This is a genomic window from Clostridium tanneri, from assembly GCF_033659955.1.
Classification (GTDB): Bacteria; Bacillota; Clostridia; order Clostridiales; family Clostridiaceae; genus Clostridium_AM; species Clostridium_AM tanneri.
The window spans coordinates 1-57,671 of sequence record NZ_JARUJP010000001.1 but is presented as its reverse complement, the minus strand read 5'-3'; the positions used below and the strand labels follow the sequence as shown (position 1 = coordinate 57,671).

General features: G+C 32.3%; 60 protein-coding genes (1 of these 60 running past the window's edge). 51 read left to right on the top strand and 9 right to left on the bottom strand.

What is annotated here, in order from left to right:
• The 27 genes from spoIIIAB to scpB all read left to right on the top strand — a co-directional run.
• A protein-coding gene (gene spoIIIAB, locus P8V03_RS00300) for a stage III sporulation protein SpoIIIAB (RefSeq protein WP_261670742.1) crosses the window boundary here: on the top strand, positions 1-136 show its 3' end. It extends 383 nt beyond the left edge of the window; 136 of the gene's 519 nt are visible here — the last part of the coding sequence; its start codon lies beyond the left edge, outside the window; the stop codon is at positions 134-136.
• Positions 137-200: 64 nt separating this feature from the next.
• Positions 201-398, top strand: a complete 198-nt coding sequence (gene spoIIIAC, locus P8V03_RS00295; RefSeq protein WP_261670741.1) for a stage III sporulation protein AC — start codon at positions 201-203, stop codon at positions 396-398.
• Positions 399-407: 9 nt separating this feature from the next.
• Positions 408-791, top strand: a complete 384-nt coding sequence (gene spoIIIAD / locus P8V03_RS00290; RefSeq protein WP_261670740.1) for a stage III sporulation protein AD — start codon at positions 408-410, stop codon at positions 789-791.
• An 8-nt stretch (positions 792-799) separates the two neighbouring features.
• The gene (spoIIIAE, locus tag P8V03_RS00285) at positions 800-1,963 is read left to right on the top strand and encodes a stage III sporulation protein AE (protein WP_318796301.1); all 1,164 of its coding nucleotides are present in this window, start codon (positions 800-802) and stop codon (positions 1,961-1,963) included.
• A 39-nt stretch (positions 1,964-2,002) separates the two neighbouring features.
• Positions 2,003-2,590 carry a stage III sporulation protein AF gene (gene spoIIIAF / locus P8V03_RS00280; RefSeq protein ID WP_318796300.1) on the top strand — a complete coding sequence of 196 codons (588 nt, stop codon included), beginning with the start codon at positions 2,003-2,005 and terminating at the stop codon, positions 2,588-2,590.
• A gap of 164 nt (positions 2,591-2,754) precedes the next feature.
• On the top strand, positions 2,755-3,390 hold the full coding sequence (gene spoIIIAG / locus P8V03_RS00275) for a stage III sporulation protein AG (RefSeq protein WP_261670737.1): 636 nt from the start codon (positions 2,755-2,757) through the stop codon (positions 3,388-3,390).
• 58 nt (positions 3,391-3,448) lie between these two features.
• Positions 3,449-3,958, top strand: a complete 510-nt coding sequence (locus P8V03_RS00270) for a SpoIIIAH-like family protein (protein WP_318796299.1) — start codon at positions 3,449-3,451, stop codon at positions 3,956-3,958.
• A gap of 262 nt (positions 3,959-4,220) precedes the next feature.
• On the top strand, positions 4,221-4,613 hold the full coding sequence (locus P8V03_RS00265; RefSeq protein ID WP_261670735.1) for an Asp23/Gls24 family envelope stress response protein: 393 nt from the start codon (positions 4,221-4,223) through the stop codon (positions 4,611-4,613).
• Positions 4,614-4,751: 138 nt separating this feature from the next.
• A complete protein-coding gene (gene nusB, locus P8V03_RS00260; protein WP_318796298.1) occupies positions 4,752-5,222 on the top strand; it encodes a transcription antitermination factor NusB in 471 nt (156 codons plus the stop codon).
• 34 nt (positions 5,223-5,256) lie between these two features.
• The gene (gene xseA, locus P8V03_RS00255) at positions 5,257-6,465 is read left to right on the top strand and encodes an exodeoxyribonuclease VII large subunit (RefSeq protein WP_318796297.1); all 1,209 of its coding nucleotides are present in this window, start codon (positions 5,257-5,259) and stop codon (positions 6,463-6,465) included.
• Between the two features lie 12 nt (positions 6,466-6,477).
• Entirely contained in the window at positions 6,478-6,696 is a 219-nt protein-coding gene (locus tag P8V03_RS00250) for an exodeoxyribonuclease VII small subunit (RefSeq protein WP_261670732.1), read from the top strand.
• Positions 6,697-6,716: 20 nt separating this feature from the next.
• On the top strand, positions 6,717-7,604 hold the full coding sequence (locus P8V03_RS00245; RefSeq protein WP_318796296.1) for a polyprenyl synthetase family protein: 888 nt from the start codon (positions 6,717-6,719) through the stop codon (positions 7,602-7,604).
• A 30-nt stretch (positions 7,605-7,634) separates the two neighbouring features.
• On the top strand, positions 7,635-9,497 hold the full coding sequence (dxs, locus tag P8V03_RS00240) for a 1-deoxy-D-xylulose-5-phosphate synthase (RefSeq protein ID WP_318796295.1): 1,863 nt from the start codon (positions 7,635-7,637) through the stop codon (positions 9,495-9,497).
• 18 nt (positions 9,498-9,515) lie between these two features.
• Positions 9,516-10,340 carry a TlyA family RNA methyltransferase gene (locus P8V03_RS00235; protein ID WP_318796294.1) on the top strand — a complete coding sequence of 275 codons (825 nt, stop codon included), beginning with the start codon at positions 9,516-9,518 and terminating at the stop codon, positions 10,338-10,340.
• Positions 10,337-11,209, top strand: coding sequence for an NAD(+)/NADH kinase (locus P8V03_RS00230; RefSeq protein ID WP_318796293.1), 873 nt, complete (start codon positions 10,337-10,339; stop codon positions 11,207-11,209). Before P8V03_RS00235 ends, P8V03_RS00230 begins: the two co-directional genes overlap by 4 nt.
• Positions 11,187-11,639 carry an arginine repressor gene (locus tag P8V03_RS00225; RefSeq protein ID WP_261670726.1) on the top strand — a complete coding sequence of 151 codons (453 nt, stop codon included), beginning with the start codon at positions 11,187-11,189 and terminating at the stop codon, positions 11,637-11,639. The genes P8V03_RS00230 and P8V03_RS00225 overlap by 23 nt, the downstream gene beginning before the upstream one ends.
• A gap of 13 nt (positions 11,640-11,652) precedes the next feature.
• Positions 11,653-13,359 carry a DNA repair protein RecN gene (gene recN / locus P8V03_RS00220; RefSeq protein WP_318796292.1) on the top strand — a complete coding sequence of 569 codons (1,707 nt, stop codon included), beginning with the start codon at positions 11,653-11,655 and terminating at the stop codon, positions 13,357-13,359.
• A 214-nt stretch (positions 13,360-13,573) separates the two neighbouring features.
• Positions 13,574-14,788 carry a SpoIVB peptidase gene (gene spoIVB, locus P8V03_RS00215; protein WP_318796291.1) on the top strand — a complete coding sequence of 405 codons (1,215 nt, stop codon included), beginning with the start codon at positions 13,574-13,576 and terminating at the stop codon, positions 14,786-14,788.
• 235 nt (positions 14,789-15,023) lie between these two features.
• Positions 15,024-15,839, top strand: coding sequence for a sporulation transcription factor Spo0A (spo0A, locus tag P8V03_RS00210; protein ID WP_261670723.1), 816 nt, complete (start codon positions 15,024-15,026; stop codon positions 15,837-15,839).
• A 195-nt stretch (positions 15,840-16,034) separates the two neighbouring features.
• A complete protein-coding gene (locus tag P8V03_RS00205; protein ID WP_261670722.1) occupies positions 16,035-16,217 on the top strand; it encodes a hypothetical protein in 183 nt (60 codons plus the stop codon).
• Between the two features lie 215 nt (positions 16,218-16,432).
• Positions 16,433-16,954 carry an NUDIX hydrolase gene (locus P8V03_RS00200; RefSeq protein ID WP_318796290.1) on the top strand — a complete coding sequence of 174 codons (522 nt, stop codon included), beginning with the start codon at positions 16,433-16,435 and terminating at the stop codon, positions 16,952-16,954.
• A gap of 67 nt (positions 16,955-17,021) precedes the next feature.
• Positions 17,022-17,672 carry a stage II sporulation protein M gene (gene spoIIM, locus P8V03_RS00195; protein ID WP_261670720.1) on the top strand — a complete coding sequence of 217 codons (651 nt, stop codon included), beginning with the start codon at positions 17,022-17,024 and terminating at the stop codon, positions 17,670-17,672.
• 257 nt (positions 17,673-17,929) lie between these two features.
• Complete coding sequence (gene xerD / locus P8V03_RS00190) at positions 17,930-18,808, top strand: site-specific tyrosine recombinase XerD (protein ID WP_261670719.1); 879 nt, start codon at positions 17,930-17,932, stop codon at positions 18,806-18,808.
• A 166-nt stretch (positions 18,809-18,974) separates the two neighbouring features.
• Positions 18,975-20,147: a phosphopentomutase gene (locus tag P8V03_RS00185; RefSeq protein WP_318796289.1), complete on the top strand. Its 1,173-nt coding sequence runs from the start codon at positions 18,975-18,977 to the stop codon at positions 20,145-20,147.
• A gap of 195 nt (positions 20,148-20,342) precedes the next feature.
• A complete protein-coding gene (locus tag P8V03_RS00180) occupies positions 20,343-21,533 on the top strand; it encodes a D-alanyl-D-alanine carboxypeptidase family protein (RefSeq protein ID WP_318796288.1) in 1,191 nt (396 codons plus the stop codon).
• A 948-nt stretch (positions 21,534-22,481) separates the two neighbouring features.
• Positions 22,482-23,240 carry a segregation/condensation protein A gene (locus P8V03_RS00175; RefSeq protein WP_318796287.1) on the top strand — a complete coding sequence of 253 codons (759 nt, stop codon included), beginning with the start codon at positions 22,482-22,484 and terminating at the stop codon, positions 23,238-23,240.
• A complete protein-coding gene (gene scpB / locus P8V03_RS00170) occupies positions 23,230-23,826 on the top strand; it encodes an SMC-Scp complex subunit ScpB (protein WP_318796286.1) in 597 nt (198 codons plus the stop codon). Before P8V03_RS00175 ends, scpB begins: the two co-directional genes overlap by 11 nt.
• Before the next feature lie 135 nt (positions 23,827-23,961).
• Here scpB and ytfJ read toward each other — a convergent pair whose 3' ends face one another.
• A complete protein-coding gene (gene ytfJ, locus P8V03_RS00165) occupies positions 23,962-24,447 on the bottom strand; it encodes a GerW family sporulation protein (protein WP_318796285.1) in 486 nt (161 codons plus the stop codon).
• Positions 24,448-24,467: 20 nt separating this feature from the next.
• A complete protein-coding gene (locus P8V03_RS00160; RefSeq protein ID WP_318796284.1) occupies positions 24,468-25,004 on the bottom strand; it encodes a DUF2953 domain-containing protein in 537 nt (178 codons plus the stop codon).
• A 245-nt stretch (positions 25,005-25,249) separates the two neighbouring features.
• Between P8V03_RS00160 and P8V03_RS00155 the strand changes: the two genes are divergently transcribed.
• Positions 25,250-26,383: a D-alanyl-D-alanine carboxypeptidase family protein gene (locus tag P8V03_RS00155; RefSeq protein WP_318796283.1), complete on the top strand. Its 1,134-nt coding sequence runs from the start codon at positions 25,250-25,252 to the stop codon at positions 26,381-26,383.
• Between the two features lie 99 nt (positions 26,384-26,482).
• Here the strand turns inward: P8V03_RS00155 and P8V03_RS00150 are convergent, their stop codons facing one another.
• Complete coding sequence (locus tag P8V03_RS00150) at positions 26,483-28,600, bottom strand: sodium-translocating pyrophosphatase (RefSeq protein WP_318796631.1); 2,118 nt, start codon at positions 28,598-28,600, stop codon at positions 26,483-26,485.
• A gap of 1,196 nt (positions 28,601-29,796) precedes the next feature.
• Here P8V03_RS00150 and P8V03_RS00145 point away from each other — a divergent pair.
• The 14 genes from P8V03_RS00145 (at position 29,797) to P8V03_RS00080 (ending at position 42,288) form a co-directional block, all read left to right on the top strand.
• Positions 29,797-30,210 (top strand): SoxR reducing system RseC family protein, encoded by a 414-nt coding sequence (locus P8V03_RS00145; protein ID WP_261670710.1) that lies wholly within the window; start codon positions 29,797-29,799, stop codon positions 30,208-30,210.
• Between the two features lie 54 nt (positions 30,211-30,264).
• Complete coding sequence (gene rsxC / locus P8V03_RS00140; RefSeq protein ID WP_318796282.1) at positions 30,265-31,587, top strand: electron transport complex subunit RsxC; 1,323 nt, start codon at positions 30,265-30,267, stop codon at positions 31,585-31,587.
• A 13-nt stretch (positions 31,588-31,600) separates the two neighbouring features.
• A complete protein-coding gene (locus tag P8V03_RS00135) occupies positions 31,601-32,590 on the top strand; it encodes an RnfABCDGE type electron transport complex subunit D (RefSeq protein WP_261670708.1) in 990 nt (329 codons plus the stop codon).
• 5 nt (positions 32,591-32,595) lie between these two features.
• Positions 32,596-33,159, top strand: a complete 564-nt coding sequence (locus P8V03_RS00130) for an RnfABCDGE type electron transport complex subunit G (RefSeq protein ID WP_261670707.1) — start codon at positions 32,596-32,598, stop codon at positions 33,157-33,159.
• 1 nt (position 33,160) lies between these two features.
• Complete coding sequence (gene rsxE / locus P8V03_RS00125; protein ID WP_261670706.1) at positions 33,161-33,784, top strand: electron transport complex subunit RsxE; 624 nt, start codon at positions 33,161-33,163, stop codon at positions 33,782-33,784.
• Positions 33,784-34,365: an electron transport complex protein RnfA gene (locus P8V03_RS00120; RefSeq protein ID WP_261670704.1), complete on the top strand. Its 582-nt coding sequence runs from the start codon at positions 33,784-33,786 to the stop codon at positions 34,363-34,365. The genes rsxE and P8V03_RS00120 overlap by 1 nt, the downstream gene beginning before the upstream one ends.
• A 15-nt stretch (positions 34,366-34,380) precedes the next feature.
• Positions 34,381-35,241 (top strand): RnfABCDGE type electron transport complex subunit B, encoded by an 861-nt coding sequence (gene rnfB, locus P8V03_RS00115; RefSeq protein ID WP_318796281.1) that lies wholly within the window; start codon positions 34,381-34,383, stop codon positions 35,239-35,241.
• Between the two features lie 642 nt (positions 35,242-35,883).
• On the top strand, positions 35,884-37,209 hold the full coding sequence (gene rsxC, locus P8V03_RS00110) for an electron transport complex subunit RsxC (protein ID WP_318796280.1): 1,326 nt from the start codon (positions 35,884-35,886) through the stop codon (positions 37,207-37,209).
• Positions 37,210-37,227: 18 nt separating this feature from the next.
• A complete protein-coding gene (locus tag P8V03_RS00105; RefSeq protein WP_318796279.1) occupies positions 37,228-38,229 on the top strand; it encodes an RnfABCDGE type electron transport complex subunit D in 1,002 nt (333 codons plus the stop codon).
• Positions 38,229-38,792 carry an RnfABCDGE type electron transport complex subunit G gene (locus P8V03_RS00100; protein WP_318796278.1) on the top strand — a complete coding sequence of 188 codons (564 nt, stop codon included), beginning with the start codon at positions 38,229-38,231 and terminating at the stop codon, positions 38,790-38,792. The genes P8V03_RS00105 and P8V03_RS00100 overlap by 1 nt, the downstream gene beginning before the upstream one ends.
• Entirely contained in the window at positions 38,792-39,409 is a 618-nt protein-coding gene (locus P8V03_RS00095) for an RnfABCDGE type electron transport complex subunit E (RefSeq protein WP_261670699.1), read from the top strand. The genes P8V03_RS00100 and P8V03_RS00095 overlap by 1 nt, the downstream gene beginning before the upstream one ends.
• A 48-nt stretch (positions 39,410-39,457) precedes the next feature.
• On the top strand, positions 39,458-40,036 hold the full coding sequence (rsxA, locus tag P8V03_RS00090; RefSeq protein WP_261670698.1) for an electron transport complex subunit RsxA: 579 nt from the start codon (positions 39,458-39,460) through the stop codon (positions 40,034-40,036).
• A 12-nt stretch (positions 40,037-40,048) separates the two neighbouring features.
• Positions 40,049-40,879: an RnfABCDGE type electron transport complex subunit B gene (locus tag P8V03_RS00085; RefSeq protein WP_261670697.1), complete on the top strand. Its 831-nt coding sequence runs from the start codon at positions 40,049-40,051 to the stop codon at positions 40,877-40,879.
• A gap of 137 nt (positions 40,880-41,016) precedes the next feature.
• Positions 41,017-42,288: a cation:proton antiporter gene (locus P8V03_RS00080; RefSeq protein ID WP_318796277.1), complete on the top strand. Its 1,272-nt coding sequence runs from the start codon at positions 41,017-41,019 to the stop codon at positions 42,286-42,288.
• A gap of 246 nt (positions 42,289-42,534) precedes the next feature.
• Here the strand turns inward: P8V03_RS00080 and P8V03_RS00075 are convergent, their stop codons facing one another.
• Positions 42,535-43,053 (bottom strand): Gx transporter family protein, encoded by a 519-nt coding sequence (locus tag P8V03_RS00075; RefSeq protein WP_318796276.1) that lies wholly within the window; start codon positions 43,051-43,053, stop codon positions 42,535-42,537.
• A 40-nt stretch (positions 43,054-43,093) separates the two neighbouring features.
• Positions 43,094-43,477: a NusG domain II-containing protein gene (locus tag P8V03_RS00070; RefSeq protein ID WP_318796275.1), complete on the bottom strand. Its 384-nt coding sequence runs from the start codon at positions 43,475-43,477 to the stop codon at positions 43,094-43,096.
• 206 nt (positions 43,478-43,683) lie between these two features.
• On the opposite strand from P8V03_RS00070, the gene cax reads away from it, so the two are divergent.
• From cax to P8V03_RS00055, 3 genes are all read left to right on the top strand, one after another.
• The gene (gene cax / locus P8V03_RS00065; protein ID WP_318796274.1) at positions 43,684-44,724 is read left to right on the top strand and encodes a calcium/proton exchanger; all 1,041 of its coding nucleotides are present in this window, start codon (positions 43,684-43,686) and stop codon (positions 44,722-44,724) included.
• Between the two features lie 130 nt (positions 44,725-44,854).
• A complete protein-coding gene (locus tag P8V03_RS00060) occupies positions 44,855-45,058 on the top strand; it encodes a cold-shock protein (protein WP_261670692.1) in 204 nt (67 codons plus the stop codon).
• Between the two features lie 193 nt (positions 45,059-45,251).
• Positions 45,252-45,893 carry a lactate utilization protein gene (locus P8V03_RS00055; protein ID WP_318796273.1) on the top strand — a complete coding sequence of 214 codons (642 nt, stop codon included), beginning with the start codon at positions 45,252-45,254 and terminating at the stop codon, positions 45,891-45,893.
• Positions 45,894-45,966: 73 nt separating this feature from the next.
• Here the strand turns inward: P8V03_RS00055 and P8V03_RS00050 are convergent, their stop codons facing one another.
• Both P8V03_RS00050 and P8V03_RS00045 read right to left on the bottom strand, forming a co-directional pair.
• The gene (locus P8V03_RS00050; protein ID WP_318796272.1) at positions 45,967-46,623 is read right to left on the bottom strand and encodes a DUF4397 domain-containing protein; all 657 of its coding nucleotides are present in this window, start codon (positions 46,621-46,623) and stop codon (positions 45,967-45,969) included.
• A 116-nt stretch (positions 46,624-46,739) separates the two neighbouring features.
• A complete protein-coding gene (locus tag P8V03_RS00045) occupies positions 46,740-47,213 on the bottom strand; it encodes a DUF4883 family protein (protein ID WP_318796271.1) in 474 nt (157 codons plus the stop codon).
• Positions 47,214-47,330: 117 nt separating this feature from the next.
• On the opposite strand from P8V03_RS00045, the gene P8V03_RS00040 reads away from it, so the two are divergent.
• Both P8V03_RS00040 and P8V03_RS00035 read left to right on the top strand, forming a co-directional pair.
• The gene (locus P8V03_RS00040) at positions 47,331-48,167 is read left to right on the top strand and encodes a Cof-type HAD-IIB family hydrolase (protein WP_261670688.1); all 837 of its coding nucleotides are present in this window, start codon (positions 47,331-47,333) and stop codon (positions 48,165-48,167) included.
• 21 nt (positions 48,168-48,188) lie between these two features.
• On the top strand, positions 48,189-48,464 hold the full coding sequence (locus tag P8V03_RS00035) for a metal-sensitive transcriptional regulator (protein ID WP_261670687.1): 276 nt from the start codon (positions 48,189-48,191) through the stop codon (positions 48,462-48,464).
• Between the two features lie 61 nt (positions 48,465-48,525).
• On the opposite strand, the gene P8V03_RS00030 is transcribed toward P8V03_RS00035, so the two are convergent.
• A complete protein-coding gene (locus P8V03_RS00030; RefSeq protein ID WP_318796270.1) occupies positions 48,526-48,990 on the bottom strand; it encodes a threonine/serine exporter family protein in 465 nt (154 codons plus the stop codon).
• A gap of 3 nt (positions 48,991-48,993) precedes the next feature.
• Complete coding sequence (locus tag P8V03_RS00025) at positions 48,994-49,758, bottom strand: threonine/serine exporter family protein (RefSeq protein WP_261670685.1); 765 nt, start codon at positions 49,756-49,758, stop codon at positions 48,994-48,996.
• A gap of 268 nt (positions 49,759-50,026) precedes the next feature.
• Here P8V03_RS00025 and glyA point away from each other — a divergent pair, with 268 nt between their 5' ends.
• The 4 genes from glyA to P8V03_RS00005 all read left to right on the top strand — a co-directional run.
• Positions 50,027-51,262 (top strand): serine hydroxymethyltransferase, encoded by a 1,236-nt coding sequence (gene glyA / locus P8V03_RS00020; protein WP_261670684.1) that lies wholly within the window; start codon positions 50,027-50,029, stop codon positions 51,260-51,262.
• Between the two features lie 158 nt (positions 51,263-51,420).
• Positions 51,421-51,660 carry a hypothetical protein gene (locus tag P8V03_RS00015; protein WP_261670683.1) on the top strand — a complete coding sequence of 80 codons (240 nt, stop codon included), beginning with the start codon at positions 51,421-51,423 and terminating at the stop codon, positions 51,658-51,660.
• A 222-nt stretch (positions 51,661-51,882) separates the two neighbouring features.
• Complete coding sequence (locus P8V03_RS00010; RefSeq protein WP_318796269.1) at positions 51,883-55,725, top strand: phosphoribosylformylglycinamidine synthase; 3,843 nt, start codon at positions 51,883-51,885, stop codon at positions 55,723-55,725.
• Between the two features lie 263 nt (positions 55,726-55,988).
• On the top strand, positions 55,989-57,671 hold a 1,683-nt coding region (locus P8V03_RS00005; protein WP_318796268.1), incomplete at its 3' end, for a DNRLRE domain-containing protein.

Genomic DNA, 57,671 nt, shown 5'->3' with positions numbered 1-57,671 from the left:
GAAGATGTTTGCACTGACTCTTGAGAATATAAAGAAACAGCTTAAAATTTCAGAAGAGTTGATGAGTAAGAATTTAAAAATGTATAGGTATCTTGGATTTTCCTTTGGTGCCATGCTGGTTATAATTTTAATTTAAACTCACAGAAATAAATATTTTCTGAAAATAACTTTGAATATTATAAAAAAAGGGGGCACGTATAATGTTGGATATAAGTTTAATATTTAAAATTGCAGGGGTAGGTATCATAGTAATACTCATAAACAAAGTCTTAGAGGCCAGTGGAAAAGGAGACTATGCCGTGGTAACAAATTTGGCTGGTATTTTGATAGTGCTCATGATGGTGATAAATTTAGTGAATAAGTTATTTACTACAGTAAGAACAATGTTTCAACTTTAGGAGGAAATTATGGAAATAATAAAAATTGTTGCTTTTGGCTTTATGGCATTATTTATAGTCTTGCTTTTTAAAGGTCGAAGGGATGATTTGGCGGCCCATGTAAGTATAGCAGTAGGCGTAGTTATTTTTATATTTATGATAACTAAGATTACGGCAATACTTCAGTTTATTCAACAGTTAGCTACCAAAGCTAACATTGATTTTATATACTTAACAACTGTTTTTAAAATACTTGCAATAGCCTATTTGGCATCTTTCTGCAGTGAAATATGTAGGGATGCTGGACAGGGAAACATAGGTGCTAAGGTTGAGTTTGCTGGAAAAATTCTTATCTTAGTATTGGCAATTCCTATACTTATGGCTGTACTGCAGTCAATTCTAAAGATTATGTAGGTGTTAACATGAAGAGAATAATATTGGTTTTACTTATGATTCTTATGACATGCTTTAATGTCCAAGCTTCGGAAATTAATAATAGTGCAGTAAGTACTCAACAGAATACTGAAAACGAGCAGGTGGAACGCTTTTACGATTATATTACAAACATGAAAACTAAGTACGAGCTTCTAGATGGAATTGATGCCAAGACATATGTAAAGGACTTTATAAAAACTGGGGATGGCAAAATATCAACTAAAAAGTTAGCTAGAGATTTAAGTGTATATGCATTTAGAGAGCTGGCAGCTTCATTGAAATTATTAGCTCTTTTAGTTGTCATTGCGCTTATTTGTGCACTTTTAACTAACTTACAAAAGGCTTTCACCAGTGAGAGTCTATCAAATATAGCATACTTCGCCTGTTACTCTCTTTTGATAATAATAATGGCTAAAAGTTTCTATATAGGTGTAGATACTGCAAGAACAACTATAAAAGAGATGTCAGAATTTATGACAGCTTTAGTACCAATCCTAATAATGCTTGTTGCCAGTGTAGGCGGATTTGTGGAGGCTGCTATAATGGATCCTATCATCATAGGAGCAATAACTATAAGTGCAAAAATATTTATAGATGTTATAATCCCTATAATATGTATGACCTTCGTGCTCCAATTTGTAAACAATTTATCTTCAGAGTATAAAATTGACAAGCTTACAAAGTTATTAAATCAAGTAGCTATGTGGATGCAGGGAATTATAATGACTATCTTTATTGGGATAATCACTATAAGAGGTATCAGTGCCAAGACCATAGACGAAGTTACTGCTAAGACTGCTAAGTTCGCAGTAGATAACTTTATACCGATAGTGGGAAAGAGTCTTTCAGATGCTATATCTACAGTGGCAGGGTATTCGATTTTACTTAAAAATGCTTTGAGTAGCTTTGGATTAGTAGTACTTATAGTCATTATGCTTTTTCCTATAATCAAATTATTTATTATGTCCTTTTTATTTAAATTAACAGCAGCTCTCATAGAACCAATTAGTGACAGTAGGTTAGTAAATTGCATAAATTCTGCAGGTAGTTCAATTGTCTTAGTGACATCCTGCCTTATATGTGTATCAGTTATGTTTTTCATAATGATAGCTATAATATCCACTGCTGGTAAGGTAATGATAGGAACATAAAAAGGAAATAAGCAAACATATGAAGGAGTGTGGTGAACATTGATACAAACACTTAGAGAATGGCTTATAGGTATTTGTACAGCTGTATTTTTTATTACAGCTGTAGAAATGATACTACCGGATAACAGTATGAAAAAGTATGCAAAATTTGTACTAGGATTAATCTTAATTACAGTTTTTATAAATCCAATAATTAAAATTTTTGATAGAAACTTTGATATTAATACTTATACAGCTAATGTAATGGAAAATTTTGATAAAAAGAAAACTGAAAATGACTTTAAGCAATATAAGGAAAAGAACATAAGCACAACCTTAGAGGTGTTTAAGCTAAATTTGCAATCTAACTGTGAAAAAAAGTTGAAAGAAAAGTATCCTGAGGGAAATTATAAAGTAGATGTAGAAGCTGCTTATGATAGCGAAAATGATAAGCTTACAATAAAAGATGTTAAGGTGGGAGTTAAAGATGGAGCTGTTGAAAAAGTTAAAAGAATCCAGATAGGAGGAGATAGTAAATCTGTAAACAGTACGGAGAACATAGATGCTGAAAAAAGTACAGAAATAAAGAAATATTTAAGTGATGAGTTAAAGGTATCTAAGGACATCATCCAGGTATCAAAGCTTTAAATAGCAGTAGTTAATGTTGCAGTAAGCATATAACGTTTTAAAATTGAAAGTATTATAAAACATAAATAATTATAGACAAACAGTTAACCTGTGCAAAATTTTGGACCTAATATGAAACAAAACATATAAAGTAGGATAAAAAAGATAAAAAGGAGAGGAAATGTATGGATTTGAAAAAGTTACTGGAAAAGCTCACTAAAAAAGATAGTGATACTGCTAAAAATTCTTCTGACAAGAAAATTATGGCCAACTTAGCTATAGTTGTTTTATTAGGTGTCCTAGTAGTTTTGACCTATAGTACCTTTAAAACAGCATCAGTACCTAATATGCAAACCTTAAACGCTTCTGGGGACGGCAAGGAAAATAAAACAGATAAAACTAGTTCAACAGAAAAGAATCCTAGTGATTACGAGAATGAAGTTCAAGAAAAATTGAAAGATACTTTAGAGCAAATTGATGGAGTTGGAAAAGTAGAGGTAATGGTTAGCTTTGAGACTGGAGAGGAACAGGTGCCCGCTGTTAACATAAATGATTCTACTAGCACAACAGAAGAGAAGGATACTGAGGGTGGTACTAGAAATACAACCCAAAAAAACAATGGAAGTACTGTAGTTATCACTAATGAAGGAGATAAATCCCAGCCTCTTATAGTAAAAACATATAAGCCAAAGGTTTCAGGGGTTTGCGTTGTAGCAGAAGGAGCTGAAAACAAGGTTACAGAAATTAGGATTTCAAGAGCTGTAATAAATTTATTTAATATTCCTGAAAATAAAGTTAATGTTTATCCTATGAAAAAGTAGTATATAAATAAATTTTTAAGCATATAATTTTTTAGAAAGGTAGATAGGGGGAATTAAAATGAATAAGAAACAAGCTGTGATTATTTGTACACTATTAGCTCTTATTGTTTGTGCGGGGGTGCTTGCAACAAAATTAAATAGTCCATTGTATGTAAATGGAGGGGAAACAGGAACAGGAAGTAGTACTGTATCTTTTAACAACAACGATAAGAAAAGCAGTAAGTCTCAGTTCTTTGATGAAGCTAAGTTAACACGTGACCAGAAAAGTGCACAAACATTACAAACTCTAAAAACTTTGATTGATGATAAAAATGTTTCTAAAGAGAACAGAGATGAAGCTGCTAAAAAGTATACTGAATTGGCAATGAATACTAACTATGAATCAAAGATAGAAGCAACTTTAAAGAGTAAAGGATATGAAGATGCTATTTGTTCTATAGAAGATAATAAAGTAAGAGTGATAGTTAAAGGTAAAGACAAGCTTACAGACAAAGAAACAAGAGAAATAAAAAATGTAGTTATAGGAATAGCTAAGACACAGGAAGTTGAGATTGAAACAAAACAGTAAAATAAATAATTAGATTGAACATATGTACAAGTTCTCCCTACCTTAAAGCATATTAATGAATTAGGATAGGGAGAACTTGTTATTTTGTATAGGAGAATTTAAATATTGAAAAGTTTAGAAAATGTATATTACAATAAAAACAGGGCAATATTCTATAATAAGATTAATAATAAGGACATTTTGTTTGTAAAAGAAATATCTATTTGGTATAATATAGACAAGATTACCTTTTGAATAATGTCAAAACCTAGGGGGTATAAAAATGGAAGAAAATATTAGGAATGAAATTGACATGGGTATTGTAAAGATATCCGACGAAGTAGTGGGAGTGATTGCAGGTCTTGCTACTACAGAAGTTAAAGGTATAGTTGGAATGAGTGCTAGCTTAGTTGGCGGCATAACTCAAATACTCACTGGCAAGAAAAACTTATCAAAAGGAGTTAAGGTAAGCGTAGGAGAGAATAGTGCTGCTATTGATTTATATGTTGTTGTAGATTATGGAGTAAGGATTCCTGAAGTAGCCGTAGAGGTACAGGAAAACGTAAAGAAAGCTGTTGAATCAATGACAGGACTTAACGTTTCAGCAGTAAACATACATGTGCAAAATGTTATGATTCCTAAAGCGGATGGTACTATGGAAGATATTGAAGAGTAATATTTACACCCTCTGTATTCAGAGGGTGTTTCCTTGTCCACAGTTAAACTTGAACTAGTGTAATAGTTTAAAGTATAATTATATCTAAAATGACAATAATTAATTATAGAAGAATACTTAGCCAAGTAGGAGGAAAAAATGAACAGAAGAAAATCAAGAGAATTAGCTATGAAACTGTTATTTCAAATCACAATAAATAAGGAAGACTTTAAGGATGCTATATCTAACTTAAAGGAAAATATCGAAGCAGATAGAGAAGATTTCGATGAAGAGACTGGACTACCTTTAAAGAAAGAATCTAACCCTGAAGATATTGATTTGGCAGAGGTAGATATGGAATACGTCGTAAGAGTTCTTAAGGGAGTTCAGGAAAATAGAGAAGCCATAGATAAGCAAATAGAAAACCATCTTAAAAATTGGAAGTTAAATAGAATATCTAAGGTTGATCTTACTATATTAAGAGTATGTACATATGAATTTATATATGAAGAAACTATTCCAGAAAATGTATCTATAAATGAGGCTATTGAGTTAGCAAAGAAGTATTCTGCAGATAAGTCAGCTTCTTTTATAAACGGAGTTTTAGGAAGTATGATAAAGAATAAGTAAAGTTATACATAAATATTAAGAAGGTAGAAATGATATGTATATTAAAACTTTAACCATATCTGAAATAAATAAGTACATAAAAAAAGTATTAGATAATGATTTCATATTATCTAATTCTAGCATAAAAGGCGAAATATCAAATTTTAAACTTCACAGTAGTGGACATATGTATTTTTCATTAAAAGATGAAAATAGCAAGATAAATTGTATAATGTTTAAAGGAAATTCTAGAAACTTAACCTTCCTTCCAGAGAATGGAATGAAGGTTATAGTTAAAGGACGAGTTTCTCTTTATGAGAAAGAAGGAGCCTATCAATTCTATTGCGATAAAATGGAATTAGAAGGTATAGGAGAGCTTTATATAGCCTTTGAAAAGCTGAAAAATCGACTTGAATTGGAAGGTTTATTTAAAGATGAACATAAGAAAGCTATACCTAAATATGTACAAAAAATAGGAGTTATAACATCACCAACTGGTGCAGCAATCAAAGATATAATTAATGTTACAAAAACAAGAAACAAAAGTGTGGAGATGGTGGTGTATCCAGCATTAGTTCAAGGAATTAACGCTAGTAAAGATATAATAAAGGGTATAGAAGTATTGAATAAAATAGAGGATATAGATCTTATTATATTGGCAAGAGGCGGAGGTTCAATTGAGGAACTTTGGTGTTTCAATGATGAAGAGTTAGCATATGCTGTTTATAATTCTAAAAAGCCAATAATAACAGGAGTCGGACATGAAATTGATTATACAATAGTAGATTTTGTAAGTGACAGAAGAGCAGCTACTCCTTCTCAGGCTGCAGAAATTGCAGTGTTCAGCCTTAGTCAGTTAAAGGATAAAATCCTATTTTATAAAAACAATATGAGTGGTTATGTAAGTAGAAAGCTAGCAGAAAAAAAATCTGAAATTGACATGTTAAGACATAGCCTAGAGATAAACAGTCCTACTGCATATATTGTAAATCAGTATAACAGTATTGATAGACTTAGAGAGTTAATAAATTTAAAGACAAGAGGCAAGTTGGAAAAAGAGAAAGAAAGACTTATCAGAGTTAATGCATTACTTTCAGCAAATAATCCCTTAAATATTTTAAATAAAGGATATGCGATAATTGAGGATAAGCATAAAAATATCATAAGTGAAATTCATGCACTAAAAGAAGCTGATAGCATTAAAATAATATTAAAGGACGGAGAGGCAGAATTAAGGTTAGAAGAGATTAATGAAGTGGTATAAAGGAGTGATATTTTGGCCAGAAAAAGCGAGTCTTATGAAAGTATGATGGAAAAGCTTGAAGAAATTGTAGCTGTTATGGATAGTAAGGAACTTTCTTTAGAGGAGAGTATGAAGAAATACGAGGAAGGTATAAAGCTATGCAATAAGCTTTACAAGACTTTAAATGAGGCTGAAGGAAAGATAAAATTGCTCACTGAAGAAGGACAAAAGGATTTTCAGTTAGAAAGCTAGTAAGAATGGAGAAATATAATATGGGGATAGAAAATCAAATCACAGTTGAAACCTTAAGAAGTGAAATTGACAACTGGCTTGGAAAATACTTCGAAGAGAAAGGCTCTTATAATAAAAAACTCTATGAATCTATGGCATACAGTATAAATGCTGGTGGAAAAAGAATAAGACCGTTACTTTTTATGTTAACATACATGTTGTATAAAGAAGATTATAGAGAAGTTCTACCGATATCAGGGGCAATTGAGATGATTCATACTTATTCGCTGATACATGATGATTTACCTTGTATGGACAATGATGATTTAAGAAGAGGAAGGCCTACTAATCATAAGGTTTTTGGTGATGCTATAGCGGTTCTTTCAGGAGACGGTCTTCTAAATGAAGCAATGAATATTATGTTTATGTACTGTCTAGATAAAGGCAGAAGAGAAATTGATATGTGTAGAATAATTTCAGAAAGTGCTGGAGTAGAGGGAATGATAGGAGGTCAAGTAGTTGACATCCTAAGTGAAAATACAAAAATATCAGTGGATCAGCTTTATTATATGCATAGTAAAAAGACAGGAGCTTTGATAAAGGCTTCCATATTAGCTGGAGCAATATTAGGTGGAGCAAGTAAAAGAGAATTAAAGGATTTAGACTATTTTGGCCAAAAACTTGGTTTGGCTTTTCAGATAAAAGATGATATTTTAGATATTGTCGGGGAAACAGAGATTCTAGGTAAAAAGGCTAAAAGTGACATAGATAATAACAAGACTACATTTATAACTGTTTATGGCTTAAATAAGTGTATAGAAATGTGTAATTCCCTTACAGGAGAATGCTTAGAGGTGTTAGATAAATTAAGTGGTGATACTGTCAAACTAAAAGACTTAACACTTTTTTTATTAAATAGAGAAAAGTAGTTGAATTTTATTTAAAAAGGATAGATGAAAATGTCTAATTTACTAGATAATTATAAGGATATTAATGATATAAAAAGTATGTCATTAGATGAGCAGAAGCAGTTAGCGGACGAAATAAGGTCATTTTTAATAGACAAGGTTTCTAGAACAGGGGGACACCTAGCTTCTAACCTTGGGGTAGTAGAACTTACCTTAAGCTTATTTAATGTTTTTGATTTAAATAAAGATAAACTTATATGGGATGTAGGCCATCAAGCTTATATTCATAAGATACTTACAGGGAGAAAAGATAAGTTTGAAGGCTTAAGACAATTTGGCGGTATTAGTGGATTTCCCAAAAGATGTGAAAGTGATTACGATTTTTTTGAAACCGGTCACAGCAGTACTTCTATTTCTGCGGCTCTCGGTATGGCAAGAGCTAGAGACTTAAAGAATGAAAACTACGATGTAGTAGCAGTAATAGGAGATGGAGCTCTAACAGGAGGCATGGCTTTAGAGGCGTTAAATGATGTAGGATATAGAAAGACAAAACTGATAATAATATTAAATGATAACCAGATGTCTATTGGTAAAAATGTTGGAGGAGTATCTAGTTACTTAAGCAAGTTAAGGGTAGATCCTAAGTACAATAGGTTAAAAGAAGAAATAGAATATGCTTTGAAAAAGATCCCTAACATTGGTAAAGGTGTAGCGAAATATCTTGAAAGAATAAAGAATGGTATAAAGCAGATGGTAGTACCGGGAATGTTTTTTGAGGATATGGGACTAAAATATCTTGGACCAATCGACGGACATAATATAAAAGAGGTAACAGAAGTATTATCTAAGGCTAAAAATATTGATGAGCCTGTTATTATACATGTAATAACCAGAAAAGGAAAAGGTTATGAATTTGCAGAAAAAAATCCAGGAAAGTTTCACGGCATAGGACCTTTTTATTGTAATAGTGGAGAATTATGTGTTACCTCCAGTGATACTTATTCAAAGGCCTTTGGAGACGAATTAGTCAGTATTTCGGAGAATAAGAAAAATGTAGTAGCTATAACAGCAGCTATGCGAGATGGTACTGGTCTTAAGAACTTTTCACAAAAATATCCTGATAGATTTTTCGATGTTGGAATTGCAGAACAGCATGCTGTAACTTTAGCAGCAGGTATGTCGCGAGAAGGACTAAAACCTGTATTTGCAGTATACTCTACTTTTCTTCAAAGGGCTTACGATCAAATTTTACATGATATTTGTATACAAAAGTTGCCGGTTATATTTGCTATTGATAGAGCTGGCATTGTTGGAGATGATGGTGAAACACATCAAGGAGTCTTTGACCTGTCGTATTTAACACATATGCCTAATATGACTGTTATGTCTCCAAAGTGTATTCCAGAACTTAAAACTATGCTAAGATGGTCAATGGAACAAGACTATCCTATAGCTATAAGATATCCAAGAGGTGGAGATAACTTAGGGGCTTCTTTAGAACCATTAAAGAATTTTAAATTGGGTACCTGGGAAACGTTGTATAATAAGGGGCAGATAGCTTTAGTTGCACAGGGAAAGATGGTTCAACATGCAGTTTTAGTTAAAGAAAGGCTTGAGAAGGAAGGAATAAGTGTTAGGGTTATAAACGCTTGTTTTATAAAACCTTTGGATAAAAGATTACTAGAAGATTTGGTAGAAGAAGGCGTTAACATAGTAACTATAGAGGATAACGTAATTAGAGGTGGGCTAGGTTCTTACGTACTTGAGTTTGTAAATACTTTAAATAGTAAGGTTAAAGTTTTAAATCTTGGATTTAGGGATGAATTTATACCTCATGGAAAACCAGATATCTTGTATAAGCTGCATGGATTGGATACTGAAGGAATTGTAAAAAGTATATTGAAAATAGTTTAGGGTGTGAAGGAGTTTACTATGTCAGAAATAAAAGAAAGACTGGATATTTTATTAGTTAAAAAGGGTATATTTACTTCCCGAGAAAGGGCCCGAGCAAGTATTATGGCCGGTGAGATATTCATTGATGGGCAAAGATTTGATAAATGTGGGGAAAAGGTAAAAGAAAGCGCTAATATTGAGTTCAGAGGTGAGGAACTGCCCTTCGTAAGTAGGGGAGGATTAAAGCTTGAAAAAGCTGTAAAAAGTTTTGATATAGATTTGCAGAATAAAACTTGTATGGATATAGGTGCATCTACAGGAGGATTTACAGACTGTATGTTGCAAAATGGTGCCAAAAAGGTTTTTTCTATAGATGTTGGATATGGTCAGTTTGCATGGAAGCTTAGAATAGATCCTCGAGTAGTATGTATGGAAAGAACAAATATAAGATATGTAACACCAGAGGATATAGGAGAAGCGGCGGATTTTGCAAGTATAGATGTATCTTTTATATCCTTAAAAAAAGTGGTTCCTGCTGTTATTAACTTGCTTAATGAAGAGGGAAGAATAATGGCTTTAATTAAACCTCAATTTGAAGCAGGAAGAGAAAAAGTAGGAAAAAAAGGTGTTGTGAGAGAAAAATCTACTCACAAAGAGGTAATATGCGGAATTGTAGATTTTATTAGAGAAAGTGGTTTAAGAATAATTGATTTAGACTATTCACCTATAAAAGGACCGGAAGGAAACATGGAATACCTAATTTACTTTACTAAGGAAAGAGACTATAAGGAAACAGTAGATGATAAATATATTGATGATATAGTTAACTTAGCGCATAAGGAGCTTAATGGGGAGGCACTATGAGAAATATAGGTATTAATGTAAATACAACAAAAGACCCTAATAGGGAAATGTTGCATTTAATAAAAGAAGCTATTATAAATCAAAATAACAATATTAATATCAGGGTTTATGAGGATGGTAATGGATTAGAAGAGTTAGAAGAAAAAAGTTTAGACGTAATCATTGTACTTGGTGGGGATGGAACTATTTTAAGTACTTTAAAACATATCTACAAGATAGGTATTCCGATTTTAGGAATAAATATAGGTCATTTAGGTTTTTTAGCTCAGGTTGATGGTTTAGATATTGGTTCTGCTATTAAAAGTCTCTTTGAAAATGATTATGTAATTGAAGAGAGAACAATGTTAGAATGTAGCTATAAGGAAGATGGAAAATTAAAAACTTATAGTGGACTAAATGATGTAGTGTTATATAAAGCACTTTCTTCTAGAATACAAAAATATGAAGTCTTTGTTAATGACAAGTATTATAATACCTTTAATGCAGATGGAATTATTGTATGTACGTCTACAGGATCTACTGCATATAACTTAGCTGCTGGAGGACCAATAATACATCCAGAATTGGATACAATTGCTTTAACACCAATGTACTCACAATCTCTGGCATCAAGAACTATAGTACTTGGCGGTAACAGCAAGATATCTGTTAGAGTTAGAAGAGATAACGAAAGTGTTTTTTTATCTGTAGATGGTCAAGAGTGGATAGAAACTGATAGCACAAAAACAATTGATATATGTAGATCCAATTATACATGTAAATTAGTAAAGTTTGAAAGTAATGATTACTTTACTACTTTAAGAAAGAAAATTACCTATAGAGCAAAGGAATGTGAAGGTGAAATATATGAAAGTAACAAGACACGCTAAAATACTTGAATTAATAAATTCCAAGGATATAGAAACTCAGGAGGAACTTGCAGAAGAATTGAGAAGCAGCGGTATGAATGTTACTCAAGCAACTGTATCTAGGGACATAAAAGAATTAAAACTTATAAAGGTTTTGTCAGATAGCGGTAAATATAAATATGCAACTATTATGCATACTGAAAACTTTTTATCAAACAAGCTAGTAAACATTTTCTCTCAAACAGTTATTGCTGTTGAGAGTGTTGACAAGTTCGTCATTTTAAAAACTATATCTGGTTCCGCTTCTGCAGCAGCAGAGGCTATTGATTCTTTAAATTTTGAAGGAATAGCAGGTACCATAGCAGGAGATAATACTATTTTTGTACTTGCAAGGGACAACGAAAAGGCTCAAACAATAAGCCAAAAGATGAAAAAAATGATTGCACAGTAGGAGGCTTTTATTCATGCTTCTTCAATTAAACATAAGAAACTTTGCGTTGATAGAGAATTTAACTATATCTTTTGAAAATGGCTTTAATGTGCTTTCTGGTGAAACTGGCTCTGGTAAGTCGATATTAATAGATGCTGTAAATTATGTGCTTGGCAGCAAGTTCAATAAAGATTTAATTAGAACAGGAGAGAATAAAACTTTTGTTGAAGCTATTTTTTCACTAGAAAACTCTAAAACTTATGAAATGCTTAAGGAATTAGATATAGAGGCAGAGGATTTGGTTATAATAAGCAGGGAAACCTTTCAAACTGGTAAGAGTATAACAAAGGTTAACGGAAAATCTATTTTGTTATCAGCTCTTAAGACAATAAGTGGCACTTTATTAGACATCCATGGTCAGCATGAAAATCAGAACTTATTAGCTCCTGAAAATCATATTTCCTACATTGATAATTATGGAGAAAACAGAATTAAAAGCATATTAGAAAATTATAGAGAAATATATAATAAGCTGAACACAGTAAAGAATAAGATTTTTGAGCTGACTGGTAAAGATGGAGAAAGAGAAAAACTTATAGACTTTCTCAAATATCAAATAGATGAAATAAATGCTGCCAACTTAAAAGCAAATGAAGAGGAAGAGTTAGAAGAAAAATATAAAGTCCTTTCTAATGCAGAAAGGATAAATAAAACACTAAATGTGTGCTATTCAGCTTTATATAATGGTACTGATAATTCTCAATCTATATATGACAGTTTGGGAACTGTTATTAAGGAACTTTCTTCATTAGAAAGTAGTTTTCCAAAGGTTAAAGATATATGCAATTCTCTTCAAGATGCTTATTATAATATAGAGGGAAGTATAGAACAGATCAGAAGTATAAAAGAAAATATATACTATGATGAGAATGAGTTAGAATATATAAATAGTAGAATATATCAAATAAATGGGTTTAAAAAGAAATATGGAAAGAATGTACGAGAAATTCTTCAATATAGAGATAATATTAAGAATCAATATGAAGAATTAATAAATAGCAGTGAAATTATCGAAGAACTAAAAAGAGAGCAGAATAGGCTGAAAGACGATTTAAAGGTTATAGGTTATGAGCTCCATAAAGAGAGAAGCTGCATAGCAGAAAACTTAGAAGTAAAAATAAAGCACGAATTGGATTTTGTAGGGTTAGAAAAAAGTGTATTTAAAATTCTTGTAGATATGGAGGATAAGTTTAACACTAATGGTATGGATAAGGTACAGTTTACAATATCTACAAACCCTGGTGAACCATTAAAGTCTCTTGAAAAGGTTGTATCTGGTGGAGAACTATCTAGAATAATGCTGGCACTAAAAACTGTCTTCGTAGACAAGGATCAGATTCCTTCTGTCATATTTGACGAAATAGATACTGGAATAAGTGGAAGAATTGCACAATGTGTAGCAGAGAAAATGTACTCTATATCCAAAAAGCATCAGGTATTTTGTGTTACACATCTCCCACAAATTGCATGTATATCTGATATGCATTATTGGGTTTCAAAAGAGATAAAGGATGAAAAAACTTACACTAGAGTAAGAAAAATGAATGAAGAGGAAAAGGAATATGAGATAGCTAGAATGATTGGAGGTTCTCAAGTTACAAAGCTTACCCTTGAACATGCTAAAGAACTTATAAAAATGGCTGATACAAAAAAAATTCAATTAAAACAGGATATTTCCTAAAGACTGTAATTATTTGCAGTCTTTTTTTGTTTTATAATAAATAATTTTTATAATTTAAAAGAAAACTATATTTATGTTAATAATTAAAGTTTAACAAAATTTTGGTGCTAAAAACAAAGTATTAACTTTAAATGAAACTTTATGATAGCATAATAAAATATCTAAAGGGGCAACTTAAAAACATAAAAATGCTATAAGAACAGGAGGTAAAAGTATGGGCAAAAAAATCAGAAACATTCTATGCTGGATAACTATCCCTATCCTGTTAATAACATTAGTTGCCTATTATAAAATTCAAAATATACCTACCACTATTTTTATTCGAGAAGGTCAAAATTTAAAGTCTGATACATTAGTAAAGGTATGTGAAAAAAATAATAAGGGATTTAGAAACATAATAGAAAAAGATACAAAAGCAAGTGTTAACGTACTTGGCGTCTTTCCAGTAAAATCTGTATCAATTAAAGCTGTTAGCAATGATATTGTTTTATATCCAGGAGGGCAGCCAGTAGGAGTAAAATTAACTACAAAAGGAGTTTTGGTAGTAGCCCTATCAGATATTAAAACTGATAAAGGAAAAATAACAAGTCCGGCAGCATTAGCTGGAATACAAATAGGTGATAATATAGTAAAAATAAATGGGGTAAATATCAAAAATGCAGAACAAACCCAAAGTGAGATTAATAATTCAGAAGGAAAAGAATTGAAAATTACAGTTGAAAGAAAAGGACAGCAGTCAGAAAAAATTGTTAAGCCTGTTAAGAATGAGGAAGATAAAAACTACAAAGTAGGATTATGGGTAAGAGATTCCACCGCTGGAGTTGGAACCTTAACTTTTTATGATGAAAAAAGTGGAATGTTTGCTGCTCTAGGCCATCCTATTACTGATGTAGATACAGGAACTATTCTTAATATTGATTCTGGAGAAATAGTACCGTCTTCAATAATATCAGTTAAAAAAGGATTAAGAGGAAATCCAGGGGAGTTAAAAGGAATATTTATTGATGAAGACTCAGTTTTAGGCAAAATATATAAAAATACAGAGTGTGGTGTTTTTGGTAAAAGTAATAGTAAATTATCAAATAAACATTATAAGCCCATGAAAGTAGCACTTAGAGATGAAATAAAGGAAGGGCCTGCTAAGATATTAACAACTGTAGATGGTGAAGAGCCAAAATATTACGATATACAAATAGAGAAGTTACTGTCCCAAGATACGCCAGGTCCAAAGAGTATGGTGATAAGAGTTACAGATCCAAAGCTTATTGAAAAAACAGGTGGAATTGTTCAAGGAATGAGTGGAAGTCCTATAATACAGGATAACAAAATAGTAGGAGCTGTAACCCACGTTTTAATTAACAAACCGGATGTGGGATATGGTATTTATATAGAGTGGATGCTTAAGGATGCTAATATTTTAGCAAAATAAAATAGCAAAAAAATAAGAATAAAAAAACAAAAAATTATAAAAAGTTAAAATATAAGTAAAAACTATGGTAAAATACAGGTAAATCATTGTATAATAGAAGATAGCATAAAGATATGCTGTCTTCTATTTGAGATTTTATTAAAAATTTTTGTTTGAAAAAAGGATTTGAAATTCTTTTGTCGAATGTATTATTGTAAAGATATGGGAATTAATAAAATAAAGGGGAGTAATAAATATGGAAGAATCAAAAATAAGTGTAATTATTGCAGATGATAACAAAGAGTTTTGTAATATTCTCAATGATTATCTTTTAAATCAGCGAGATATTGTTGTTACAGGAATAGCTAAAGATGGAGTAGAAGCTCTAAAACTTATCGAAGAAAAGAAGCCGGATTTAGTGGTATTAGATATTATTATGCCTCACCTAGACGGACTTGGTGTTTTAGAAAGATTGAATAGTATGGATATAAATCCTATTCCGAGAATAATAGTGCTTTCAGCTGTTGGACAAGACAAAATTACACAAAGAGCTATTACACTTGGGGCAGATTATTATGTAGTTAAACCTTTTGACATGGATGTATTTACTAAAAGAATTAGAGAGATGTTTAATAATACTATAAGTAGTGGAGGAGAAGCAAAAAAGAGTATTTCAATAATAGATACTACAGAAATAAAATTTGCTAAGAATGAACCTACTAACTTAGAACAGGAAATAACCAATATTATACATGAAATAGGAGTGCCAGCCCATATTAAAGGATATATGTACCTAAGAGAAGCAATAACTATGGTAGTGAATAATATGGAACTTTTATCAGCAGTTACAAAGGAGTTATATCCTAATATAGCTAAAAAGTACAACACTACAGCAAGTAGGGTAGAAAGAGCTATAAGACATGCAATTGAAGTAGCATGGTCAAGAGGTCAAGTGGAAACAATAAATAAGATATTTGGATATACAATACATAACGACAAAGGCAAGCCAACAAACTCAGAGTTTATTGCTATGGTTGCAGATAAATTAAGATTAAAAAATAAAGTTAGTTAACATAAAAAAATCTTCTTATTGATGTGAAAAGGTAAAAACATAATAAGAAGATTTTTTGTTACATACTATCATATAGTTGTATTAGTAAAAGGTATTAGATTAATAATAGTAGTATTATTATGAGTTTAAATTTTTAAAATATAAAATTCTAAAATTATTTATATTCACATAGTATTTAACAAGGAAGGTGATAAAATGAAAGTAGAATTAGATATGGAGGAAATTAAAAATATAGAAAATTTAATTGTAAGCAGAATTAATGAACTTAGAGATAAAATTGTAGACGATGCTGATAAAGAAGAGGAATTAAGGGAAATTATAAGATATTATAAAAAGTTGATAGAAAAAATAAATGATCAAAGAGATCTAAAGCATTGATAGAAATATCAATTGTTATATTCATGAGAAATTAGGTGTTATAGGATGAATTTTTAGCATACCCTTAGGTAAAAAGCCTAAGGGTATTATAGTTGGGTTTAGTTTAAAACAGAGTTATATTAATGTTCCTTTAATTGACAATTATACTTTGAAAGTATAGAATTAATATAAATTAAGATTTAGTTATAGGACTATATCATGTGGGAGGTGTAAAAGTGGATTTTTTTGAAAACACTATAGAAAGTAAAAATATATATAAAGGTAAAATAATAGATGTAAATGTCCATACAGTAGAGCTTCCAAATGGAAAAATATCAAAGAGGGAAATTGTAAATCACAGTGGTGGTGTAGCAATAATTGCTTTTAAGGATAAAGATACAGTACTCCTAGTAGAACAATTTAGAAAACCAATAGAGGGAACTCTTTTAGAACTTCCTGCAGGAAAAATCGAAAAGGGTGAAGATATTGAAATTTGCGGTATAAGAGAACTTGAAGAAGAAACAGGATATAAGGCTAAAGACTTCAAATACTTAGGGAAAGTAGTTACAAGTCCAGGTTTTTGCGATGAGTATATCTACATATATAAAGCTGAAAATCTCTATAAAGGTAAAGATGGCCTAGGAGATGAGGATGAGTTTATTAGTGTAAAGGAATTAAAGATAGATAAGATAAAAGAAATGATAAAGAGCGGTGAAATAACAGATGCTAAAACAATAAGTGCACTTATGTTTTTATAGCTTGTCATATAACTCCCTTGTTAGTCATAAATATAAAAAAGATGATTAAACAAAAGGGGGATAAAAAATGTCAGAAAACAAAATATTAGGTGTTGTAAATAAACATGTGCAAAATAATTTTTGGCTTTACGTTGTAAGTCTCCTATGTGTATGTACAGGAATAGTACTGGGTATATATAGTGTCAGGTATATGGGAGGCTTTGAAAAAAATGATCTTTTGAGCTACCTAAACAACTTTAGTACTACTATTAATTCACAGGGAGTAAATTATCAGAGTGTATTTATAGAAACAGTAAAAAGTAATATACCTATTTTGGCAGCTGTATGGTTTCTGGGACTAACAATGATTGGGATACCTGTTATACTAATTATTGATATTATAAAAGGGTTTACTATAGGCTTTACGATGAGTTTTGTAATAAGTGGCATGGGTATAAAAGGTATGTGGTTTTCCTTATTAGGGGTGTTACCTCAAAATATTATATATGTGCCCTGTATAATATTCACTTCTGTACTTGCAATGGAGTTTTCGTTGATGATATTTAAAGATAGGAATAATAGACAGTGGACTTCTAGTATTTGGGTTAAAGTTACATCTTATTCTCTTTCCTTTGTACTAGTAAGTATTGTTATGTTTTTAGGTTTCTTTATGGAGACATATATTACCCCTAACATGATTAAATTTATTATAGCAAGTATAGGAAGTGTTATACTATGACTATAAAAAGCAACATTACAGATTTTATAATAATATTTCTGAAATGCTTTTTAATTTTAATCTTTTTTGGTTTCTTTTTACCTAAGTTTTTAGATTTTATTTTATATTATTATATATGTAAACCTAACATTTATGATAACAGCATACTTGTTCATAATATTGTTAATAAAAATATAGATTTGATCAACAACTATGTTACTGTTTTTAAAGATTTTTTAAGATATTAAAATAAAAGCTTCAAAGAGTAGGAGAATACTATGAATAATCTTTTGTTAAAATACATAGAAGATTTAGAGAAAAAACAGTTTAGCAAAAATACTTTAGATGCCTATGTAAGAGATGTAAGTAGATTTATTGATTTTGTAAAGAATAGAGAAGAAGACATAAGGGAAATTGAAACGGTAACTATAATGGCATATATACAGTATTTACAAAAAGAAAGAAAGGCAGTTTCTTCTATAGTAAGAAATATTGTTTCCTTAAGAAATTTTTATAAGTATCTAATGAAAAAGGGAATCATAAGTGAAAATCCAGTAATGGATTATGAAATACCTAAAATTAAGCATAATATACCTAAGATATTAAGTATAGAAGAAGTAGACAAGTTACTTTCATTTCCAGACCTTAGCGTAAATAAAGGAATAAGGGATAAGGCTATGCTTGAAGTAATGTATGCTACAGGAATGAAGGTATCAGAGCTTTTAAATTTAACTACTTATGATATAAACTTAAAATTATGTTATATTAAATGTAAGGATGGTAAAAGACAAGAGAGAATAATACCTATAGGTTCTTTTGCAGTAAATTGCCTTCAAGAATATTTAAGAATAAGGACTGAGTTAAATATTTATAATTTAGACTTACTGTTTTTAAATTTAAAAGGTGTGCAAATGACAAGACAGGGTTTTTGGAAAATAATTAAATATTATGCTGAAGAAGCGGGAATAGATAAGACTATAAATTCATTTACCCTTAGACATTCCTTCGCTGTTCATCTTCTTCAAAACGGAGCAGATATAAAATCTGTTCAGGAGCTTTTAGGTCATAAGGATTTATCAGCAACACAAATATACTCGACTATTTCTAGAAAAAACAAGATAGCAGAGGTATATAAAAATACCCATCCTAGGGCTTAATTAAATAGAAACAGTTGAATAGATTTTTTCAAATATGTAATGTTAACAAAGGGTTCAGCCTAGCTGAGCCTTATTTTAGTACTATGGCAATTATGAAATAAAGATTGAAGTATAGGCTAATACTAACAATAAAAATATCTTAATAATATAGGAAAGGAAGATAGATATGACTAGAAGAGTAATATTAATTGTTCTTGATAGTGTGGGTATAGGAGAAATGGTTGATGCAGGAGATTATGGAGATATAGGAAGCGACACATTGGGTAATATCTCCAAAGCTGTTGGTGGTATCAGCCTTCCTAATATGGAGAAAATAGGGCTAGGACATATAACAGGCATAAAAGGTGTAAATAAAGTTGATAGTCCTACCGGTTCTTTTGGTAAATGCGCTGAGCTCTCTCGAGGTAAGGACACAGTAACAGGTCACTGGGAAATTGCAGGAGTAGTTCTTAAAGAACCTCTTAACACCTATCCAAATGGATTTCCTAAGGAAATTATACAAGAATTTGAAGAAAAGATTGGAAGAAAAATTATTGGAAACAAAGTAGCATCGGGAACAGAAATTATAAAAGAGTTAGGGGAAGAACACGTAAGAACAGGCTTTCCTATAGTTTATACTTCTGCGGATAGCGTATTTCAAATAGCTGCTCATGAAGAAGTCATTTCCCTAGATGAATTATACAAAATGTGTAAAATAGCTAGAGAAATGTTCGTAGGAGAAAAGGCAGTAGGAAGAATAATTGCAAGGCCATTTGTTGGTAAAGATGGTGATTTTACAAGAACAGCAAATAGAAGAGACTTTGCTCTAGACCCTTTTGATAAAACTATGCTAGATTATATAAAAGAAAAGGGTCTTGATGTAATGGCGGTAGGAAAGATAGAAGATATATATAATAAAAGGGGAATAACAGATGCTGTTCATATAAAGGGTAACATGGATGGTGTAGACAAAACCATAGAGTATATGAAGGGAACTGCTAAAGGCATCATATTTACTAATTTAGTTGATTTTGATATGCTTTATGGACATAGAAATGATTTTAAGGGGTATGCTAAAGCATTAATAGATTTTGATAACAGAGTTCCTGAAATTATTTCTAGTATGAGGGAGGAAGATATTTTAATTTTAACTGCAGATCATGGCTGCGATCCTACTACAGAAAGTACAGATCACTCAAGAGAATATGTTCCAGTGCTTATCTATGGAATGCAGGTAAAAAGTGGTGCAAATATAGGTATAAGAAAGTCTTTTTCTGACATTGGAAAAACTGTATTAGATTTATTAGAAATTAAAAATGAGTTATACGGTGAGAGTTTTGCAAAGGAAATAATTAAGTAGAACTTTATAAATAACCAAATTAGTAAGCTAATTGAGAAAATACTGGGAAAAGCTATAGTATAGCAGGCATCCCTATAAAAGACTATCTTTCAAAATTAGTGTAAATGTTTAAAAGGGCTTTTGCCCTTTTAAATATTTTTTCATAATATTATTGAATTCGGGAGAAAATACAATCGAAGGAAGGAGGAAGAATAAATGAAAAAGGAAAGCAAAGCTCTAATAAGCTTGTTATTAACTTTAATTTTTGTTATGGGGGTTTTTGTAAGACCAGTTAAAGGAGCACCCACTCAGGAAACTAAGGTTCAGGAAGATAATTTAACTGTTGATGCCAGGTCTGCATTACTTATGGAGCCTGTTAGTGGAAAAATAATAGTTGATAAGGGCTCACATGAAAAACTACCCCCAGCATCTGTAACCAAAATTATGACTATGTTATTAACTATGGAAGCAGTTGATTCTGGTAAAATAAAAATGAGTGACAAGGTTACTGTTAGTGAAAATGCAAAAAAAATGGGTGGTAGCTCTATGCTTCTAGACACAGGAGAAGTAAGGACTGTAGAAGAATTAATTAAAGGTATAGGAATAGCTTCAGGAAATGATGCAGCAGTGGCTATGGCTGAGTATTTATCTGGAAGTCAAGAAGCTTTTGTAAAATTAATGAATGAAAGAGCAGCAAAACTTGGAATGAAAGACACAACCTTTAAGAACTGCACTGGATTAAGTGAACCAGGTCATTTAACCACAGCTTATGACATAGCATTAATGTCAAGGGAATTGTTAAAACATCCTGCGATATTAAAATATACGGGAACATATATGGAAACTATATCTGAAGGAAGAAAAAGTCCCATTGGATTAGTAAATCATAATAAATTAGTAAGATTTTTTAAGGGCTGTGATGGTTTAAAGACAGGATTTACTGATGAAGCAAAATACTGTATATCTGCAACTGCAACAAGAGATGGAGTCAGAATGCTTGCAGTAATAATGGGTTCACCTAGTTATAAAGTAAGAAATAAAGATGCAAGTATGTTAATGAATTATGGGTTCTCAAAGTTTGAAGCTAAGAAGGTATTTACCAAGGGAGCGGAAGTAGAAAAAATAGCTTTAAATAAACAAGGAGATAGATTCTTTATAGCTAAGGCACAGGAAGATTTAAATGTAGTAATGGAAAAAGGTCAGGATGTCAAGATAAGTAAGAAGTCAATTATAGATAAAAATAAAAAGGAATACAAAGCTAACGAAACCGTTGGATACTGTGAAGTATATGTAAACGGAGAACTAGTTGGTAAAGTTAAGCTATACAGCGATAGAGATGTTAAAAAACCAGGTATCTTTGGCAATCTTAAAGGCAATTTTGTAAAAATCCTTGATAGAGGAGTATAAGCATCTTATTGCGTAACAAAAGTTTGAAGCACTAAACATCGGTGTGTTAAGTTGAGGTATACTGCTTGAAAGCCCTCATTTCGGCAAGAAGGTCTAATGCTGGCTCATCTTTGAAAATGAACTACAACTCAATGCTTTCTTCGAAAGCTGAGTTTCCGTTAACATTTTCAAAATCACCAGCATAAGACCTTCTAAGCCTCATTCGAAGCTTTCTACGCAGTACACCTCTACCTACACACCTGTTTTTAGTACTTTCAAAATTTTTGTTATGTGAATAATACAGCCAATAAAAATATGCGGCAGCGTAATTAGCAGAGCGAAATGTATATAAGGTATGTTATACATTAATTATTAAAAATTCTAGATAAGAATGCGGAGCATGAGTGAATGATATTTATGTAATTATGAAATTTTCTAAACTAAATACTTTATCAAATTCTAAAGAGTCCTTACGGACATTATAATTTGACTGTTTATATTAGTTAAAAATATCATCAGAACTCTTTGTAAGTGTTATACCGTAAGGGCTTGTCGCCCTATATTATAAGCTTATTTTTATATTATTACAACAAAATAAGAAAACTTAGAATAAGAATTAAAACTTTGTAGCCTGTGTGTTGGTAGATATGTAGTGTGACAGTTAGCTTCGAACAAGACTACAGCCTCTTATGTTGGCGAGTTTAAAAAGGATTCAAATTTTTCAGCTCTCGAAGAGATGCATTGAAAAATTTGATCTTTTTAAAAATCGAGCCAGCATTAGAGGCTGTTGTCGATGTGAGGGCTAACAGAGCACTACATATCTGCCTACATACACAGGCCACCAAGTCTAATTTCTAAGCTTTTCTTTTGTATACCATCATACTTAATAGTTGACTTTATTATTAATACCATGGATAATTATTAGATGAATTAGATTTTAAAAACGAAATTTTTAGGAGAGTACCATAAATGTCTTTAAATATAAAAATAGAAAACTTTGAAGGACCTTTCGATTTACTTCTTCATCTTATAAAGAAAAATAAGATGGACATATATGATATACGAATATATGAAATTACAAATCAATATTTAGAGTATATACATGCTATGGAAGAACTAGATCTTGAGATAACTTCAGAATTTATAGTCATTGCAGCAACTTTGATTGAAATAAAGTCCAAGCTATTGCTGCCTAAAACTAACAATGATGAAAGTGCCGCGGATGTAGAGGAACAAGATCCTAGAAAGGAATTAATAGACAAGCTTATACAATATAGAAGGTTCAAGTCGGCAGCAATGTTTTTAAAGGAAAGAGAACAGGGAACTGGACGAATGTTTAGTAAGAAGCCTGAAATAATAGAAGACAAGAAAAAAAGTGTAGAACCTAGTGAGTTTCTTAAAGCAGTTACAATGCTGCATTTATACGAACTATATAATAGTCTTATATCTAAATACAAAAGCAAGATGAATACCAGTAATATAATTAATAGAGAAATCCCCATTGAAAAATTTAAAATTGAAGATAAGATGAATTACTTGAGGGAGAGTATTCAATTTGAAAAGAAGGTTCCATTTTCTAGTATTATATATAAGTGTTCTTCAAAGATAGAAGTAGTTGTGACCTTTCTTGCCTTGTTAGAACTTATAAAAATAAAGGCTGTAACAGTGGTTCAAGAACGAAATTTTAAAGAAATTTATATTGAAAGGATGAGCGAAGTTGAAGGATAGAGATATTAACCAAATTGAAATAGAGGAAACCTCTTCTAAGAATATTTATTTTTCAATAATAGAATCCCTATTATTTGTATCAGGAGAACCAGTTCATATTAATCATATTGCTTCAATTATAGAGTGCAGTGTGAGTTTCGCAAAAGATTTGCTAGATGAAATGATAAATTCCTATAACTCGGAAGGAAGAGGAATTAAGTTGATAAATACAAATGACAGTTATAGTCTTGTTACTAATCCTAAGAATAGCAGCTACATAGAGAAGCTTCTAGGAACTAATTCAAGACAATCTCTATCTCAAGCGGCTTTAGAAACATTAGCAATTATAGCTTATAAACAGCCTATTACTAGAGTAGAAATAGATGAAATTAGGGGAGTAAAAAGCGAGAGAGCAATTGCAACTCTTGTAGAGAAAGGATTAGTCAAAGAAAGCGGTAGGTTGGAAGTGCCAGGAAGACCTATATTATATGGAACTACAGATGAATTTTTAAAATATTTTGGCTTGCAAAGTATAGGTCAAATGCCAGGAATTGAGGAGCTTATAGGAGAATTTAATTTAGATGAGGAAGAGGAGTTTAGCGATTAAGTTTAAAGAACTATTAGCTGAAAAGGATGTGTATTATAGTGTAATAATTTACAATATAATACACATCCTTTTATAGTTAACAATTTCTTTAAATGGAATGTATTAAGCCCATGGCTATAAGTAGAATAAGATATTTTATTGTGCATCTGTTGATATGTTTTGATCTCCTTCTTCATTACAGCCGCAATCAGTAGAATTTTCTTTATTACCTTGATTATCTGCAGTATCTTTATTTTCTTTTTTATCCTTAGCTGTCACCATTCCTTTAACATAATCCATCATTTGAGGGATAGAATCTACTATTTTATCATAAGTATTTTGATGATCTAAAGATAAAAGTCGAACAGAATCGCCTTTTGTAACCAAAAAGGCTACTGGTCTCACAGTTATTCCAGCACCGGATCCTCCACCAAAGGGAAATTTTGAATCGGGATTATCTACATCACAGGTACTAAATTCACTTCCACCAGAAACAAATCCAAAGGAAACCTTTGATATAGGAATAATTAAAGATCCATCTTTCGATTCTACTGCATCGCCAACTATGGTGTTAACATCTATCATATCTTTAAGATTTTCCATAGTATTTTTTAATAAATTGTCTATAGGATGGTTATCCATGAGAAAATTCCTCCTTATAATTATATATTGCAAAAATTTAATTTTTTATTTTTACGAAGATTTTTAAGTACTATAAAGGTTATATAGATAACTTTAGCTAAACTGATAAAAATTATACTATTAATCTGTAAGGTTAATATAGTTTTGTTAAATTCCGGTATAGTCTTCAAAGTATTTTTCTTTACATTAAATAATAAGCTTATATACTGAGTTATAATGGGGTAAAAAGATTTAACTAACCCACAGAGTAAAGCTGTATAGGCAGCATCGTCAAGTCCTAGAATAATTGCTGTCTTTATTTTTAATGAAGGTTTATATTTAATATCTTTTATAATACGTAGAGTAGTTTTGAAAATACTTTTAAATCTAGGAATCCGGTCTGGTTTTTTTTCAATATCCTTTTCTGCTTTTCTTTTAATAAAGTTCATTTTATCAGTTACATTTATCTTATATAGATAAAATCTTATATGGTTATCAGTATAGTTAATAGTAGTTTTTATGGGAATTGGAATAAAAAGCATTATAATAAAAAAGCACAAAACTAAAATAAAGATCATGATACATCCTCCCAATTTATATACATTAATAATTATAACCATATAAGGAATTTATATAACTTAATGGAATAAGTTTAAAGAGTAATTTAATCATTTATAGAAAAAATATATTATAGGATTATAGAAAGTTAGCCAAAATAATTACAGTGATTAAAAATTAATGAAAGAATTTGCCAAGAGTAAAGTTAAAAATCAGTTCTTATATTTAACTGACTTTATAATATTCTTTGAAGGAGGCAGTACAGATGAAAAAAAGCAGCAAATGGTTATGTACAACTATATTATTTATATTGTCAGTAGTATGCTGTATACCACATAGGGTAAATGCTTTAAACATATATAATAAGCCTAGTAATGAAAATACAAGTAAAGGCTTAGTAGTAGATGCGAGATGTGCTATAGCTCTTGATAGTAAAACTAAAATTGTGCTTTATGAAAAAAATTCTTATGAGTTGGTTCCCATGGCTAGTACAACTAAAATAATGACTGCTTTAGTAGCCCTAAAATATGGAGATTTAGATAAAAAAATAGAGATTTCTGAGAAGGCTGCTGGCATACGAGGCTCCATTGTGGGATATAAAAAAGGAGAAAAAATATCTTTAAAGGAATTGTTATTTGGCCTTATGTTAAGATCAGGAAACGATGCAGCTATTGCTATAGCTGAAGGGATAAGCGGAAGCGTAGAAGAATTTGCAAAACTTATGAATGAATATGCCGGAGAAATAGGAGTTATAAATACCCATTTCCAAACACCTCATGGACTTGATAAAGATGAGCATTATACAACTGCTTATGATTTAGCAATAGTTACTGCTAAAGCTCAGGAAAATAAGTTATTTAATGAAATTGTAAGTTCAAGAGATGTAGATGGTAAAGCTTATGGTTTTACAAGAAGTTTCCACAATATAAATAAAATATTATGGGAAATGCCAGAAGCTACTGGGGTAAAGACTGGTTTTACAGGAAAGGCTGGAAAGTGCTTAGTTACTTCTGCTAAAGTTCAAAATAATGATGTTATTGTTGTTGTGTTAAATTGTACTCCAAGATGGAAGGAAACAAAGAGAATATATGAATATGTAAATAAAAATTATCAATTTAAAAAAATGTTTTCAAAAGGTGATACTGTTGGGGAAGTAGCTCTAGATAAGGGCACAATAAAACTTCAGTGTCCGGATGATATAACAATACCTACTAAAAATGAAGTAGAGTATAATGTTAAGGTGATAAAACCTGAGAAAGTAACTTCATCTATTTATAAAGGAGATAAAGTAGGAACAATATCTATATATGCTGATGGGCAGAAGATATATAGTAATTCACTAGAGGCAGGAAATAATTATAAAGTTAGAAGGTTTCCTAAGTTATTTTTTATGAGATAAAAGCTTATATGCATTTGTATTATTTCTGCTTCCTTATATAATAGTAACTGATAGTTGGCAGTCAGTAGAAGCTGTCAACTATCAATTATATGTGATTTATTATCTAAATAGTGCTACCAATACTAGAGTAAGTGTGCTAATAAGCTTAATTAAAACGTGCAGTGATGGACCTGCGGTGTCTTTAAATGGATCACCTACAGTATCACCTACAACGGCACCTTTATGTGTATCTGATTTCTTGCCGCCTAGATTTCCAAGTTCAATATACTTTTTCGCATTATCCCAAGCACCACCGCCGTTGTTTAAGAAAAGAGCTACTACTACACCAGCTATGGTACATATCATTAAGAAGCCTGCAGCAGCTTCCTTTCCTAATAATACGCCTACTATAATTGGAGCTGCAATAGGTATAATTCCAGGAAGAATCATTTCCTTTAGGGCCCCTTTTGTAACAATATCAACGCAATTTGCATAATCAGGTTTAGAAGTACCTTCTAATATACCAGGTATTTCCTTTAGTTGTCTTCTAACTTCTAATATAACATACTGAGCAGCTTTTCCTACTGAACGTATAGCAGTGGAGGCGAAAAGATATACTACCATTGCACCAAGAAAAGCACCTATAAATACTTCTATTTTTCCGATATCAACAGCAAACCATGAGTCTAAAGGCCTTCCCAATAATTTTTTCACTTGTTCTAGGTAGGCGAAGAATAAAAGAAAAGTAGCTAGTGCTGCAGAACCAATGGCATATCCCTTAGTTAAAGCCTTAGTGGTATTGCCACATGCGTCTAATTTATCTGTTATTAACCTTATTTCTTCTGGAGCTCCAGACATTTCTACTATACCGCCAGCATTGTCAGTAATAGGACCAAAGGTATCCATAGCTAATATATAAGCACAAGTAGAAAGCATTCCTATTGTAGCTATAGCAATACCATAAAGACCTCCGTTAGATACTCCTGGAAGAGCAATTTGACCTAATTTGAAAGATGTAAATATAGCTGCTGAGACAAATAATACAGGAAGGGCTGTTGATTCCATTCCAACAGATATACCAGTAATTATATTAGTTGCAGCACCAGTTTTAGATGATTCAGCAATAGACTTTACCGGCCTATATTTATAGGAGGTATAATAGTCTGTTACTACCACGAAGACATAACTTAATGCTATGCCCACAACTGCACATAGATATAAACTAATATAATTTATATTTTCCCCTTTTGGTAATTGTCCTGAAAACATTGATTTAGTTACAAAAAATAAAAATATTAAATTTAATACAGTTGTAACAAAATAACCTCGATATAATGCAGACATAGGATTATCTGTTTTATCATCAGCTTTCACAAAAAATATACCTACTATCGAAGAAAGTATACCGAGAGCACCTGTAACTAATGGGAATAGGATTCCTTTCCAACCGAATATTGGATATAATGCTACTCCTAAAATCATTGCTGCAATATTTTCTGCAGCAGTGGACTCAAAAAGATCAGCACCTCTTCCGGCACAATCGCCTACATTATCACCAACGAGATCGGCTATAACTGCAGGATTTCTAGGATCATCTTCAGGTATTCCAGCTTCCACCTTTCCAACTAAGTCAGCGCCTACATCAGCTGCTTTTGTGTAAATTCCACCACCTAGTTGAGCAAAAAGGGCTACAAAGGATGCACCAAAGCCGAAACCTACCAGTAAAGAAGGAGCTTCTTTTACCACAGCATCGTTGTTAGATATTCCACCAAAAAACAAGAACAACAAGGTTACGCCTAGAAGAGATAGAGAGGTAACGGCAAGACCAGTAACAGCGCCGCCTCTAAGAGCAATAGTCAAGGCTGAATTAAGCCCTTTTTTTGCACCGGCAGCTGCTCTTATGTTGGAGTTAACAGCCATATACATTCCTATATAGCCAGATATTCCAGAGCATAGAGCACCGGTTATAAAGGCAATTCCTATATGCCATGCATATTTAACAGCTATATCGGATCCCTTTGAAAGATTGCCAAAATAGTTGGCAGCTATGATCAATATTGCAGTTATTAGGGCAAGGCATACTATAGTTTTATACTGCCTTTTCATAAAAGCCATAGCACCTTCCTTGATGGCATTTGAAATGTTTTGCATTTGGCTAGAACCCTTTTCCTGAGAGAATATGAATTTGATGAGAAACAGAATTACTAATAAAGCAGTAGCAATTGATGAGAAGATAATAGTGAGATAAAAACTCAAGACCAACAACCCCTTTCTTAATAGGAAAATAGTTTTGGATTTGAGAAAACAGAAATTATGCTCTAAAAGTATAAAATAGTGCTATATATAAATATGCATAAAATTTTAATAATATGCTAAATGGGTAATGTAATATACTATAAACAAAAAAATAACTAACAAGTTGATTTAAATTAACACATATTATAAATCATATTAGTAAAAAAGTTCAAAAGGTAGAAAATATACTATAACAACAGCACAGTGATTAGTATAATAAGTAAAAAAAATAGCTATTGTAATTGCAAGAATTTGCATAATTCTTATATAACAAATTTACAAATAACTATATAGAATATATTTATAACTAAATTTCTATGTACATACTAACAATAAAATGAAATTTTTAAATTGAGAAAATTCATTTCATTACTTATTGTTAAAATATATACATAATTTTTATCTTAATGCAGATTGTAGAAAAAACTTTATAGTACTTAACAAATAATTAACAAAAATAAGTAGAAATTGACTTATTATTAACAAGTTAGAACTTGACAAATAATTATAAAGGAACAAATATGAAATGTTATTTTCATTAAAATTCATATTTGTTCCTTTGTTATTTGCAGAATATATGGACAAATGAGCATTTAGTAAGAAAAGATGTTTTTGAAAATGAATAAAATGGATAGTTTGAATTTCAAAAAAATAAGTTTTCATGGGTAAGTGGGCAGATAATCAATAAAAGTATTAAACTGTCATTTTTACCAACTGTTAAGTTTTTGAATAAAATAAAAAAGTTATAATATATATTTTTATAGTAATGGTTTTTTGGAATGTATTGTAATTAAATTTTTAACATGTATAATTACAGTTAATAAGGAAAATATTTATAGGATATTCATTAATTAGGCTTTATGCAAATAAAATGAAGGAATGGTATTTTACATTTGCAAAAATTAAGAACTATAGATTTATAAAAAATAATGAATATAAAAATTAAAATACTATAACAGCAAATAATTTCTTATAGTAAAAAATTAATACAGATCATTTCGTATTAATAACACAGAGCAAAGAGAACAATTTCTAGAAAACACAAACTTAAAGGTAATGACTTTCCAAACTTGAACTGCAAGTTACGGAATATAAATATTTTATACATAATAATTAAGATATCAAGGATGTGAGAAAACATGAAAAAGGAATCTGAAGGAATAGTCATTGAGGTTAGTGGTAAAATAGCAAAGGTAAAGTCTAGTAGACATGGTGATTGTAAAAACTGTGGTGCTTGTCCAGGTGATAATGCTGCAGTATTAGATGTAGAAAATTCTCTTGGAGCTAAACCTGGACAACGGGTCTTATTTGAAATAAAAGAGGAGAATATGCTTAAGGCAGCATTTGTTGTTTATATACTGCCACTAATTGCAATTTTTTTAGGTGTTTTGCTTGGAGGATGGATATCAGAAGAAACAGGAGGATCCTTAAGGTTGTTTCAAATCGGAGGAGGTATAATAGCCTTTATTTTAGCATTTATATATATAAAGGTTTTTGATAAATTAGCTCATAATAATGAGAAAATGAAGCCAGTCATTACTAGAATTCTATAACAAAACAAAGTTTAAAATTATTTTCATAAAACATTTCAAGAGGGGGATTTGTAAATGGTAAGAAGTTTTCGTGGTGGAGTGCACCCAAATGGTCGTAAAAATTACACAGCTGGGAAAAGCATTGAAATAGCTCCTCTGCCAAGCAAAGTTATCATTCCGGTAAGACAACATATTGGAGCACCCTGTACACCAATAGTTAATAAAGGAGATGAAGTTAAAAAGGGACAGGTTATTGCCAAAAATGATGCCTTTGTGTCAAGTAATGTACATGCATCTATTTCCGGTAAAGTTACTGATGTATCAGAGTATCCGCATCCAGTGTTTGGGAAGTGTCTTTCTATTGTCATTGAAAACGATGGAATGGATCAATGGGTAGAGGGAATACCAATAGAACGGGAGTGGAAAGGCTTAAATGAAGATGAATTACGCAGTATTATTAGGGAAGCAGGTATAGTTGGTATGGGAGGAGCTACCTTTCCTACTCATGTAAAACTTGCTCCGCCAAAAGATAAAAAAATCGATACCTTCATATTAAATGCAGCAGAATGTGAGCCATATTTAACCTCTGACCACAGGGCAATGCTTGAATATACAGATCGGATAGTAACTGGAGTTTTGATAGTAATGAAAATTCTTGGAGTTGACAGGGGCTTTGTTGGAATTGAAGATAACAAGCCCGATGCAATTAGTACTATGGAAAAAGCTTTTCAAGGGACTAGTGTTAAGGTAGTTGCTCTTCCTACTAAATATCCTCAAGGTGCTGAAAAAATGCTTATAAAGATATTGACTGGTAGGGAAGTTCCATCTGGAGGACTGCCTATGGAGGTAGGAGTAGTAGTTCAAAATGTTGGTACAGTAATAGCTATAAGTGATGCAGTAACAAAAGGAATCCCACTAATTCAAAGAGTTACAACAGTTAGTGGAGGAGCTTTAAAGGAACCAAAGAATCTTGTACTAAGAATTGGTACTACTTTTGCCCAAGCTATAGAATTTTGTGGAGGGCTTGTAAAATCGCCAGAAAAAATTATTATGGGTGGGCCAATGATGGGATTTGCACAATCAAATTTAGACCTTCCTGTAATTAAAGGAGTATCAGGAATTTTAGCTTTGAGCAAAGAAGATGTTAACTCTGGAAAGGAAAAACCATGTATAAGATGTGGACGATGCGTAGATGCCTGTCCTATGGGGTTGAATCCAAGTATGCTTAGTATATTAGGAGAACGTAATCTTTACCAAGAAGCTAAAGAAGATTTCAACTTATTAGATTGCGTAGAATGTGGAAGTTGTGTTTACGGATGTCCAGCTAAGCGAAACATTGTTCAATACATTAAGTACTGTAAGGCTCAAAACGCAGCAGCACAGGCTGCTAAAAAGTAGGAGGTGATTTAAAATGGCTGAAATTAAAGTTAACGATAATCTATTAACCGTGTCCACATCACCGCATATTCGTGCAGAAGAATCTATTTCTAAAATAATGTGGAGTGTCAGTGCGTCACTAGCGCCTGCAGCTATTTTTGGTGTGTATAATTTTGGAATACCAGCTCTAACTATAATGGTAGTAGGTATTTTAGCTGCTGTAGCCTGTGAATATTTTGTACAAAAGGTTAGGGGTAAGGAAATAACTATTAATGATGGAAGTGCTTTTTTAACTGGCTTGTTATTGGCAATGTGTGTACCACCTACCTTACCACCTTATATGATGGCCATTGGTTCTTTTATAGCCATTGTTATTTGTAAACATTCAATGGGAGGACTGGGATATAACATTTTTAACCCAGCTCATATAGGAAGAGCAGCTTTAATGGTTTCATGGCCTATTGCTATGACTACCTGGAGTAAAATTACTACTAGTGTCGATGTAGTAACTTCTGCTACGCCATTAAATATATTGAAACAGCAGGGGTATGGAAAATTATTAGAGACCTTTGGGGGAACTTCAGAATTATACAAGGCATTATTCATTGGAACTCGTAATGGAAGTATTGGGGAAACTTCTACAATATTATTAATTATTGGTGGACTTTATCTAATATATAAGAAATACATCAATTGGCAAGTGCCAGTTTTTATGATTGGTACAGTGGCTATTTTGACATGGATATTCGGACCAGCAGGGCTATTTACAGGAGATCCTATATTCCATGTAATGGCTGGAGGATTGATAATAGGAGCTTTCTTTATGGCTACAGATATGGTTACTATTCCAATTACAAAAAAGGGACAAATTATTTTTGCTGTAGGTGCTGGAGCTCTTACTGTGTTAATTAGACTAAAGGGTGGTTATCCTGAAGGAGTATGTTACTCAATACTATTAATGAACAGTGTTACACCTTTAATTGATCGTCTATGTCCTCCAGTTAAATTTGGGATAAGGAGGTAATTGAAATGTCAGCTGAACATATAGAAAAGAAGTATAGTATTTTCCAAATTACAATGAATTTAGCTGCGGCCTGTTTTATATCTGGGGCAATAATTGCAGCAGTTTACTTTGTAACTAATCCTATTGCCAAAGAAAAAGCGGTTGTGATGAAAAATCAATCAATGAAATCCTTAGTTAAGGATGCAGAAAATTTTAAGGCTATAGATGGTAAAAAGGAGTGGTTTGAAGCACAGCAGGGTGGAAAAACCATTGCCTACGTAGTTCCATCAGAAAGTAAAGGTTATGGTGGAGCAATAAAAATGCTTGTGGCTGTTACACCACAAGGAAAAGTTATAGGTTATGAGATTATATCTCATAACGAGACACCGGGTTTAGGTGACAATGCAAGTAAAGATCCTTTTAAGAATCAGTTTAAAGATAAAGAAGCTAAAGCATTAGAAGTTACAAAGGATAAATCTAATACTGATAATATACAAGCTATGACAGGAGCTACTATTTCATCAAGAGCAGTAACTAAGGCTGTCAAAGAAGCTGTAGAGCAAGTTGTAGAATTTGCAGGAGGTAAGTAGTATGAAAGAATTATGGAATATATTTAAAAAAGGCATAATTGCAGAAAATCCTATTTTCGTTCTTGCACTTAGTTTATGTCCGGCATTAGCGGTAACTTCAACGGCAACAAATGCTCTAACCATGGGACTATCAGTGTTATTTGTTATAACTGCAAACAATACTGTGGTATCCTTTACTAGAAAGTTAGTAAATCCTAAAGTTAGAGTGCCGGTTTACATTACATCAATAGCAACTATAGTTACTGTAGTTCAATTAGTACTACAGGCTTACTTCCCACATCTTTATAAAGCATTAGGTATTTATTTATCACTTATAGTTGTTTTTGCTATTATTCTAGCTCGTGCAGAAGTTTTCGCTTCAAAGAATTCTGTAATACCTTCCTTCTTCGATGGTTTAGGAATGGGATGTGGCTTTGCATTAGCTATGGTTTCAGTAGGGATAATTCGAGAGCTTTTTGGAGCAGGTACTATATTCGGAATTCACATATTAGGTTCATGGTATAATCCAGCTCTAATTATGATACTTCCTCCTGGAGGTTTCATACTAATTGGATATTTGGTAGCTGGCTATAAGATGATGCTAGAACGTTCTGCAAGACTTCAAGCTGAGAGGGGTGAAGCTTAATGGGTGAATATTTGACTATTTTTATAAGTGCTGTAGTTGTAAATAACTTTGTTTTAACGAGATTTTTAGGACTATGTATTTTCTTTGGAGTTTCTAAAAACTTAAATGCTTCTATTGGTATGGGTATGGCAGTTACCTCAGTAATGACCTTGAGCTCAATGCTTGCTTGGGTTGTATACCATTTTGTACTGCTGCCATATAATCTAACTTTTTTAACCACTGTGGTATTTGTTCTATTAATTGCAAGCTTTGTTCAGCTTTTGGAAACGATTATAAAAAAGCAAGCGCCAGCCTTATATAATATGTGGGGAATCTATTTGCTATTAATAGCTACAAACTGTGTTGTTCTTGGAGTACCACTATTAAATGCAGAGTCTAACTATTCCTTTTTAAAGAGCGTAGTTCATGCTATAGGCTCAGGACTAGGATTTGCACTAGCAATAATTCTTATGGCAAGTTTAAGAGAAAAGTTAAGACTGGCAGATGTGCCTAAACCTCTAGAGGGATTAGGAATTGCGTTTATCTTAGCTGGAATGCTGGCATTAGCCTTCCTTGGTTTTTCCGGCATGATCGCAATTTAGAAAGGAGCTGAGGAAATGAGTACTCCAATTTTAGTTTTAATTGTAATGACTATTGTAGGTCTAATATTTGGTTTTGTTCTAGCCTATGTTAACAAAAAGTTTGCTGTGGAAGTAAACCCACTTATTCACATGGTAGAAGACATACTGCCAAAGGGGCAGTGTGGTGCCTGTGGTTATGCTGGTTGTGCAGGCTATGCTGAGGCAGTAGTCTTAGACGCTGATGTACCTCCTAATCTTTGTATACCTGGTAAAAAGCCAGTAGCCAATATGGTTGCTGAACTTACAGGAAAAGTTGCTCCGGAGGTTGAGCCAAGGGTTGCTCAAGTAAGATGTGCTGGCAGTCATAGCAAAGCAATTAGAAATTATAAGTATCAAGGAATAGAAGATTGTGTTGCAGCAGGCTTACTTCAAGGGGGTCCTAAAGGCTGTCAGTATGGTTGCTTAGGTTTTGGAACTTGTGTTAAAAACTGTCCTTTTGGTGCAATGACAATGAGTGAAGAAGGATTGCCTATAGTTAACGAAAAAAAATGTACTGGATGTGGAAAATGCGAAACAGTTTGTCCTAAAAAAGTTATGCATATGGTGCCTATAGGATCGCCAGTGAGTATTAACTGTAATTCAAAAGACAAAGGAGCTGTAGCGAGAAAACTCTGTGATATTTCTTGCATTGGCTGTGGAATTTGTGCAAAAAATTGTCCTCATGATGCTGTAAAGGTGGAAAATAACCTGGCAGTGGTAGACTCTCATATATGTATTGAAAAATGTGATAACCCTACCTGTGTACTTAAGTGTCCAACGGGAGCTATTAAAGCAGCAGAAGGAGTTAAAACCATAGTAGAGAGTCAACAAGAGATTGCTTCTAATAATTCCAATTAAATTTAAAAAACCTTCAGGAGTTCAACAGATTTTAATCTGTTAACCTTCTGAAGGTTTTTTATTATGTTTGTTTTGTATTAGTACTAATGAAGTTTAATAAATTTAAGTACAATTAAAGAAAGTTGGCTTTTGTTCATATATTTTACTTCATTGGTAATAAAATTTGAATGATTTTGGATTATTGCATAGAAAACGTTTGCGAAAAGCTATTGTAATTAAATTTTTAACAAGTATAATTACAAGTGAGAACAGTATATCGACAAAAAGCTTTTTATAATGCATTAATGAAATTTATGCTAATATGATTGATACAGCAGCAAGTATCCTAGATAGTACAGCTTAAAAACATATATGCTATAGTCATAGTATAAGCTCTAAGTTTCTTTAATGCTCAACCTTTTATCAATTCTCAATATGTATTCAATTAGTACTACAGTTAGTTACAGCGTATGCAAAGCAAGTCTATATTTTTATATTTTACTTGATAGACAACACCAAATGCAGTAAAAAAAGATTAAATTGAGACAAAAGTTTCATAAAAAAATAAAAATAATAAGAAAATACTGCATAAATTTTAAAAAAATTGTTGAAAAATCTTGCAATTGTTAAAAAAGTGTCAACAATAAAGATAGGAGGATTAAAATGAATTTACTGACTTTTAAAAAGGGTGTACATCCACCTCATGGTAAGCATTTTACAGAAAACAAACAGATTGAAGAGCTATTACCAAAGGGAGACTTAGTATTTCCAATGTCTCAGCATATAGGTGCCCCTTGCGATCCTTTGGTAAAAAAAGGCGATAGAGTTCTAGTTGGCCAAAAAATAGGAGAGGCTAAGGGCTTTGTTTCATCACCAATTTTCAGCAGTATCTCAGGAACTGTTAAAAATGTTTCTCCTGTATTTACATCTGGTGGAACAAAAGTAAATGCAATTATAGTTGAAAATGATGGTAACTATGAAGAAGTTGAATTTGCTAAGCCAGGGAGTTACAAGGACCTTTCTAAGGAAGAAATAATAAAATTGATACAAGAAGCAGGAATAGTTGGTATGGGTGGAGCAGGTTTTCCTACTCATGTTAAGTTATCACCTCCGCCAGATAAGAAAATTGACAGTATAATTGTAAATGGAGCAGAATGTGAGCCTTATCTAACTTGTGACCATAGAATGATGCTGGAGGAAAGTGAGTATATAGTTGAAGGATTAAAGATAATCCTAAAGCTTTTCCCTGAAGCAAAAGGTTATATTGCCATTGAAAATAATAAGATGGATGCAGTAGAAGTTATGGAAAAAGCTGTAAAGGGTGCAAAGGATGCATCTAATATAGAAGTAAAGGTATTAAAGACTAAATACCCTCAAGGTGCTGAAAAACAGTTAATTTATGCTGTTACTAGCAGGGAGGTGCCTTCAGGAAAGTTACCGGCAGATGCTGGATGTATTGTACAAAACGTAGATACAGTTAGAGAAATTTATAATGCTGTAGTTCTTGGAAGACCTCTTATGACAAGAGTTGTTACAGTAACTGGAGAAGCTGTAAAGGAACCTAAAAATCTAAGAGTTAAACTTGGAACTAACTGGATGGAACTTATAGAAGCCTGTGGTGGTTTTAAAGAAGAACCTACTAAGGTTATAGCTGGTGGACCAATGATGGGAATGACCGTTTCAATGCTTGATTTACCAGTAGTTAAGGGGACATCAGGAATATTATGTCTTACAGATAAGCAAGCAGTACTTCCAGAGGAATCACCATGTATAAGATGTGGAAAATGTGTACAAGCGTGCCCGATGAATCTAATTCCATCTTTCCTTGACTCATCCTCTAGAAGAAATAATTTAGATGCTTTTGAAGCAGATCATGGATTAGACTGTATAGAATGTGGATGTTGTACATTCTCTTGTCCAGCAAAACGTCATTTAATTCAGACTATACGTAATACAAAAAGAACAGTCTTAGCCAGTAAGAGAAAATAAATAAGGAGTGTGACTTTAATGACTCAAGTAACAAAGGTAGAAGCTGCGGAAATTAAAAATAAAGAAGCGGATACTTCTGTAAAAAAGAATAGCATATTTACACTATCATCATCGCCTCATATTCGTTCGAATTCAACGATACAATCTATTATGAGAGATGTAACAATAGCATTAGTTCCGGCTACGCTAGCAGGAATATACTTCTTTAAACTTCAAGCATTTTTAGTAATATTGGTTTCAATTTTATCCTGTGTGGCATCAGAATTTGTGTGGCAAAAGTATACAGGCAGAAAGGTAACTGTAGGAGATTACAGTGCAGTAGTAACTGGTTTATTATTGGCTTTTAACGTACCGCCATCACTTCCATTATGGATGGTTGCTATAGGTGGAGTGTTTGCAGTTATAGTAGTTAAACAGCTATTTGGTGGACTTGGGCAAAATATCGTAAACCCAGCACTTGCTGCAAGAGCTTTTCTACTTGCATCTTGGCCTGTAGCGATGACTACATGGACTATAGATGGAATAACTGGAGCTACTCCACTTGGAATACTTAAAAATGAACCAGGAGCACTACCAAGCCTTTCATCAGTATTTTTAGGACATATAGGTGGTTCTATAGGAGAAACGTCAGCAATTGCACTAATTATAGGAGCGGCATATTTGCTCTATAAACGCATAATTACATGGCATATACCAGTAACTTATATAGGTACAGTTTTAGTTTTAACTACAGTAATAGGAAGACAAGGATTTATGACAGGTAATGGATTATATGAAATATTTACTGGTGGACTAATGCTTGGAGCCTTCTTTATGGCTACAGATTATACTACCTCACCTATGACTACAAAGGGACAAATTATATTTGGATTTGGATGTGGACTTTTATCAACTGTAATTCGTATATTTGGAGGATATCCAGAGGGAGTATCTTACTCAATATTAATAATGAACTTAGCAGTACCACTAATTGATAAATATACAGCTCCACGTGTGTTTGGTACTCAGGGGGTGAAATAATGAAAATATTTAAATTAGCATTAAGATTATTTATAGTAGCTGGAATGGCAGGAGCTATACTTGGTGCAGCTCACGCGGTAACAGAAAAACCAATCGCTGAACAGCAAAAAAAAGCTAACTCTGAAGCTATGAAGTTAATTTTGCCAAAGGCAGAGCAGTTTAATAAATTAGAAATTTCACCAAAAGGTGATGTTATAGAAGTAAATGAAGGAAAAAGTTCTGAAAAAACAGAAGGATATGCTATAAAAGTAACTCCAAAGGGATATGCTGGAGCCATTACGATGATGGTTGGTGTATCTACAGATGGAAAGGTTCAGGGAATAAAGATTTTATCTCACTCAGAAACTCCAGGTCTTGGAGCTAATGCTACTGAACCAGCATTTTCAGACCAGTATAAGGACAAAGCTACAGACAAAGCTCTCGAAGTTGTAAAGAGACCGGTAACTAGTGAAAATGAAATTCAAGCAATTACTGGTTCAACAATCACTTCAAAGGCTGTAACAAAGGGAGTTAATGAAGCTGTTGAGTATTATAAGAGCGAGTTGAAGGGAGGACAAAAATAATGGGCGTTTTATGGGAAAGATTGAAAAATGGAATAATAACCGAGAATGTAATATTCGTTCAGGTTCTTGCTATGTGTCCTACTCTAGCAGTAACAACAAGTGCTATAAATGGTATAGGTATGGGACTTGCAAGTACTGTTGTTTTAATGGGTTCAAACTTAGCTATATCACTACTTAGAAAGTTTATTCCAGATGAAGTTAGACTACCAGCTTTTATAGTTGTTATTGCAGGATTCGTTACTTTAATTGATTTCTTAATGCAGGGATTTGTTCCAGCACTATACAAATCACTTGGAATTTTTATTCCTCTAATAGTTGTTAACTGTGTTATATTAGGAAGAGCAGAAGCCTATGCAAGTAAAAACAGCCCAGTTCCATCATTATTTGATGGTCTTGGACAAGGATTAGGCTTTACAGCTTCACTAGTTATAATAGGTATGATTAGAGAATTATTTGGTACAGGAAAATTATTTGGTGCTCATGTGATGCCAGCATCATTCCAGCCAGCGCTTATAATGATACTAGCTCCAGGTGCCTTCTTCACACTAGGAATATTAATGGCTCTTTTAAATAATCGTAAGCTTAAGAAAAAAGCAAATAAAGGAGTAACTGCTTAGAATATTAAATTATTTTGATTACAACTCAGAAAGAAGGGTGGAAAAGCGATGAAATTATTCATGTTAGTACTTTCGGGACTCCTAGTTAACAACTTTCTACTATCTAGATTCTTAGGAATATGTTCATTTTTAGGAGTTTCTAAAAAAGTTGAGACTGCAACAGGTATGGGATTTGCGGTTACGTTCGTTATGGCGCTATCCTCTTTAATATCATATGTGGTATATAATGCTATACTTGTACCTTTGCACATTACTTATTTATATAATATAGCCTTTATATTAGTTATTGCATCTTTAGTACAATTTGTTGAAATGGTTATAAAAAAGAAAAGTCCAGCACTTTATAAATCATTAGGGATTTTCCTTCCACTAATAACGACGAACTGTGCAGTTTTAGGTGCAGTTATACTAAACATGCAGGAAAAATATACTTTAATTGAATCTTTAGTTTTCGGAATAAGTGCAGGCCTTGGATATATGCTTGCTATAGTTTTACTTGCAGGCATAAGAGAGAGATTAGATGCAAACGAGAGTATGCCAAAATCAATGGAGGGATTGCCAATAACATTAATTACTGCGGGAATAATGTCAATAGCATTCTTAGGCTTCTCAGGATTAATAAAGTAGGAGGTACAATAAATGGAAATAAGTCAATTAGTTCTTCCTTTAGCTAGTATAGGAGGACTTGGAGTTACATTCGGTGTGGTTTTAGGATATGCATCCAAGAAATTTGCGGTAGAAGTTGATGAAAGAGTTCCATTAATAAGAGAGTGTCTTCCAAGTGCAAACTGTGGAGGCTGCGGATATGCAGGTTGTGACGCTTACGCTTCAGCGGTTGTTGAAGAAGGTGCACCTGCAAATGCTTGTACAGTTGGAGGCGCTAAAGTTACTGAACAAATAGCTCAAATAATGGGTGTTGAAGTTAGTAGTGATTCAGAACCACTAAAAGCCTTTATCAAGTGCGGAGGCTGTAACAGTCAGGCAAAACAAAAAGGGAACTACTATGGTACTATAGATTGTAGAGATGCTATGGTGGTACCAGGTACAGGAGCTAAGTCCTGTGAGTTTGGATGCATGGGGTACGGAAGCTGTATCAAGGCTTGTCAGTTTGATGCTATTGATATAGTAGATGGAATAGCAGTAGTAAATAAAGACAATTGTGTTGCTTGTGGAGCCTGCGTTAAGGCGTGTCCAAAAGCATTGATTGAATTGAAACCTCTATCAGCAGTTGTTCGTGTAGCATGTAATTCGAAAAATAAGTTAAAAGAAGTTAAAGATGTCTGTCAGACTGGCTGTATAACTTGTAGACTATGCGAAAAAGCTTGTCCACATGGTGCTATTACTTTTGAGAACAATTTACCGGTAGTTGACAAATCAAAATGTGATCAGTGCTTTGCTTGTGTGTTGAAATGTCCTACAAAGGCTCTAATAGCTTATGGCAAGGAAGTAAAATACGAAAAAGCTCAGTAATTTATTCTATTAAAGTTTAATTTGTATAGAAATCTAGGTAATAATGCAAGACTGCAATAAAGTAGTCTTGCATTATTGCTGTGTTACTACTACTAATCAATATAGTTAAAAATCAATATTTTAGGAGATGTATTAGAATGGAAGGCAATACAGTATTATTAGCGGAAAATTTGATGAAACTTTTATTTATTATTATAATTTCAGGAGTGGTATTCGCCAAAATAGGTAAAAAGATTAAAATGCCAGATGTAGTATTATTCATAATAGCTGGTATAATCGTAGGTCCATCAGTTCTGAATCTTGTAGATTTTAGTAGCTATCCAATAGAAAATCAGCTTATACTTACCTTTGGAGCAGCTTATATTTTATACGATGGTGGTAGGGAAATACAGTTAAAGGTATTAAACGAAGTAAAAGGTTCTGTAGCAGTGCTTGCTACAGCAGGTGTAATAATATCTGCCTTTATAACAGGATTTTTTGCTTATAAAGTGCTTCACATTGATTTTATCTATGCGTTGCTTTTAGGATCAGTAATAGCATCTACAGATCCGTCAGTACTTGTTCCATTATTTAAGAATATGAATATAAGTCCAAAGCTTAAGCAAACTATAATCTCAGAGTCAGCTTTTAATGATGCAGTAGGTGCAATAATGACTTTTGCAATTATAGGTATTATTTCAGGAGGATCTTTTTCTTTAGGTCATAGCATTATTGAATTACTAAAAGAAGCAGGTGGAGGAACTGTAGTAGGAGCTATATTCGGCTTTTTAGGTACAGCACTTGTATCCGAAGCTAAAGTGGGAGTATTAAGAGGCTATGCTGGAGAAGTAGCGGTAGCTTTAGTGCTTGCATCCTATGTTACTGCAGTACATTTTGGTTTTAGCGGGTTCATGGCAGTATTTATAGTTGGAATGGTTTGTGGTAACAAAAAGATGTTTGGATTAGCTTCTGTAGATGAAGAATCATATGAACTTCATTCTAAGTTTAAAGAAGTAACAATTTCTATGCTTAGAATAATGATATTTGTTCTTTTAGGTGTTCAAATGAACTTTGCGATACTATCGAAATACTGGGGAAAGGCTTTAATTATAGTTCTTGGATTTGTGTTTATAGCAAGACCAGTATCAGTGTTGTTTTCAGTAATATTTGATAGAAAGGCAAAGTGGAATATAAGAGAAATAGCGTATCTTATGTGGACAAGAGAAACAGGTGTTATACCTGCTGCCTTAGCTGGTATGCTTATATCCATGAAGATACAAAATGCAGATATAATATCCGCAGTAACTTCTATGGCTATAATTATTACGTTAACTTTCCAGGCAAGTACAGCTAAATATTTTGCAAAGATATTAAAGCTTGACATTGACTCTGGGGAAAATAAAGAGCAGTCTGATAAGGTAGCTGCTTAATAAATAGATGCGACACAAAAACTTACGTGTATTGAGCACCAGTGTTCAGTACACGTAAGTTTTTGTGTCGCATAAATTTGCTATGTTGAAATCTACTTTCTTTTTCTTTTTGGAAGAAATGTATAAACTATTAATATGATACCAACTACAAGCATGGCATCTGTTATATAAGATGGCATAGACTACCTCCGATCAAAAAAAATTTGCTGAATCAAGTCTAAAACTAATTCCTATTTTAAAGTAGTATTACTTAGAAATAACATCTTTAAACATTGAAAGTTTATTTAGATGAGCGTTTAAAAATTTAGTACAAAGACCTATAAAATATCCTGTAATTACTGCAGATACTAGTAGTATAGGAAGATATACGTAAATTCTAAAGTCTTGAACTACAAAGGAAGCTACAAGTAGTTGTCCTATGTTATGAAATATTGCACCACAGATACTTATTGTCCACAAGCTCATAGATTCTTTAAAGGATTTATAGAGAACAATCATAATTATATTACTTAAAAGTCCTCCAGCTATACTAAACATAAAGGCTGACATACTTCCACCAAAGATTGAGCCTAATATAGTCCTCAGAAACATAATTAGGAGAGCTTCTTTCCAACCAATTAATATTAGTGCTGCAAGAGAAATTATATTTGCAAGGCCTAATTTAATTCCAGGAAACAAAACAGGAATTTGTGCTTCTATCACATAGATAACTAAGGCAATACTAACTAGAAAGCTTAAAAAAACCATTTTCTTTGTTTTATTCATAAAAGGCACCTCACAAAGAGTTAAAAACTAAGGTGAATTTTTAACTAGATATTTGGTCATAATTTTCATTATTTCCTTCGATATTAATAATAGTTTTATGCGGAAGACAAACTGCACTTTCACCAGGTTTTGAAATCCATCCGGTTTTAACGCAAACTTTATCAGGACAATCTGCATCAATAAATCGGATTTTTCCTGATTCCACTTCCACAATATTGTAATTGTTTTCGTCATAAGGAATTTTGAATTGTTGCTTTCCTTTTGAAGAACTTAAATCTATAGTTTTAATAACTTTACCATCTTGTTTTATTACTGCTACAGGATGAGAACTTTTCACATATTGCTTATAACTAAAGACTCCGACAATACTTATCATGATTAAAGCTGCGATTAATACTGCTGCTATTTTATCTCCTTTTTTCATATTTTTACTCCCTCTAAATAAATAATAAAAGGTTTTTATTATATTAAGATAAAAATCGACATTATTAATTATACCATTTAATAATTACTTTAGAAAAGGTTTATATTAAAGAAGTTTACCGAATTTGTGATAAATTATTTATTTTTTAATGGAAGTAGTGATAAAATATAACAATAAGGCTTACTGTAATTGAAAGGAGTTACAAAATGAAATTTTTAAGGTACTTTTTAATTTTTATTCCAATTAGTATAATTGCTGAATTAATTCATCTCAGCCCTATAATGCTTTTTGTTATTTCATCCCTGGCAATAGTACCTCTTGCTGGAGTTATGGGCGAGGCTACAGAGGAGATTTCTTTCTACTCCGGTCCTAGGATAGGAGGGTTTTTAAATGCTACCTTTGGAAATGCAACAGAGCTAATAATAGCCTTTTTTGCATTAAAAGCTGGACTTTTTGATGTGGTTAAGGCTTCCATTGCTGGCTCTGTAATAGGAAACATACTGCTTGTTTTAGGAGCTAGTATGTTTTTAGGAGGCTGTAAGTACAAAATTCAAAAGTTTAATAAAAATGTAGTAGAGACATCCTCTAGTATGCTGCTTTTTGCAATTATTGGTCTTAGTATACCAGCTATATTTACTCACACAATAAAAAATGATCTCCTTACCCAGAAGTATGAATGGTTAAGTGTTGGTATAGCCATTGCTATGTTTATAATTTATATATTAGGTCTTTTCTTTTCTTTTTATACACATAAGGATTTATACGGCTCAGAGCACACAGAAGATGGGGAGGCTAAATGGAGTTTAAAAAAATCGGTTATAGTTCTTATATTAGCAACTGTTGCAATTGCCTTTGAAAGTGAAATTTTAGTTAGTTCTGTAGAACCTATGACTGAGGCTATAGGGTTAAGTGAATTTTTTGTAGGGATAATACTTATACCTATTATAGGCAATGCTGCAGAGCATAGTACCGCAATTATTATGGCGATGAAGAATAAGATGGATGTAGCTATCGAAATAGCTATTGGATCAAGTCTGCAAATAATTCTATTTGTTGCACCAATATTAGTATTTTTAAGTCTTTTATTTAAGCCTATGAGTATAGTATTTAATGAGTTTGAGCTAGTGGCCCTAATAGTCTCTGTGCTAATAGCAAATAGGGTAGCTAGCGACGGAGAGTCTAATTGGCTTGAAGGAATTCAGCTTATAGCAGTATATATTATAATAGCCATTTCCTTTTTGATATAATTAATATGTATTATTTAAAAGGTTTTGTAAATAATACTACTGTCATTATTTAAAAGTTTATTAAATAACTGCTATTTCAAGATTGATTTTTAGACAATGACATAAATAACATATTTGGAGGTTTGTTTTAATGTTAACAGGTGTAGTAAAATGGTTTAATGACGAAAAAGGATATGGATTTATATCTGGAGAGGATGGTAATGATGTATTTGTTCATTACTCTGCTATAAAAGAAGAGGGGAAAAGAAAGAACTTAAATGAAGGAGAATCCGTTAAGTATGATGTAGTTCAGGGAGATAAAGGCCTTCAAGCCTCAAACGTTCAGAAAATATAAGGGGAATTAGGATATGAGTACTAATTCCATGCTTATTCTATAGATTAGTTAACTAAATTAAGAGACAATTCATTGAATAAAGGTGTTTTTAGAAGCTTCTCTTCTAAAAACACCTTTATTTTTTCAGTGATTGAAAATATCTCCTTAATTTTTTATACTATATATAGGTATAAAAAACTAAGGGGGAATTAGTATGGACAAAAATACTGAATGGGTAATGGAGCAAAAAGTCAAAAGAACTATAGAAAATTTAGAGAAAAACAACATGGACGCCTACTTTGTTCAAGATGAAAAAGCACTAGTAGAGAAAATATCTGAATTTGTTACAGATGGAGATACAGTATCCGTAGGAGGTTCAATGACTCTTTTTGAAACAGGAGTTATTGAGTTTTTAAGAAAAGGAAAATTTAATTTCCTAGATAGGTATAAGGAAGGGTTAACTGCTGCAGACACTAAAGATATTTTCAGAAAAAGTTTTTTAGCAGATGCCTATTTTGTAAGCAGCAATGCTGTAACAGAAAAAGGTGAATTATATAATGTAGATGGAAATGGGAATAGAGTTGCAGCTATGCTCTATGGTCCTGATAAGGTAATAGTAATTGTAGGTGTGAATAAAATAGTTAAAGATGTGGATGAAGCTATTAAAAGAACAAAAGGCTGTGCCGCACCAGCTAATACTAAGCGTCTAAATAGGAATACACCTTGTACAAAAGTTGGTTATTGCGTAGAGTGCAGTAGTGATGAAAGAATCTGCAATGATTACGTATTAATGAGAAAACAAGCTCAAAAGGGAAGAGTAAAAGTTATAATAGTAGGAAAAGAATTAGGATATTAATTTTAAAATTGTAGTGTTGTATTAAAGGGAACTACCGAGCAAAGTAGTGGATAGTTCCCTTTAATACTGCAGGTTAATGCAGGTAACTGTTTCCGTCAAGAGGAATTAAAAATTGTAAACCAGGTGATTTAGATGCAAAACCAACGGCATATATAGTGTAAAATCTATTTGGAGCTAGCCTAATATTAGGTACCGTCAATACTATGTTATTAGTGCCAGCTATTCTCATTTGTAGAGTATATGTGCCTGCATTAACATTTATATATCGCTCAATTTCTTTATAAGCTACGTCGCTAAATAGTTTTGTACCATTTGGAAGAGTTATATCTACATTTGGGGCATCTGGTGATAAATGAACGAATCTTATAGAAGCTTTTCCAGGGGTTATTGGTATACGTGGATCCTCTATTGGCAGTAAACTGATATCGGAAAGTTCTCCTATAACAGCAATAGTATAAATTCTTCCGTTAGGTATAAATATATTAGTATTAATAACAGGGTTTACTGTAGTTCCTGCAGGAAAGACTTTTATGTTATATAATCCACCGCCAGGTAATGGTATATACTGAGAAAATCCTCTGTAGCTTAGGTTTCGGAATACTGGAGAATTATTTACATATACGTCCACTGCTGGAGCATTTGGACTTGCATGAAGTACTCTTACATAGGTATCCGGGTCTGGATTTCTGTATTGCTTCTTGAGTCTTGGTAAGTGTGGACAATTAAACATTAATATATCACCCTTTAAAAATAATTCTAATAATATTAATATATGTTACTATTTAACCTATGACACAATTTAATATTAAAATAAAAAAATATTTGTTAAGTAGATATACATTTGTTTTAGTTGAAAATATATTTGCACAGACTGAATAGGTTTAAAGAAACTGGTGTGCTGCTCATATCAATGTAGTCCATTGGATAACTACCATCCCAAGGATAGATTGATATGTATTTTTCGTTGTATACATTAATTATAAGTTTCTCTTTACTAAAGGTAAGATAGATTTTGTAAGAAGGTTTATCTGGAAGATCCTTTGGCTTAGGTATAAAATTATTCTTATTAAAGGATTTTAGTAAATTTCTAATACTGTCTATGCTTTCCTTTTCAAGTTCTTTTTCTCTATAAAAGTTTGTGTTTAAGATTATTGCTTTGCAGGTTGATTCTAAAGTTAGATTTTTAGCTAAAATATTTGTGTAGTAGAAATTATTTGGTTTAGTTTTGTTAAAACTAATACTGTTTAAATTATAATTACACCCAATAAATAGGGTAGTTATAATAGTTAAAGTACCTAGAAAAAGCAATATTTTTTTCAATACATATCACCCTAATATAAATTATTCATAAATAACATTATGAAGTTAGGCTGAATTTTATTACTAAAATGAAGGTAACTTAGTATATAAACTATTTGATGCTCAGGAGGTATAGGTTTGAAATATAAAATTATAGCAGTAGATATGGATGGGACACTTTTAAATGACAATAAACATATATCTGAATATAACTTAGATATGATTAGTAAAGCTGTTGAAAAGGGAGTAAAGTTTGTAATAGCATCAGGAAGAATACCTGGTGGACTAAAGTTTTATGAAGCTACAGTAGCAAAGAATCAGCCGATGATTTGCTGTAATGGAGCTATTATACTAGATGAACATAAGGCTGCTATTTATTCAAATAAACTGAATAAAGAAGAGCTTTTAAAGATTATAGATGTTTTAAGAGAAAGTAAGGATACCTACTATCACTTTTATAGTGAGGATATTATATACAGTGAACAGTTTGGTCATGCAATAGAAAAATTCTATAAGTTTAATAGGACTGTAGATAGAGAGCATAGAATTGAGATTAGGATAATAGGTGATGCAAAAGAATATGTTAATGAAAAGGAATTAGAGATTAATAAAATTGTAGTTATGGATAATGATTTGGAGTATCTGTCTAAGTTAAGAGAGAGATTAGATAACATTGAAGGAATAGAAACTACAAAGTCAGGTATAGATAATATAGAAATAAATAGTAAAGGAGTAACCAAAGGTACTGCTCTTAAGCTTTTAGCAGACCATTATGGAGTTTCTATAGAAGAATGCATAGCAATTGGTAACGATGAAAATGATATCAGCATGATTAAATGTGCTGGCTTAGGGATTGCGGTACAAAATGCTACAGAATATGTGAAAGAAACAGCAGATTTTATTACTGAAAGAGATAACAATAATGGAGCGATAGCAGAGGTTATAGAGAGGTTTATATTAAGTGGTGAAGAATAGCAAGATTAGGAGTGATAACTTATGGAAGAAGTAAAAGTAGTATCAAAAAAAGATATTCAAACTAGGCTAAGAAGAATAGAGGGACAGATTAAAGGTATTGAGAAGATGGTTGAGGGGGATGTTTGTTGTAAAGATGTCCTAATTCAGGTTGCAGCAGTAAGAGCAGCCATTAATAAGGTAGGAGCATTAGTTCTAGAGAACTATGCAAAGACCTGTTTAATTTGTGGAGATGGTGAGAAGACACCAGAGGAAAAAATAGAAGAATTAGTATCAACTCTTACTATGTTCTTAAAGTAAATGAAGACAAGAGACGACGCAAGTTAGTATAACATTTCTTAACTTACGTCGTTTTTATTGACTAGTTACTTCTTGATTTATTAAATTTTGATTTTAATTTAACCCTAAATAAAACCATAGTTTTAGATATTGAAGATACCAAGAAAACTGTTACTGCTACAGTACCTGCAATGGCAATAGTTTGAATACCTAAAGTTAAGGAGGAATTTATATTACCTTGTACTGTTTCATACATGGTATAATACATGCCACCTCCTGGAACTAAAGGGATAATTGAGGATATAATAAAGGTAGTTACAGGAGCTTTAAGAACCCTAGCCATAATTTCGGAATAGGCTGAGGCAAAAATGGAAGCAATAAAAAAACAAAAAGTATTGGGAATATGCAAATAAGAAGAAGTAAATAAATAGAGAAACCAGGTAATACCGCCGCCTAAAGATGCAAAAATCAAGTTTTTACCTCTTATATTAGCTAAAATGCTAAAAGATAGCGTAGCAATGAATGTGTATATAGAACTTAATATCATATTTTAACCCTCCAATAAAAGAAACCAAATCTTCATTGTAGCTCCTGTTCCTACGGCAATGGCAATAGCTATCAAAAAGGCTTCAACACCTCTAGAAATGCCAGCAATCAAATCACCGGCTATTGTATCTCTGATAGCGTTTGTTATAGCAAGTCCAGGAACAAGAAGCATAATTGATCCAATAATAATCTTATCTGCATGAGCACCAATACCAAGATGAACACTTAATAAAGCAACTAAGGCTGCCAGTGCACCACATAAGGTGTTGACAAAAAAGTCGTTGGTTTGTAAAAAACCTAATAATGTAGATGTTGATTTAATTAAACAACCTATAATAAAGGATACAAAAAAATCTCTTAAATTTCCTCCAAAAACTAAGGCAAAGAAAGCGGCAGTTATCCCTGAGAACAGTATATTTACCTTTATACTATAGGATTTGGAGTTTTCGACTTTATGAAGCTCACTCTCAATATATTCTAAGGTAAAGCCTTTATTTTTTATATTTCTAGATATATCGTTAACTTGAGAGATTTTCTCTAAATTTAGGCTTCGTTTTTTTATTCTTTTAATGATAGATATATTTTGACCATACTCACTAGAAGCAGATACGATTATAGCTGTAGGAGTGGCAAAGGGCTCTACAATTTTAATATTATAAGCATTACATATTCTTATAATGGTTTCTTCAACTCTATAAATCTCTCCACCGTTTTCTAATATAATCTTACCAGCATAAGTAGCTATATTTAAAACTCTACTAATATCCATACTATATTCTCCTTTATATTTAGTCTAAAACTTACTTTCATCAAATTACTCATCAAGTATTATAACATAAAAAATTCATAATAAAATATGAATTAATTACTTTTAAACTTAACTTTTTAAACTATAATATTTGTTATTATTTATAAAGAAAATATTTAGGCATTACCTGCATAAATTGCAGGAAAAACTCTATAATTTAATATGGAATAAAATATTTTTAAGCTTAACAAATAGCTGAAAATACATTTAGTAAAAAGGGGTGTAGATAGTGAATTTTGAGAATTTAGAAATTATTGATAAGGATATTTTTGAAGTAATTGAGAAGGAAAGGTTAAGACAGGAAGAAGGTATAGAATTAATTGCTTCAGAAAACTTTACTAGTAAGGCTGTAATGGAGGCTATGGGCTCCTATTTAACAAATAAGTATGCAGAAGGGTATCCTGCAAAACGATATTATGGTGGATGCCATATAGTAGATATTGCAGAAGATCTAGCAAGGGATAGGATGAAAAAACTATTTAATGCAGAGTATGCAAATGTTCAACCTCATTCAGGTTCTGGTGCTAACATGGCGGTATATATGACTGTACTAAAGCCAGGAGATACAGTTTTAGGTATGAATTTAGCTCACGGTGGTCACTTAACCCATGGAAGTAGCGTAAGTTTTTCTGGAAAGCTGTACAATTTTATCTCTTACGGAGTTAGTGAAGAGACAGAGAGAATAGATTACGATGAAATGAGAAGATTAGCTTTAGAGAATAAACCTAAAATGATAGTATCTGGCGCTAGTGCTTATCCTAGAGAAATAGATTTTAAGAGAATAAAGGACATATGTGATGAGGTAGGAGCTTATATGATGGTTGATATGGCACATATAGCAGGATTAGTTGCTGCAGGAAAACATATGTCTCCTGTACCTTATGCAGATTTTGTTACTACAACAACGCACAAAACTCTTCGTGGTCCAAGAGGAGGAGCAATTCTTTGCAAAGAAAAGTATGGAAAAGATTTAGATAAAACTATTTTTCCAGGAACTCAGGGGGGACCTCTAATGCATATAGTTGCTGCTAAAGCTGTATGTTTTGGAGAGGCTTTAACTGATGATTACAAAGAATATATAAACCAAGTAGTTAAGAATTGCAAGATTTTAGCAGAGGAATTATTAAACTATGGATTTAGGTTAGTTACAGGTGGCACAGATAACCACCTAATATTATTAGATTTAACTAATAAAAATATAACTGGTAAGGATGCTGAAGAATTGCTAGATTCAGTAGGAATTACTGTGAATAAAAATGCAGTTCCTTTTGATAAACTTGGAGCAAATGTCACTAGCGGAATAAGAGTTGGTACTGCTGCTGTGACTACTAGAGGATTTAGGGAAGAGGAAATGAAAAAAATAGCCCATTTTATAAATTATGTAATAGAAAATAAAAATGGGAACTTATCAGATGTGAAAAAAGAGGTGAAGGAACTTTGCAGTAAATTCCCAATTTACAAATAAAATTCAGCTTAATAAATCTTTACTTCAAAAGACTATGTAAGTTACTAAATAAAAAAGCGTACCTGAATATTATTTGCCTTTGTAATAGTTTTTAAATATATCACATATAATTTACAAAAGTTATTTTCTAAAGATTAGAAAAAGGCGGGGATTAGTAAATGATAAAAAGGGGTAGCTGGATTGAAGTTGAAGACCTAGTGCATCTTTCTAAAGGTTTGACCGTTAAAATTTTTACTAGAGGATGTTGTCTAAGTGATTGTGATATTGGAGAGATGGTAGAGGTGAAAATTATTACAGGTCATGTGGCCAAGGGAAACGTTTCCAAAGATAGGCCTCTTTATAACTCTATTTCTAAATTAGGTAAGGACACAAGGGAAGTTCTAATGATAAGTACTTAGAAGAAAATAATATTAGCTCAAAATTTCTGTCATGTGGAAATTTTGGGCTAATATTATTTTGGTTCTGAAATTAATGTTCGGAGTTTATGGTTTGTGTGTATATTTTTTTAAATATATATATTTGCTATTTTTAAAAATATCCTTCTATGTTATAATATATACGAATAAAACAAAGGGTTTATTTAAAAACGTTCGTAAATTCTAGTATGGGGGGAAGTTTTAATGAAAAAAGCTGTAAGGAGACTACTAGTAGAAAAAAAGGAAGGAATGAATGCAGAAGCTGAAAACATTCTTAGGGACCTTAAAGAAAGTTTATCTATTAAAGAACTAGAATCCATAAGGATAATTAACAGATACGATATATCAGGTATAGAGGATGAGGAGTATGAAAGTGCAAAACATATAATTTTTTCTGAAAAGACAGTAGATAACATATATGAAGAAGAAATTAGTATAGAAAAAAATGAGAGAGTCTTTGCAGTGGAATACCTTCCAGGCCAATATGATCAAAGGGCAGACTCTGCATCTCAGTGTATCCAAATTCTTACCCAAGGGGACAAACCCCAAGTTCTAACATCAAAATTATACATAATAAAAGGCAATATATCTGAAGAAGACTTTATCAGGATAAAAGACTATTGTATAAACACAGTAGATTCCAGAGAAGCTCTTTTAGAAAAAATAGAAGACTTAGAACTACAATTACAAACACCAGATTCAGTAGAGGTTTTAAAGGATTTTATAATATTTAGTGATGAACAACTTGAAGATTTCATGGAAAATAGACAGTTAGCTATGAGCTTTGAAGATATTAAATTATGTCAGAAGTATTTTAAAGACATAGAAAAAAGAAACCCAACTATTACGGAAATTAAGGTAATTGATACCTATTGGTCCGATCACTGCAGGCATACAACCTTTATGACAGAATTAGATAATATAGATATAGAACAAGGAAAGTTAGCCATTCCAATAAAAAAGGCCTATGAGGAATATCTAAGTATCAGAAGAAGCTTATATAAAGAGAAAGAAAAACCAAAGACACTTATGGATATGGCTACCATAGCTATGAAAGAGTTAAGGGGAAAAGGATTACTTGAGGATTTAGATCAGTCTGAAGAAATAAATGCTTGTAGTATTGTTGTAGATGCGGAAATTGATGGCAGCATAGAAAAGTGGCTTGTAATGTTTAAAAATGAAACTCATAATCACCCAACAGAAATTGAACCCTTTGGAGGTGCTGCTACTTGCCTGGGAGGTGCAATAAGGGACCCTCTTTCAGGAAGAGCATACGTATATCAAGCTATGAGGGTTACAGGAAGCGGTGATCCTAGGACAAATGTTGAAAATACGCTTCAAGGCAAATTACCACAAAAGAAAATAACTACAGAGGCAGCTCATGGATACAGTTCTTATGGAAATCAAATAGGATTAGCTACTGGACAGGTTGCAGAAATATATGATGAAGGATATGTGGCTAAAAGAATGGAAGTAGGTGCAGTTATTGCAGCTGCTCCTATGAAGAACGTTATAAGGAAAAGACCTATAGCAGGAGATACAGTGTTACTGGTAGGAGGAAGGACTGGAAGAGACGGTTGTGGTGGAGCAACAGGCTCATCTAAAAAGCATACAGAAAATTCAATACTGAGCTGTGGTGCGGAAGTTCAAAAGGGAAATCCAGTTATAGAAAGAAAAATACAGAGACTTTTTAGAAAAGAAAAGGTCAGTGGTTTAATTAAAAGATGCAATGATTTTGGAGCTGGTGGAGTGTCTGTAGCAATAGGAGAGCTTGCAGAGAGTTTAAACATAAATTTAGATCTAATACCTAAGAAGTATGAAGGACTAGATGGTACAGAGCTTGCCATATCAGAATCACAGGAGCGTATGGCAGTGGTGGTAGCAAAGGAAGATGAAGAGAAGTTTATAGAGTACGCTAAAGAAGAAAATCTTGAGGCTACAACTGTAGCAGTAATAACCAATGACAGAAGGTTAAGAATGAATTGGAGAGGAAGCGATGTTGTAAATTTGAGCAGAGACTTTCTAGATACTAATGGCGTAAGAGGAAAGGCTGATGTGTTGGTTAAAGCACCAGAAGAGAGTAATAACTTTTTCGGGATCTCAAAAGGCAGATTAGGTTCTAATGCTGAAGGTAGGGAACCGAAAAATTTAAAGGAAAAGTGGCTTAATACTTTGAGTCAATTAAATATATGCAGTCAAAAAGGGTTAGTAGAAAGATTTGATAGTACAATTGGAGCTGGAACTGTATTAATGCCTTTTGGTGGAAAATATCAGTTAACACCAGCGGAAGGAATGGTAGCTAAGCTTCCTGTTCTAAATGGAGAAACCAAAACAGGAACTATTATGACTTATGGTTATAATCCGGACATAGCAAAATGGAGTCCATTTCATGGAGCAGTATATGCAGTAGTAGAGTCTGTAGCAAAGATTGTCGCTTGTGGTGGAGATGCGGGGGCAGTACGACTTACCTTCCAAGAGTATTTTGAGAAATTAGGAAAAGACCCTGTTAAATGGGGAAAACCTTTCTCAGCACTATTAGGTGCTTTGTATGCTCAGAGAGAGTTAGGTATTGCAGCAATTGGAGGAAAGGACAGTATGAGTGGAACTTTTAAAGATTTAGATGTACCACCTACATTAGTTTCCTTTGCTGTTAATCCAGTTAACGTAGATAAAGTAGTTTCTCCAGAATTTAAAAAAGCAGGTAGCAGAGTTTTAATCCTTCCAGTTCCTATAGATGAGCATCAGCTACCAAACTTTGAAGTTTTAAAGAAGAATTTGTCAAAGATAACTTCAATGATTGGCAGAGGAGAGGTTTTATCAGCTTCCACTGTTAGAAGAGGCGGTATCTGCGAAGCTATAAGTAAAATGAGCTTCGGAAATAAGATAGGAATGAAGTTTGCAGATTATATAGAAGAGAGAGAATTATTTGCCCCTAAATATGGCTCCCTTATACTAGAGATAGCTAGTGATTTAGATTTGAAAGAAAGATTAAAGAATATAGAATTTAAAGTTTTAGGAGAAACTCAAGAAAAGTCTTCTATAGACATAATGGAACTGACAATAGATATAGATGATATCATTGAAGCTTGGCAAGATACTTTAGAAAATGTTTTTGGGACAAAAGTTAAGTCTCCAGGAGAGAAAAGCACTTTTATAGATACAAATATGGAATTTTATGACCTTGAAAAAGCACAATCGGCAAATAGCAGTTATAGAGAAAAGGCAAATTCTCCATCAATTAAGTTAGCTAAACCGAAAGTATTTATACCAGTTTTTCCGGGTACAAATTGTGAATATGATTCAGAAAGAGCCTTTCTAAAAGCTAGAGCAGAGGTAGAGATGATGATATTTAAAAACTTAAGGGGAAAGGATATTGAAAAATCTATAGATAAAATGGTAAGAATTATAAACTCCTCTCAAATAATAATGCTGCCAGGAGGCTTTAGTGCTGGAGATGAACCAGATGGCTCTGGTAAGTTTATAGCTACTGTGTTTAGAAATCCGAAAGTAAAGGAAGCGGTTATGGAGCTTTTGAAAAATAGAGATGGATTAATGCTTGGCGTATGCAATGGCTTCCAAGCACTTATTAAACTAGGCCTAGTTCCTTTTGGGGAAATAAGAGATATAGAGGAAGACTGCCCAACTCTTACCTATAATAAGATAGGAAGACACGTTTCAACTATGGTAAATACTAAAATAGTATCTACTATTTCACCTTGGTTTAATAAGGTAAGGGTTGGAGATATTCATACTGTACCTGTATCTCACGGCGAAGGAAGATTTGTTGCTACTAAAGATGTTTTAGATAATCTTATAAAAAATGGACAGATAGCAACTCAATATGTGGACTTCAATGGAAACCCTACTAATGATATTAAGTTTAATCCTAATGGTTCTCTTTATGGGATTGAAGGAATAACAAGTCCGGATGGAAGAGTTCTTGGGAAGATGGCACATTCGGAAAGAATAGGGGATAATGTGCTTAAGAATATTCTAGGAAACAAAGACCAAAAAATATTTGAAGCTGGAGTAGAATATTTCAAGTAGAATTTTTGTAAAGATAATTTTTAAAGTAAACCGCTAAGGTACAAAAACATAACACTTAACATTTCCTATAAAGTACTGTAAAGAAGAATATTTAAATAGTTATATGAGTTACTTTGTAGTTATTGTGATAAAAGCATTAATAGTCCTACTTGTTAGAGGATTATTAGTGTTTTTATTCATGGAGAAAGTTTTAACTAATATCGGTAACCACTTCTCTAAAAGAAGCATAGGATAATATAATAGTGCTAATTTAGGAGGATCTTATGGGAAAGCACAAAAAGGCTAATCTGGTTAGACAGAATAGTGCTAATCTATCACAATCAACTGTAAAGCCTGAAGTAATCAATCCTAAAAGGAAAAAGAAAAGGATTATAGGAGAAGTTAAAGAAAAAAGACAAAAGAATGTTAAACACTTTTTGAAAGAAGACTTAACTTTTGAAGCAGCTATCTATAATGAGGATGTTCATTACTATAGTGATGGTCAGTGGAAAGACATAGATAACTCAATAATAGATGGTAAAGATGAAGAAAATAATGATGTATTTGAAAATAAAGAAAATGACATTAAAATCAAGATTGCTAAAAAGGTTAAGAATAAGAAATTAGTAACTATTAAAAAAGATAAATATGAAATCTCTTGGGGAATTGATAAAGCTTCAAATTCTGATGCTAAAGTAAAAGGTAAGGAAAAATCCAGATCTAAAAGAGAGCATCAATCTAGAAATAAAAGTAGCGATAAAAAAGTCAAATATAGACAACAGCAAGATGAAGGCAAAATCATTGAAGCTGAAAATCTAAATAAAAAAACTCTAAAAAACATCTCCTCTACAGTAGAATTTCCAAATGTGTATCCCAATATAGATTTACAATACACTATCATTTCAAATAATCTAAAAGAAAGCATTATTATTAAAAGTAAAGTAGATAATCCTGTATTTACTTTTAATTTAAATGTAAAAAATTTAGTACCGAAGCTCCAGCAGGATTATACAATAATATTTTATGATGACAAAGACACATCAAAAGCGGTATTTAAGTTTGACCCACCCTTTATGTATGATGGAAATGGAGAGACAAGTAAGGATATTAAAATAACTCTTGTTGAAGATAAAAAAGGCTATAATTTGTCGTGGACTCCAAATAACGATTGGTTAAAGGATGCTAACAGAAAATATCCAGTTACTATAGATCCAACAATTTCAACACCACAGGAAGCTAAAAGTATTTTTGATAGCTATATATCTTCAAATTACCCAAATTCAAACTATGGAAAAAGTGTTGCTCTAAGAGTAGGAAAATTTAATGATTTTGGTGTCACAAGAAGCTTTATTAGCTTTACACTGCCAACAGATAAGTTAACGTCCGGTGACTTAGTAGTAGGAGCTTATCTAAACTTAAACTTGGCAATATTAAACTATGATAAACGACAGGTTAATGTTTATAAGGTGATGGCACCTTGGGATCCAGCAAGTATAAATTGGAGCAATGCACCGGCAGTAAACGATAAAAGAATAGAAGATTACCAGCTAGTTAACGATACTGCAGGCAAATGGGTTGCATGGGACATAACAAGAGTGGTAAAGGAATGGCTTAGGGACGGTGCAAACTATGGATTAATGCTTAGAAACAGTGATGAAAATGCTAGCTATAATCAGTTTTTTTCCTCAGATGTAAGTGATTATGATGAGTACGGCAATAATCTTGCCATAGCTAGACCAGTAATAGCAATACAGTATGTTAATAATTCAGGACTAGAAAACTACTGGACTTATCACTCTCAGGATGTGGGAAGAGCAGGAACTGGGTATGTTAACGATTTTAATGGTAATCTTGTCTTTATCCATAATGATGTAAGTATGAGCGGCAGCAAAATGCCAATTACTTTAAACCATGTGTTTAATAGCAATGAAAAAGACATTGTTTCTGGGTATGGAAATGGATGGAGG

What these genes read in the sequence shown, in the direction of transcription:
- spoIIIAC (WP_261670741.1), top strand. Translation starts at nt 201, where the DNA reads ATGTTGGATATAAGTTTAATATTTAAAATTGCAGGGGTAGGTATCATA.
- spoIIIAD (WP_261670740.1), top strand. Translation starts at nt 408, where the DNA reads ATGGAAATAATAAAAATTGTTGCTTTTGGCTTTATGGCATTATTTATA.
- spoIIIAE (WP_318796301.1), top strand. Translation starts at nt 800, where the DNA reads ATGAAGAGAATAATATTGGTTTTACTTATGATTCTTATGACATGCTTT.
- spoIIIAG (WP_261670737.1), top strand. Translation starts at nt 2,755, where the DNA reads ATGGATTTGAAAAAGTTACTGGAAAAGCTCACTAAAAAAGATAGTGAT.
- P8V03_RS00270 (WP_318796299.1), top strand. Translation starts at nt 3,449, where the DNA reads ATGAATAAGAAACAAGCTGTGATTATTTGTACACTATTAGCTCTTATT.
- P8V03_RS00265 (WP_261670735.1), top strand. Translation starts at nt 4,221, where the DNA reads ATGGAAGAAAATATTAGGAATGAAATTGACATGGGTATTGTAAAGATA.
- nusB (WP_318796298.1), top strand. Translation starts at nt 4,752, where the DNA reads ATGAACAGAAGAAAATCAAGAGAATTAGCTATGAAACTGTTATTTCAA.
- xseA (WP_318796297.1), top strand. Translation starts at nt 5,257, where the DNA reads ATGTATATTAAAACTTTAACCATATCTGAAATAAATAAGTACATAAAA.
- P8V03_RS00245 (WP_318796296.1), top strand. Translation starts at nt 6,717, where the DNA reads ATGGGGATAGAAAATCAAATCACAGTTGAAACCTTAAGAAGTGAAATT.
- dxs (WP_318796295.1), top strand. Translation starts at nt 7,635, where the DNA reads ATGTCTAATTTACTAGATAATTATAAGGATATTAATGATATAAAAAGT.
- P8V03_RS00235 (WP_318796294.1), top strand. Translation starts at nt 9,516, where the DNA reads ATGTCAGAAATAAAAGAAAGACTGGATATTTTATTAGTTAAAAAGGGT.
- P8V03_RS00230 (WP_318796293.1), top strand. Translation starts at nt 10,337, where the DNA reads ATGAGAAATATAGGTATTAATGTAAATACAACAAAAGACCCTAATAGG.
- P8V03_RS00225 (WP_261670726.1), top strand. Translation starts at nt 11,187, where the DNA reads ATGAAAGTAACAAGACACGCTAAAATACTTGAATTAATAAATTCCAAG.
- recN (WP_318796292.1), top strand. Translation starts at nt 11,653, where the DNA reads ATGCTTCTTCAATTAAACATAAGAAACTTTGCGTTGATAGAGAATTTA.
- spoIVB (WP_318796291.1), top strand. Translation starts at nt 13,574, where the DNA reads ATGGGCAAAAAAATCAGAAACATTCTATGCTGGATAACTATCCCTATC.
- spo0A (WP_261670723.1), top strand. Translation starts at nt 15,024, where the DNA reads ATGGAAGAATCAAAAATAAGTGTAATTATTGCAGATGATAACAAAGAG.
- P8V03_RS00205 (WP_261670722.1), top strand. Translation starts at nt 16,035, where the DNA reads ATGAAAGTAGAATTAGATATGGAGGAAATTAAAAATATAGAAAATTTA.
- spoIIM (WP_261670720.1), top strand. Translation starts at nt 17,022, where the DNA reads ATGTCAGAAAACAAAATATTAGGTGTTGTAAATAAACATGTGCAAAAT.
- xerD (WP_261670719.1), top strand. Translation starts at nt 17,930, where the DNA reads ATGAATAATCTTTTGTTAAAATACATAGAAGATTTAGAGAAAAAACAG.
- P8V03_RS00185 (WP_318796289.1), top strand. Translation starts at nt 18,975, where the DNA reads ATGACTAGAAGAGTAATATTAATTGTTCTTGATAGTGTGGGTATAGGA.
- P8V03_RS00180 (WP_318796288.1), top strand. Translation starts at nt 20,343, where the DNA reads ATGAAAAAGGAAAGCAAAGCTCTAATAAGCTTGTTATTAACTTTAATT.
- P8V03_RS00175 (WP_318796287.1), top strand. Translation starts at nt 22,482, where the DNA reads ATGTCTTTAAATATAAAAATAGAAAACTTTGAAGGACCTTTCGATTTA.
- ytfJ (WP_318796285.1), bottom strand. Translation starts at nt 24,447, where the DNA reads ATGGATAACCATCCTATAGACAATTTATTAAAAAATACTATGGAAAAT.
- P8V03_RS00160 (WP_318796284.1), bottom strand. Translation starts at nt 25,004, where the DNA reads ATGATCTTTATTTTAGTTTTGTGCTTTTTTATTATAATGCTTTTTATT.
- P8V03_RS00155 (WP_318796283.1), top strand. Translation starts at nt 25,250, where the DNA reads ATGAAAAAAAGCAGCAAATGGTTATGTACAACTATATTATTTATATTG.
- P8V03_RS00145 (WP_261670710.1), top strand. Translation starts at nt 29,797, where the DNA reads ATGAAAAAGGAATCTGAAGGAATAGTCATTGAGGTTAGTGGTAAAATA.
- rsxC (WP_318796282.1), top strand. Translation starts at nt 30,265, where the DNA reads ATGGTAAGAAGTTTTCGTGGTGGAGTGCACCCAAATGGTCGTAAAAAT.
- P8V03_RS00135 (WP_261670708.1), top strand. Translation starts at nt 31,601, where the DNA reads ATGGCTGAAATTAAAGTTAACGATAATCTATTAACCGTGTCCACATCA.
- P8V03_RS00130 (WP_261670707.1), top strand. Translation starts at nt 32,596, where the DNA reads ATGTCAGCTGAACATATAGAAAAGAAGTATAGTATTTTCCAAATTACA.
- rsxE (WP_261670706.1), top strand. Translation starts at nt 33,161, where the DNA reads ATGAAAGAATTATGGAATATATTTAAAAAAGGCATAATTGCAGAAAAT.
- P8V03_RS00120 (WP_261670704.1), top strand. Translation starts at nt 33,784, where the DNA reads ATGGGTGAATATTTGACTATTTTTATAAGTGCTGTAGTTGTAAATAAC.
- rnfB (WP_318796281.1), top strand. Translation starts at nt 34,381, where the DNA reads ATGAGTACTCCAATTTTAGTTTTAATTGTAATGACTATTGTAGGTCTA.
- rsxC (WP_318796280.1), top strand. Translation starts at nt 35,884, where the DNA reads ATGAATTTACTGACTTTTAAAAAGGGTGTACATCCACCTCATGGTAAG.
- P8V03_RS00105 (WP_318796279.1), top strand. Translation starts at nt 37,228, where the DNA reads ATGACTCAAGTAACAAAGGTAGAAGCTGCGGAAATTAAAAATAAAGAA.
- P8V03_RS00100 (WP_318796278.1), top strand. Translation starts at nt 38,229, where the DNA reads ATGAAAATATTTAAATTAGCATTAAGATTATTTATAGTAGCTGGAATG.
- P8V03_RS00095 (WP_261670699.1), top strand. Translation starts at nt 38,792, where the DNA reads ATGGGCGTTTTATGGGAAAGATTGAAAAATGGAATAATAACCGAGAAT.
- rsxA (WP_261670698.1), top strand. Translation starts at nt 39,458, where the DNA reads ATGAAATTATTCATGTTAGTACTTTCGGGACTCCTAGTTAACAACTTT.
- P8V03_RS00085 (WP_261670697.1), top strand. Translation starts at nt 40,049, where the DNA reads ATGGAAATAAGTCAATTAGTTCTTCCTTTAGCTAGTATAGGAGGACTT.
- P8V03_RS00080 (WP_318796277.1), top strand. Translation starts at nt 41,017, where the DNA reads ATGGAAGGCAATACAGTATTATTAGCGGAAAATTTGATGAAACTTTTA.
- P8V03_RS00075 (WP_318796276.1), bottom strand. Translation starts at nt 43,053, where the DNA reads ATGAATAAAACAAAGAAAATGGTTTTTTTAAGCTTTCTAGTTAGTATT.
- P8V03_RS00070 (WP_318796275.1), bottom strand. Translation starts at nt 43,477, where the DNA reads ATGAAAAAAGGAGATAAAATAGCAGCAGTATTAATCGCAGCTTTAATC.
- cax (WP_318796274.1), top strand. Translation starts at nt 43,684, where the DNA reads ATGAAATTTTTAAGGTACTTTTTAATTTTTATTCCAATTAGTATAATT.
- P8V03_RS00060 (WP_261670692.1), top strand. Translation starts at nt 44,855, where the DNA reads ATGTTAACAGGTGTAGTAAAATGGTTTAATGACGAAAAAGGATATGGA.
- P8V03_RS00055 (WP_318796273.1), top strand. Translation starts at nt 45,252, where the DNA reads ATGGACAAAAATACTGAATGGGTAATGGAGCAAAAAGTCAAAAGAACT.
- P8V03_RS00050 (WP_318796272.1), bottom strand. Translation starts at nt 46,623, where the DNA reads ATGTTTAATTGTCCACACTTACCAAGACTCAAGAAGCAATACAGAAAT.
- P8V03_RS00035 (WP_261670687.1), top strand. Translation starts at nt 48,189, where the DNA reads ATGGAAGAAGTAAAAGTAGTATCAAAAAAAGATATTCAAACTAGGCTA.
- P8V03_RS00030 (WP_318796270.1), bottom strand. Translation starts at nt 48,990, where the DNA reads ATGATATTAAGTTCTATATACACATTCATTGCTACGCTATCTTTTAGC.
- P8V03_RS00025 (WP_261670685.1), bottom strand. Translation starts at nt 49,758, where the DNA reads ATGGATATTAGTAGAGTTTTAAATATAGCTACTTATGCTGGTAAGATT.
- P8V03_RS00015 (WP_261670683.1), top strand. Translation starts at nt 51,421, where the DNA reads ATGATAAAAAGGGGTAGCTGGATTGAAGTTGAAGACCTAGTGCATCTT.
- P8V03_RS00010 (WP_318796269.1), top strand. Translation starts at nt 51,883, where the DNA reads ATGAAAAAAGCTGTAAGGAGACTACTAGTAGAAAAAAAGGAAGGAATG.